Origin of the sequence: Methanoculleus sp., from assembly GCF_036677455.1 — an archaeon.
Taxonomy (GTDB): Archaea; Halobacteriota; Methanomicrobia; order Methanomicrobiales; family Methanoculleaceae; genus Methanoculleus.
In genome coordinates this window covers 57,672-111,296 of the sequence record NZ_JAVBWL010000007.1, presented here as the reverse complement: position 1 = coordinate 111,296, position 53,625 = coordinate 57,672, and the positions used below count along the sequence as shown (strand labels likewise).

Sequence of the window (53,625 nt, the reverse complement as noted above, 5' to 3'; positions counted from 1 at the left end):
TCACGCCCACGGACCTTATCGAGTGGCACACCTTCTCGCCGCTCGGGATCGCCTTCATCTGGCTCGCGGTCGAGAACGCCAAGTCCTGCATATTTGCCGGCGGGACGGCGTCCGGGAAGACCACGACCTTGAACGCCATATCGCTCTTCATCCCGCCGCTCGCGAAGATCGTCACCCTTGAGGATACCCGTGAGTTAAAGCTCCCCCACCCGAACTGGATCCCGAGCATCACCCGGGATTCGTTCTCATCGGATGGGCGTGGCGAGATTGATATGTACGAACTCCTGCGTGCCGCCCTCCGGCAGCGCCCTGAGTACATCCTGGTCGGCGAGGTCCGTGGCAAGGAGGCCCTGACCCTCTTCCAGGCGATGAGTACCGGGCACGTCACCTACGCAACGATGCACGCGGACTCCGTGGCAAGTGCCGTCCACCGCCTGGAAAACCCGCCGATCGACGTGCCGCGGAACATGCTCTCGGCACTCTCCCTGATGTCCATCCAGGTGCAGGCCCGGGTAGGAGGTCAGCGGATCCGGCGGAACAAGCAACTCATCGAGATCCTGGACATCGATCCCCGGACGAACGAGTTGATCACGAACGAGGTCTTCCGGTGGCACCCGGCGACCGATGAGATCCGCTACTCCGGCAAATCCTACATCCTCGAGCAGATCATGGAGGACCGTGGATGGAGCGAGGAGCGGATGCAGGAAGAACTGAAACGGCGGCAGGAGGTGCTCGAATGGATGCGCATCAAGAAGATCCGCCACTTCCGCGACGTGAGCAAGATCCTGGTCTCCTACTTCCGTGACCCCGAGACGGTCATCGAGCGTGTGCGCTCCGACCTCTACGGGGAGGGCGGTGACCTGGCATGAACAGTTATGAGCGGTTCTGCTTCAACCTGATCGGCCGTGACCTACGGGAGAAACGGGGAGATTTCATCAAACTCCGGAACGATCTCGTGGGAGCCCGGATGAATACGCCGTTTGAGGCCTACCTTGCGACGGCGTACGTCTCCTCGATCATCGTGGGGCTGGCCGCCGCCGTGATCATCGGGCTTCTGACCTACCTCCTGCGGATCCCCGAGGTGATCACCTACCGGGGAGCGGTCCCCGAGATCTTCTACGCATTGAACGATTACAAGCTCCTCCTCGGCACCGTTGTCATCACGGTCCTCTCTCTCCTGATCTTCGGAGGGATATCCTACCTGATCTTCCTCCTCTATCCCGGCATCCAAGCCGGAGAGCGGCGCCGGAACATCGAAGCCACCCTCCCATACGCCGTCAACTACGTCACCGCCATGTCCTCGGCGGGGATCACCCCCGACGAGGTCTTCCGGCTGCTCGGTCAGAGCAAGATCTACGGTGAGAGCGCCGTCGAGGCGCGCTACGTCTCCCGGGAGACCGACTTCTTCGGGAAGGACCTCCTTGATGCGCTGCGGACCGTCTCGCAGGCGACGCCGAGCGAGCGGATGCGGGAGTTCCTGCAGGGGGCTGTTGCGAGCATCTCCAGCGGGAGCAACCTTACCGAATACTTCCGTTCCAAGGCTCACCAGTATACGCTCGAGAACAACCAGCAGCAGAAGACATTCCTCGAGACCCTCGGGCTGATCGCGGAGTCATATGTCACCGCGATGGTTGCAGGCATGCTCTTTCTGATCATCCTGCAGTCGATCATGACACTCATCTCCGGTGACTCGAACCCGCTCTTCCTCTACATCATCATCTACCTGCTCGTGCCGTTCGGGAGCATGATGTTCATCGTCCTGATCAGTTCCATGACGCCGGAGGTGTAATTGTGGGATTTAAAGATATCTTCGACGACTTTTTGAACCGGATCCCGAATCGTGGTCCGACGGAAGGCAGCCCGGAGCCCGATCCGTACGAGGAGAGGGAGCGGGAGATCTTTGGGAAGATTGAGAACCGACGGAAGTACCAGGAAGGGTTTTACCGGTTCCTCAAACACCCGCTCCGGGTGATGATCGAGGAGCCCTTTACCGTCCTCTTCGTCTCTGTCCCGGCAGCACTCCTCCTCCTCATCGGAGGATCCCTGAGCCTGATCCTCTCCTACGGCGTCGGTGTCCTCTTCACGACGACGATGATCGATGACATCTTTGTCTTCTCGCTCCTCATCGCTATCGTGCCGCTCGCGCTCCTCGACTTCAAGGAGTCGCGGCGGGTCGCGAGCATCGAGGCGTCCCTCCCGAACTTCTTCCGGGACGTGGCCGGGATGAACGACTCGGGCATGACGCTCCCGCACGCCGTCCATATCGTATCCGAAGGTGAGTACGGGGCGCTTACACCGCACATCCGCAAACTCGACACCGAGATCTCCTGGGGTGTCCCGTTTGTGGAGGCTATCCGTCGGTTCGGGAAGGCCGTGAACACCCCGCTTGCCGAGCGGAGCGTCGACCTGATCGCCCACGCGAGTTCCGCAGGCGGCGACGTGAGCGAGGTGTTGCGGGCGGCGGCCCATGACGCCTACGAGTTCTTCAACCTGAAGTCGGAGCGGCAGACCGGTATGATGATCTATATGGTCATCGTCGTGATGTCGTTCTTCGTCTTCCTCTTCGTCATAGGGGTGCTCTCAAGCACCTTCCTCACCACCATGGCGGAGGCTGGCGAGGCGGTCGCGAAGTCGGGTTCGAGCCAGGCGTTCATCGGCACCGTGGACCTCTTCCTCTACAACCGGATCTTCTGCCACTCGGGGCTGATCCAGGGGTTCTTCTCGGGGCTTGCAGCGGGTGTCATGGGCGAAGGCCGGGTGCTCGCGGGGCTGAAGTATGCCGCGATCATGGTGCTGATCGCCTGGGTTGCGTTCCGGTTCTTCATCTGAAAGGGCCGGAACAGATCACTTTTTACGGATCCGGGATTCAAAGAGTGCAAGAAGGCCCCGGGCTTTAGGTCCGGGGAGAGTGTCAAGGGAATCGTTCGGGCGGAGGCATCTGCAGCACTGTCATGGACTGCCCTTACCTCGCTTCTTCACCGTTCTCAAACCACGTCAGGATCGTATCTATATCCACGTGTTTCTCGAAGTGCTGCGCGAGGTCGTCGTAGGCAGCGACGATACCGGGTCTGTCTCCGCCGGGGTCCGCAACCGGTTCAAACGGCACCCCCCGCCGCTCGGCGAGGTAGGCGAGGAGGGCGTTTGCGGCGGCGGGATTCTGGAAGAGGCCGTGCAGGTAGGTCCCGAAGACCAGGCCGTCGGGGGTCGCGGCCCCTTCTCCGACGAACGCCTCAGGGAGGTCGCGGCGCTCCGTCTCGCCCATATGGATCTCGTAACCGTCCACCTCGCCCATCCGGGAGAGGATGGGGCCGGGCCCGGATGCCCGGCGCCGGACCTGGACTGTCGTCTTGCGGTAGCCGGAAAAAGCGGTGGCGACGTCGAGGAGCCCGAACCCCGGGTACTCACCGTGGGTCTCCGACTCGATGCCGGAGTCGATGATCGTGCGGCCGAGCATCTGGTAGCCCCCGCAGATACCTATGATCGGAACGCCCCGCTCACGGGCGAGCCGGAGTTCCTCCCCCGTCCCGGCACGGTTGAGCACGGCGAGGTCCTCCACGGTGTTCTTCGTTCCCGGGAGGATGATGCAGTCGTAGCCGGCGAGCGATGCTCCGGGCAGGACGTACTCCACTGAGGCGTGCTCTTCGAGGAGCTCGAAGTCGGTGAAGTTCGAGATCCGGGGGAGGCGGACAACGGCGATCCTGACCGGCTGGCCCACTGTTGCACGGCCTTTGTCACCGAGCGAGAGCGAGTCCTCGCTCGGGAGAGAGATATCCGTATACGGCACCACCCCGAGCACCCGGACGCCCGTGAGCTCCTCCAGTTTTGCAACACCCGATGTAAAAAGCCCGGGGTCACCCCGGAACTTGTTGATGATGACCCCGACGACAAGGGGCCGGATATCCTCCGGGAGGAGGGCGAGCGTCCCGTAGACCTGGGCGAAGACTCCGCCCCGCTCGATGTCGGCGACCAGGATGATCGGGAGGCGGAGGGATCGAGCGAGCCGTATGTTTGCGATGTCGCGGTCGTAGAGGTTCACCTCGGCCGCTCCCCCGGCTCCTTCCACAACCACGTGGCCATAGCGTTGCCGCACCCGCTCAAACGCGGAGACAGCCTCACCTAAGAGCATATCGGTCTCGGTGTAGTAGTCCCGGATCTGCACATCCTTATACGGCTGGCCCAGGAGAACTACCTGTGAGGTCTGATCCCCCTTCGGTTTGAGGAGGATTGGGTTCATATCGGCCACCGGCTCGACGCCGGCCGCGAAGGCCTGGAAGGCCTGGGCGATCCCGATCTCGCTCCCATCGGCCGTGACGTATGAGTTGAGGCTCATGTTCTGGGATTTAAACGGCGCGACCGGGATTCCGCGCCGATAGAGGGCACGGCAGAGCGCCGCCACGGTCACGCTCTTCCCGACATGGGATGCAGTTCCGAGCACGATGAGAGACATTGCTGGCAGAAAGGTTGGGCACGACGGATTATTAAGGAGGGGGTTCATAAGGTGTCACCTCCTTGCCCGGGACCCCGGCTGCAGGGGTCTACCGGTCTACCGCTATTGGGGCCGACCTGACAGGAGCGCTCCCCGGGATGCGATATCTGCCCGATTGATGCGTGACATGCCAACTAATATATAACGAGAGCTGAAAGGTACATGCAATGAACGGTGGGATATGTCCGACCTGCGGACTGCCAAAGGAACTGTGTATCTGTGAAGAAGTCGCGAAGGAACAGCAGAGAATCAGCGTAAAGATCAACAAGCGCCGGTATGGGAAAGAAGTCACGGTCATCGAGGGTCTCGACCCCTACGATATCGACCTCGAAGACCTCTCGAAGTTCCTGAAAGCGAAGCTCGCCTGTGGCGGCACGGTCAAAGACTCCTCGATCGAGCTGCAGGGCAACCACCGCGAACGGGTGAAGAACCTGCTCGCTCAGAAAGGATACAACATGGATAATATCAGTTGACCCCGGGTCGTTCTCCGCGGAGAACCTGGGGGTGTTACCTCTTTTTTGCCTGATTGGGTGCGCTTTTACGGAGAGAGCGGATGCTTGATGTCGCCTGGAGGTGAGTGTGCTGCTTCCAGACGCGAGAGCGACCGGCAATGTGGCAGACACTATAATCTCCGAAGACGAATACACTGGCACAGGGAGTGATTGATGTATGGTGATGAGATGCTCGTTTGCGCTCGATCCTGCCCTGATGGAGCAGGTCGATCAGTTTGCCCGGGATCATATGTTCGACCGGAACGAGGCGATCCTCGAACTGATCGAGGCCGGTCTTGCCTGCCGGCAGGACGGCGGGGCGCCGACGACACGGCAGCAACGCTCGTTTGAAGAGTTGAACCAGCTCCAGCGTGAACTCGAGGCCGTCAAAGAGGTTCTGACCGAACTCCGCAACGAGGTCCGGTTGGTCCACCACACGATCGAGACCGACTGGAGCAAGGAAGCGAAGGGCGTTCCGTTCCAGACGAGGCATCCCTGGGAGTTCTGGCGGAAGTGATCCGCTAACTGATGATGCTCGTGATGCTCCGGAACCCTTCGCCGGACAGGTCGTCGCAGAAGACCGCCTCGACCGATCCCATCTCGACCCGCTCCGCGTCCCGGCACCTGCTGCAGTAGGCCCGTGCCGGTGACGGCACTTCTCTCCCTTTGACCACGACACGAACGGAGTGGACGCAGAGCCCGCACCGGTCGGCGGGCATGGGTTTCCCCGTCGTGCACTCCACCCGGCCCCGGACGACCCGAAGGCACCGGGTCTCACTCATAGGCCTCGACCCGGTAGCCTGCACGGCCGAGGATTCCTGCGACCTCGCTTCTCCAGGCGGTGTCGTCATCGATCGCGAGAGGCGCAACCGACTCCTTCCAGCACCGGGCAAGGTCTTCGTCCTCAGTGGCGAGGCTCCTCCTCCCCTTCACCTTCCCGACCTCCCGCCCGTCGCCGGCAAAGATTCGCATGGCACAGCAGGCGTATGACCGGCAGATCAGCGGGCGGCTGTTGTGGATGGTGCAGACATACTTCCCCTCCTGCCCCGGGAGGCCCCGGAGGAACGGGCACCAGGATTGGTGTTTGCTGCTCTCGGTGGTATCCTTGAACGCGTCGAGGAACTGCTCCTCGACCCGGGCTCGGAACGTGCCGCCGACGATCTTCTGCCGGCAAAGGAAGTCCCGGCCGGTCAGCCTCTTATCGACCTCGATCAGGTGGCCGCCCGCGTGCATGCAGCACTTCCCGCAGAGGGTACATTCAAACGCCGTCATCGTCTCTGTAGATTCTCTTTGCAACGGAGGATAAAGGTTCGGGAACCCTTGCCCCCGTGGAGATCCCAAACCCGGTCTTCCTTCACGCCGCCCGGACCGGACGTAAGAAAGCCTTCCGGGTCCACCCGGTGAAACGTCGCCGGCGCCGGTTCCGGTCGTGGAGACGAGAGAGAAGGCGGCCGGAGATCCTGGTTCTCCGGCCGACCCGGGACCGGTTGTTAATTATCGGCGACTTCTTTCGTGTCAGGGTTTGTTTTTGCTGCCTTACCCGGCTCGACCAGGGTAAAAGATCCGGTATGGCGGTGTTTTCCTGTCGACTGCGACGCTCTCCGGACGTAGGCCTTCATGATATCTGTCCGGGTGATGAATCCGGAGAGCAGCTCTGGATCGTCCACTGGAACAACGGGCAGGTGATGAATATCGTGCTCGACCATCAGGTTCAGGGCCTCGCGCAACGTACAGGCGTGATGAACGGTGAATATCCCTGAACTCATGACGTTCTTCACCGGCAGATCATCGTTCGTCCGGCTATCCCTGATATCGTCAAGAGCGATGATGCCGACCAGGTTCTCTTCCCTGTCGAGTACCGGAAACCCGGTGTGCAGTGTCCTGTCGATGAGGCGGAGCACGCTCCCGATGTTGTCATCGGGCGATACGGCGACGACCCGATCGCGGGGCACCATAACATCGCCCACATGAATGTCCTGGAGAATCTCGATCATATACTCATCCCGGTGAGCAGGCGACCGGGACCGGTCCTGCACCTGCTCGCGGAAGAGGGTGGCCTGACCGATGAGAAGGACCGAGACCGATACGGCGCCCATCGCCGGCATGAGCAGGGAGAAGTCGCCGGTCATTTCCACGACCATGATCATGACCGCGATCGGTGCGTGGGAGACTGCACCGAAGAGAGCGATCATCCCGATGACAATGAAGACCGGCACCGATTCGGCAGGCACAATTTCCGGGAGCGCGAGGTGCAGCAGGGATCCGAAAGCGCCTCCCATCACTCCGCCGATCATCAATCCCGGTGCGAAGATACCTCCGCTCCCGCCGGAGCCGATGGTGAGCGATGTCGTCAGGATCTTCGCAAACGGGAGGAGGAGGAGCACCCCGATCGGGAGCATGTTATAGAGCGCGAGCTGGGTAAAGCCGTATCCGGTCCCGAGGCTGGCGAGCCCGACGATTGCCGCCTCAGGAGAGAGGGCCGCAAGAGCAAGAACGAACACGCCGGTGAGAAATGCCCCGGTGAGCGGTCTGAATTGGTTTGGGAAGTTAACGCGGGCGAATACCTCCTTAAAGATCCTGTTTGCCCCATAAAAGGTTTTTATATAGACCAGGCCGACCGCCGTCGAGATCACGCCGAGGAGAATGAAGAGAGGGATCTGGGAGACGTTCCAGAAGGTTGTACAGGAGGCAAAGACCGGTTCAAAACCTTCAACCAGACCGAAGATGGAATACCCGATGACGGAGGCCAGAAATGCAGGAACAATTACTTCGGTCTCGAAGTCCTGTCTGTAGAGGATCTCCGCAGCGAGGATTGCCCCTCCCAGCGGAGCCATAAAGATCGTACCGATTCCGGCGCCGATACCGGTGGCGATAGCAAGCCTCCGTTCACGGGCGGAGAGCCCTAAAAGATCGGCGGTGATCGAACCGAAACCGGCCGACATCTGTGCAGTCGGCCCTTCACACCCGGCGCTCCCTCCTGTCGAGATGGTCAGGATGGCGGTGACCACTTTGACGAGCGGGACGCGCCAGCGTACCTGTCCCCCCTTATGAAACGCCTTTATTGCCGCATCGGTCCCGTGGCCTTCCGCCTCCGGAGCGAGGGTGTAGACCAGGATGCCGGAGAGGAGCCCTCCGAAACAGATGACGGGGAGGATCATCCAGAGATTATCGGGAGGAGCCCATTGACTGATATCCTGAAGGGTCTGCCCTTCTTTCGGGAGGTCGAACCCGACGATGCCTTCCATGAAAAACGCAGTCCCCAGTTTCAGCCCTTCGAAGAAGAAGAGAGCGCCGAGGCCGGAGATGATCCCGACAATGATCGCGATGAGTATGATCCTCCTGTAGGGAGTGACGGTTTCCTCGATCTGCATAGGATATCAAGTGTATTTGTTTAACCGGTTATTTAATATAGTTGACTTGATGCGGCTGCCCCGATAACGGGCTCGCGCATTATTCGCCCGCCAGGGTCGCGAGGGCGGGCGATCGGTGCGTGGAGAACCGCCCGTCAACGAGGGCGCAATGTACCTGCGCCGGCCTCCCGGCGCATCCAGTGCCGCTCCGGGATCGGCTGCAGCGTAAAGAAAGATTATCCGGTCGAGCCGGGCGCGATCCCGCCGTTCATCACCATCCTGAGCCGGTTCCGTGCACATCTCCGGTTCCTGCGCCGATCTCTGACCGGTGCGGGGAACCGTGCCGATTCTCTCCCAATAGGATTAAATCGATACGCAGACAACGGAGAGCTATGAAGGTGTGTATAATGTGCGGAGGGGAGGGCACACGGCTCCGCCCCCTGACATTCGGGCGTCCCAAACCCTGTATTCCGATCGTCAACAAACCCTCGATCCAGCACCTGGTCTCACACCTCGCGAACCTCGGGTTCAACGACGTGATCGTCACGCTCGGCTACATGAGCGATGCTATCGAGGAGGCACTGGGAGACGGGTCGCTCTTTGGGGTCAACGTCACTTACGTGCACGAGAAGACAAAACTCGGGACGGCGGGGAGTGTCAAGAACGCCCAGAAATACCTCGAGGGGCAGCCGTTCCTCGTCGTCGGCGGCGACCATGTGGTGGACCTGAACCTGCTCGAGTTCTACCGTGAGCACCTCGCAAACGACTCGATCACCACCATCGGCCTCATCAGCATCGACGATCCCACCGAGTACGGCATCGCCGAGATCGATGCGAACTACCAGATTAAACGGTTCAAGGAGAAGCCAAGCCCCGGGGAGATCTTCTCGAATCTCGCGAGCACCGGGATGTACGTCTGCGACCCCGAGGTCTTCGATCATATTCCGACCGGTGAGAAGTTCGACTTCGCCCGGAACCTCTTCCCGGAACTGATGGAGGAGGGCTATACCCTGAAGGCCTGGCTTGCCCGCGGCAACTGGTCCGACGTGGGAAGCCCCCGGTCGCTCCGCGAGGCGGAGCGGTGGAAACTGCAGGATATCGGGTTCACGAACATCTCCGGCGACCTCTACATCAAGGGCGCCCGGATCCTCGGCCCGGTCCAGATCGGGAGCTGCGTCTCGGTTGCGGCGAATTCACGGGTGATCGGGCCGGTCGCGATCGGCGCCGGGACGATCATCGAGGAGAACGTCATCATCGGGCCATATACGAGCATCGGGGAAGGGTGCATCATCAAGAAGAACGCGAAGATCTTCTCGTCGTCCATCTATAACCGGGTGGTGATCGGGAGCGAAAGCACGATCAGCGGAAGCATCATCGACAACGATACGCTCATCGGCAACGGGTGCAACGTCGAGCACGACACGGTCATCGGGCCGCACGCGGTGCTGAAAGGCGGCGTGGTCGTCCATTCCGGAACCCGGCTCTGGCCGGAGGTGCTCATCCCGGAGGGGACGGTGGTCAAGGAGCACGTCTTGAACGAGGACTACGATACCCGGACGGAAGGATCTTAGCCGTGCCGCACGAGCCGGTGCGTCAGCGCGACGAGCGGATGGCGGGCGTAATCGAGCACCTTGATGTCGTCGAGCGTCTTCAGGTTCAGCGTCTTTGCTGTCCGCTCCATCCCTAACTCGATGTTCTCCCTGACCTCGATGATGTAAGCGTCGAGGTTCTTGATCCCGAGCCGCTTTGCCGCGATGGCCCGGTGGTGCCCGTCGACCAGGATCCAGCGGCCCGGCCGCCGGACCACGATCAGGGGTTCGGCGAGCCCCTTCTTGATCTCGTACATCCTTCCTTCCAGTTCATCCTCGTAGATCTTTGACTGGGTGGGCAGGAGGTCGTTGATCGGAACCGAACCCCGCTTCAGCGTCGGTTCGATCCCGTAGAGTTTCTTCAGGGTCTCGATGAACTTGAAGACCTTCTCCGGCGAGACATGCTCGATCTGGGACCTGATGACGTCGGCATTGGACATGATGCCTATGAGTTCGTTGTTCTCGTTGACGACCGGGAGTTTCTGGATGCCGGAACGGAAGATGACGCGGGCGGCATCGTTCACGCTCATCTCCGGGTCGGCGACGATGAGATGGCGGGACATCACCTGCTCCACCGGCGTCGCGGGATGGGCAAAGAGGAGGTCTCGTGCCGAGATGTAACCTACTACCTCTTTTGAGTCCTCCACAACCGGAAACCCGTCGTGGTGCGTCCGCTTTATGGTTTCAATGACGTCCCGAACCGTCCCGTGGGCGTTGACGGTAACGACGTCGTAGGTCATGTAGTCCTTGACCTTCTTTCTATCCATCATGATAGTGTCACGCTGGTTCGAGATGAAATGTTCGGTAGGATGGGAAAAAGGTTATTCGATGAGGATTGTGGTCCCGATCTCGGTCGGCGCTTTCTTCAGGCGGACCTCAAGAACACCGTTCTTAAACGTTGCAGTGGAGTTCTCCTGGTTCACCTCGGCAGGCAGCAGCACCGTGCGGCTCATCTGCCCGTAGACGCGCTCCCGCATGAAGAAGTCCCGGGTATCCTCCTCCGCCTTGTCCGTCCGCATGCTGACGATCTCCAGATGCTGAGGGTCGATGAGCCGCACGGCAACGTTCTCCTTCTCGACGCCGGGGAGGTCGGCAACGACGATCACCTCGTCCTCGTGGTCCCGGACATCTACGCGGAGATCACGGACTGTGGGGACGACCCGGCCCCTGACCTCCTCTCCCCGCGCGCCTATACTCCCGAGCATGGACTGGAACCTCCCCTCCATCTCTGCCATCAGGTCATCAAAATCCTGCCATATCGTGCGATACGGTCCTCGTTCTATTCTTGCCATCGTAATCGCTCCTGTTTGATGAAATTGCCCTGGCGACTCGATCCGTCCAGGCTAACCTAAAGGTAGGGCCCCGTATAATTAAATATGTCTAATGGGGCAACTAACTCCATGGAGAACGATACCATTTTATTTCAATATACGTTGATTGTACAGTGAATGAAAAAGACACAGCAGAAGAACTCAAAGGACGAGACTACGCCCTGGATGAAATGGGCCTATGTGGGGATTGCCGTTATCGTAGCGGTGGCCATGGTGGGTTCCTACCTCGCCCCGATGTTCGGGAGCAGCCAGAAGGCTCAGGCAGGGGATGTGGCACAGGTCGGCTACACCATCCGTAACGGGGACGGGCGCCCCCTCGTCACGACCAACCCGGACCTCCTCTCAAGCGAATACGCGAAGGGAAACATGGTCTTCCTGACCTCCAACCTGGAGATGCTCGTCGGTGGACAGGCATCGAGCGAGGACGTCGCCCCTGTTCCTATCTTATACCCTGAGACCAACGGAACCGTGGGGTTCGGCCTGCTGGGGTTTGAGACCAACGCCATCGCTGCGGCGCTCGTCGGCATGCAGCCCGGTGAGACGAAGACCATCAAGCTCGACTACGGGACCGACGACCTCGACATCAATCTGAGTGCGGAGGAAGCGAACGGCATTGATCTCAACTTTACCCAGATGGGCGTGGGAGATCTCTTCCTGCGCGAATTCATGATCTCATCAGGTATCCCCGTCGGTGGCGAGAACAATATGACTCCAACGTTGCGTTTCTGGGAAGTCGCTGACAAGACTGACGATTCAATGCTTGTCACGTGCCGCTACAGCAGCGCCGAGATCACGCTCAACGCTATATCCGGGTGACCCCACCCACCGTTTTTTATAGTCTCCCCGCTTTCAGCCTTATATGGCGTTAAAAGTGATAACCTTCTACCAGGAAGGATGCACGGGGTGCGAGGAGCAGACCCCGATCCTTCGCGAGACGGAAGATGCTCTCGGGATTGAGATCGAGGAGATCGATGCCGTGAGGAATCCCCGGTACATCAAGGAGTACAGCCTCCGGGTGACCCCCACGACCCTTGTGATCGAGGATGGCGAGGTCCGGGAGCGGATGGAGGGGTTCGTCCGCCGTGAAGACCTCGAGGCCGCGATCCGGCGGCACCTGCCGGAACCCCTGCCCCGGTGAAGGGGCTGGACCCGGTCCAGGTCTTCGAGAGGGATATCGCCGGATGCCCCGGGTGCAGTTTCCGGCCAGAGTAGCCGGGTGGGTCACCGCCCCTGGTAGCGTCCCTCGAGGTAGCCGTAGATCCGTTTTATCCTGCGGGCTACTGTCTTCCAGCCTTCTTTTCGGAGGACCGGGCCGTCGCGGAGTTTGATGTGCGATATCCTGATCCGCCGCCCGCCGAAGGTGTAGGCCTCCCCGACGACGAACTCCTCTTCTCCCTCCGCGGCCTGGTAGAGCGGGAGAGTCGTGCGTCCGGTATGGATCGACGCCCTCACCACGACCTGCTCGATCCCCCGGGTCCAGAGGGTCGTTACCTCTTCGGCCGCTGCATGGCGGACTCTCTTCTCCCCGGCCTCGATGCCGGTGACCTCGACCCCGAAGACCTCGTCTCCGCACTCTGCGGCGATGTGGTCCCCGAGGCTCACGACCTCGTCTGCAAGCATCTCCACGCTGCAGACCTGTGACTCTGTCTCAAGGCTCACGATTGCCCTGATGGTGAAGACCCGGGGCTCAGGGGGTTTCGGAATCCGGTGGACCTGGCCACACTCGCTGCACTGCACCACCAGTTCGGCGGCTTCCCGGAGAACCTGGTGCTCACGCTCCTCTTTACAGACGGGGCAGACGATACTCATCATTCATTAGCAATTGAAGCCCTCTCCTAATTAAGCATGAAGGCGAGGGATATCGTGCGGGCACGGGGACACCCGCTGGTCCAGGGAGTCCACCCGACGACGTTTGAAGTGACGAAGGACGAGACGTTGACCCTTTCTGGCGACTGCATCATCGGCGTCGCTGCCGACAAGGGTGCCGCGGACCTCGATCCGGGCCTGAAAGCGCTGCTCCGCGACGACCGGGCGTTGCTCACGACCCGTCTCATGGCCGGCGGCGAGACCGTCGAGGTCCGTTCCCGAGGAAGCGCGGCGTTGACCCTGGACCATCCCGCGGATCTCGTCTGGCGGCGGAGCAACTTCGCCTCTGACCGGACCGTGGGCATCCGCTCCGACCGCGTCGCGGCCACCCTCCCCCGTGAGTTCATCGAGGCGCTCCGGCGAGGGGAGGAACTGGTGGTCGAACTCGAGGCAGAGGTCCCGGGGGGCGAATAACGGCGACCGTCCGTAAGGACGAGAGCACGTCGCTACCGGGGAGCGTCCAATCTACCATGCCGGGATACCCGGTACGCCGTCTTCTCCGCACCCGTGCGCAACCTGCATACCCATCCCGGCAGCATCCGGGGATAGGTTTATCCGATCACGGCGCGGGGAAGGAGCGAGGTATGCAATCGTTTACCCCGGCACTCGACGACCTTCTTGAAGAGCTGGAGACACTTAACCGCCATCTCCGCTCGCCTGAAGCCGGCAGGGGTGCGGCACCTGTGGATAACCTGCTCCTCGCGAGGCCTCTTGCCGAGATCAACGAGATCGTTGATGCGCTGATCGCCGGCATCCAGAGCATCGATGCCGGATGTCGGCGGTACCGGGACCGTCTCCTCAACCTTCCCGCCGGCTGCCTCTGCACCGGGCCGGACGGTCTCATCCTGGAGGCGAACCCGGCGGCGGGCACGCTCTTCGGCCTTGCTCCCGACCGCCTGCGGGGTACCCCCCTCCGGGCGCACCTCCACCCGGGGTGCATCCCGGCCTTCCGGTCGGTGGCTGCAGCGCTCGCCCGGGGTGAGGCGGTGCCGGTGCAGGCGTTCTCGATTGTGCGGCCCGACGGCAGCACCACACCGGTCGCCGTGGCGGCTTCGGCCATGCCCGACTCCGGCGACGGGACACCCGGGTGCCTCTGGGTCATCATCATCACACCCGGGCGGGAGAAGGTCGAAGAGGCCCTCCGGGAGAGCGAAGAGCGTTACCGTGAACTGACCGAGAACATCAGCGACGCATTCCTCGCCCTGGACCACGACGCCCGCGTCGTCTCCTGGAATCGGGCGGCGGCTCTCCTCTCGGGCCGCACTGCGGAGGAGGTCCTCGGTGAGAGCATCTACGTTCTCTTCCCGGAACTTCGGGACGAAGGGGTCGCTGGATTTTTCCGGGAGGTCCTGGAGACCGGCAAGCCCGGCATGAGCGAATACCGGCTTCCCCTCCGCGGGATAGAATACACCTTTGAGGTGCGCGCCCTCCCTACCCGCGGGGGGGGCATCTCCGTCTACCTCCGGGATATCTCGGACCGCCGGAGGGCGGAGGAGGCTCTCCGGAGGAGCGAGGAGGAGTGCCGGGCGGTCGTGGAGAGCCAGACCGAGATGATCTACCGGTGGCTCCCGGACGGCACCGTCACCTTCGCGAACAGCGCCTACTGCCGCTCTATCGGCATCCCGTGCGAAGACCTCCTCGGGCGGCGGTATGCCCCCACCATCTCGCCCGACGATCAGGCCCGGATCCGGCAGGGCCTGGCGTCTCTCACCCCCGATCACCCTGCTGTCACGGTCGAGCACCGGGTGGTCATGCCGGACGGCAGAGTCCGGTGGCAGCAATGGACCGATACGGCGTTCTTTGATGAGGCGGGCTCCATCGTCGAGTACCAGTCGGTGGGCCGGGACACCACCGACCTGCGGATGGCCGCAGAGGCGCTCCTCCTCGCGAACAGGAAACTCAACCTGCTCTCGGACGTGACCCGGCACGATATCCTGAACCTGCTCAACGTGCTCACGGGGTACCTCGGCCTCTCTCATGACCTGACGGACAACCCTGAACTGCTGGAATACTACCGGAAGGAGGAAGAGGCCGTCCGGGGCATCCAGCGTTACATGGCCTTCACCCGGGAGTACCAGGATATCGGCGCAGCCTCCCCCGTATGGCAGGATATATCGCGGGTTGCCCGCGAGGCGATGGCGGGGCTTGATACGGGCGAAGTCACCGTCGAGGTGCAGACCGGCGATCTCGAGGTGTATGCCGACCCCCTCATCGTCCGGGTGTTCACCAACCTCATCGATAACTCGCTCCGGCACGGTGGGGACGTTACCCGGATACGCATCTTCTCTGAGGAGTCCGACCGGGGACTGAGCATCGTCTACGAAGACGACGGCATTGGTATTTCCCATACCGAAAAAGAGAAGGTATTCAAGCGGGGATTTGGACGGCAGACCGGGTTCGGGCTCTTCCTCGCCCGGGAGATCCTCGCGATCACGGACCTCTCCATACGCGAGACCGGCGAGCCCGGGAAGGGTGTGCGGTTTGAGATCAGCGTCCCGCCGGGATTCTACCGGTTCAGCGGTCGCGACCGAGTTCCGTGAGTTTCATCTCGGCCGTGCCGAGGAGATCTTCGCACTGCTTCACGAGGAGTGCGCCCCGCTCGTAGATGGCGATGCTCTCTTCAAGGCTCGTATCGCCGTCCTCCAGTCTCCGGACGATCTTCCGGAGTTCCTCCAGCATCTCTTCAAAGGTCTCTGTCATATGTTATCTCCTCCACGACGGCTCTTGCCCGCCCGTCCTTCATTCTCAGCACCACGCGGTCACCCGGTCCGAGGTCTCCGGCACTTCGCGCGATCTTCCCGCCCGACTCGACGATGCAGTAGCCCCGGTCCAGGATGGCGAGCGGGTTCTTCCCCAGGAGGTCCGCACGGATTTCGGCGAGCGTGAACCGCTCCCGCTGCACCCGCGCGAGCGCCGCCCGGCGGAGCAGTTCTTCGTGCTCGGCGAGACGCTGCATCCGCTCATGGACCCGGCGGACGAGCCGCCGGGGGTGCATGCGCTCCCGCAGGTCTTCGACCTCGCTCTGTGCGGCGACGAGGCGGTGGAGAAGGAGCGCTCCCATCCTCTCCCGGTATCCGGAGAGTTCCCGGACCACCTCCCGGCGCTCGGGCACAGCCCGTTCCGCCGCCGCCGACGGCGTCGGTGCCCGGAGGTCCGCGGCGAAGTCGCAGAGGGCGGTATCCACCTCGTGCCCGACAGCGCTGATCACCGGCGTCGTGCATGCGGCGACGGCCCGGACAACGTCGGGGTGGTTGAAGGCGAAGAGGTCCTCGAAACTCCCTCCCCCGCGCCCGACGATGATCACATCCACGAGCCCGTCGATCCGCCGGATCGCCTCCGCGATCTCGATGTGCGCCCCTTCGCCCTGGACGGCCGTCGGGGAGAGGACCACCTCGGCCGGATACCGCCGGGAGATGACCGAGAGGATATCCTTCAGCGCTGCGCCGGTCGGGGAGGTGACCACACCGATCCGGTGCGGGAAGGCGGGCAGGGGCCGCTTCCGTTCCGGGGCAAAGAGGCCCTCGGCGCCGAGTTCCTGCTTCCAGCGCTCGACCATGAGGTGCCGGTCCCCCGCACCCGCCTGACGGAGTTCCCTGACGATCAGCTGGTACTTCCCATGGGGCTCGTAGACCTCCACGGTCCCCAGAGCAAGGACGTCCATCCCGTCCCCCGGCTCGAACGTGAGCCCCGCTACATAGGAGCGCCACATGGCGCAGTTGATCAGGGCGGCGCTCCTTCCATTCCCCTCCGAGAGCGAGAAGTAGCGATGACCGGAGGCCTGGCGCTTGTAGTTGGTCACCTCCCCCCGCACCCAGACCTGGTGTAGGCGGGCGTCGTCGAGGAGGTCGCAGATGAGCCCCGAGACCTCCGAGACCCCGAGGATCGGGGTGCCGAACCGATCTGGACCTGCGGAGTGACCGCTTAACATCATCAAAATCTATTAGGGCGATGGTTTATATCAACTACTCTTATGGGTCGTTTCGCCGTCTCGACGATGTTCTTTCATGAGTACCCGTGCGACTACATCTTTGACTACGTTGTCGAGTCCGGCCTCGACAGTCTCGAATTCTGGGTCGAGACGCCATACTTCTGGCTCCGCGATCGCCCGGAGGACGAACTCGCTGTGTGCATCGCCGACCACCCGGGCCTCTCGCCGATCACCGTCCACGCACCGTCGCTCGACTTAAACCCCTGCTCCATCAACCCGAAGGTCGCCGATATATCGGTCGAGTACACCATCGAGGCCGTCCGGATGGCTGACCGGATGGGCGCCGCCGTGGTCACGGTCCACCCCGGCCGGCGGACGGCGAAACGGCAACCGAGCGCCTATGACCACCGGCGGTTCGATGACTACATTGCCCGGCTCCAGACGGTGGCAGAGGAGACGCGGGTGAAGGTGGCGATCGAGAACCTGGAGCCCCGGGTCAACGCCCTGCTCTATACGGCCGAGGACGCGGCCGAGGTGCTCGAACGAGAGCCCTGGCTCTGGTTCACACTCGATATGGGACACGCCATGATGACGTCTCCGGGGGAGGCGGACCGGTTCATCGACCTCTGTATGGAGCGGATGGTAAACGTCCACGTCAGCGCACTCGGTGGGAACGGGCGACCCCACCATCCCATCCATGACGACCCGGGAGCGTTACGGGTGCTTACGAACCTTGCCGACCAGGGTTACCGCGGCTACCTCACCCTGGAACTTGATGATATGGTCTTTTCAGGAACGCTCTCGTCTGAAGAGAAGATCGTGCTGCTCGCGCGGGAAATGGAGGTCCTACAGGGGATATTTTCGTGAAGCGCTGGGTTTATAACTTCTGCCAGCATCATAATTGTTGTATCCGAAGAATAACCGGATATCAAGTGTTGCCGCTGGATGCGGCGTGGAGTCAATGGCAATCGTAGACCTTGCAACCATAGAGATCGTACTACTTCTTATCTGTCTGCTGCTCTCGGGCTTCTTCTCAAGTTCGGAAGTTGCCCTTATATCGATAACCCGGGCAAAAGTACACGCGCTCCAGAATCAGGGTCGGAAGGGAGCGGATGCGCTCGATACGCTGAAGCGATCGACCGATGCGGTAGCGCTCACCACCCTGATCGGGAAGACCGTTGCGAACGCTGCTGTAGCGGTGCTCGCGACCGCGCTTGCCGTCGGTATCTATGGCGTCGACGGCATCGTCATAGCGTTCGTTGTCACGGTGCTCCTGATCCTGGTCTTCGGTGAGATCGGGCCGAAGATGTACGCATCCCGGCATACCGAGGATCTTGCGCTCCGTGTTGCCCGGCCCATCCTCTACTTCTCAAAGGTGCTCTACCCGGTGCTCTGGGTCCTGGACCGCATCACGCAGCAGTTCGCCTTCAGGCCCGGCGTGACCGAGCCTGTCGTCACCGAAGAGGAGATCAAGGGGTGGATCGACGTCGGCGAGGAGGAAGGGACCATCGAGGAGGAGGAGCGGGATATGCTCTACTCTGTCCTGCGTTTCGGCGACACGACGGTCCGCGAGGTGATGACGCCGCGTGTCGACGTCGTCATGATCGAGGATACGAGTTCGCTCGAGAACGCTCTCTCCGTCTTCAACGAGACGGGTTTCTCACGGATCCCGGTCTACCACGAACGGATCGACAACGTCATCGGGCTCCTGAACGTCAAGGATCTCTTTGCAGTCTTCTTCCGCCAGCAGACGAGCGCGATGATCCGGGACCTGATGTACGAACCCTACTTCATCCCCGAGAGCAAGAAGATCGATGAACTTTTAAAGGAACTCCAGGTAAAGAAGCAGCACATGGCGGTTGTCCTCGATGAGTACGGGTCGTTTGCCGGGATCGTGACGGTCGAAGACATGCTCGAAGAGCTGGTCGGCGAGATCATGGACGAGTTCGACGAGGAGGAGCCCGAGGTGCAGCGGATCGAGGACGGCGTCTACGTGGTCGACGCGCGGGCATGGGTGGAGCACCTCAACGAGGACCTGGACCTCAACCTCCCGGTGATGGATTCGTACGAGAGCATCGGCGGTCTCGTCATCGACCGGCTGGGGCATATCCCCCGCCGCGGCGAGGTGGTCAAGATCGAGGAGAGCAACATCACGCTGGTGGTGATGCAGATGCGGGGCCGGCGGGTCGTCAAGGTGAAGATGATCATCGCTCCGCCGGTCGCGCCGGAGGAAGCCAGGTAAGAGCCGGGGAGTTAGAGACCTATGGAACCAGAGAGACCTGTTCACAAAAAGCGGATTGCCGTCCTCGCCTCCGGGAGGGGGTCGAACTTTCAAGCAGTCGTCGACGCCATCGCGGCCGGGGAGATCCCGGCGATCTGCGTCGGCCTCATCACCGATAATCCCCGGGCGTATGCCATACAACGGGCCGAGGACGCCGGCATCCCTGCGGTGGTCGTCGATTATGCGCGGTTCCCGTCGAAGGCCGCCTACGAGGAGGCGCTCCTTGTCGCGATGCGGTCCTGCCGGGCGGACCTCTTCGTCCTCGCCGGCTACATGCGGATCCTCGGGGCGGGGATCGTCCATGAGTTCTCGGGCCGGATGATGAACATCCATCCCGCCCTGCTCCCGGCATTTACCGGCCTGCACGCGCAGAGACAGGCGGTCGAGTGCGGGGTGAAGGTCTCGGGCTGCACGGTCCATCTCGTGGATGAGGGGATGGATACCGGTCCCATCGTTGTCCAGCGGTGCGTCCCCGTCCTTCCGGACGACGATGAATCGGCGCTCGCCGACCGGATCCTGGTCGAGGAGCACAAAGCCCTCCCGCTCGCCGTGAAACTCTTCTGCGAGGAGCGCCTGGAGGTCGATGGCCGGCGGGTCTGGGTCCGCTGAAACAGGGCATCATCCTCTTATATATCCTCGCGCCTCCAACCTCAAAAGCCACCACTCGATAGAACGGATTGCACCATGGCAGATGTTACACGAAAATCCGGCTCCCGACGACTTGCCCGCGAGAGGATCGCTATCCTCTTTACGCGGGCTGCAGAGTTCTACCCGGAGAACCCTGCCTGGAGCAACCGGTGCGTGGAGTTGGCCCGAAAGATCGGGATGCGTCATCGGGTACGGATAGAACGGCCGCTGAAACGCCGGTTCTGCCGTCGGTGCAGCGCCTATCTGGTCCCGGGGTCGAATGCCCGGATCAGAATCCATCGTGGCCGCGTGATCGTCACCTGCCTTGCCTGCGGGCACCGGTCACGATATCCGGTCGGGAGGCCTCAAGCATGAGCAGAGAATCGTTTCAGGATCTCAAACCTACCGTATGGGTAGGAAAGCGTGGTATTACGAACGTCATGATCGACGAGATCCGGCGCCAGCTCAAAGATCGCAAGATCGTCAAGGTCAGGTGGCTCCGGAACACCGAAGTCGATCCTGAAGAGGTAGCGGCGTCAGCCGGTGCGGTTCTCCTCGAAGTCCGGGGGCGAACACTCGTCCTCGCGGAGCGGCGGAGTCGCTCCGCCGGACGGGATTCTCGAAATGTATAAAACATCCCCGGACGAATATGTAAAGACTGTTAGCGATAGTGAGGTTCATCTATGACGACTGTATACGACATCCCTGCCGATATCTTCATCCGGCAGGTGGCAGAAGAACTCAAGAAAAACCCGCAGATTCAGGCCCCCGACTGGGCTGCTTTTGCGAAGACGGGGGTACACAAAGAGATGCCTCCCGAGAACGAAGACTGGTGGTATGTGCGTACGGCGTCGGTTTTCCGGCGTGTCTACACCGACGGGCCGGTTGGAACCCAGAGAATGCGCTCGATCTATGGCGGCAAGCGTAACCGGGGCCCGGCCCCGTCGCAGTTCCGGCGGGGAAGCGGTTCCGTCATCCGGAAGATCCTTCAGCAGCTTGAAGCGGCCGGATTCGTCTCTCACGGGAGTGCAGGACGCACCGTCACCGCAGCGGGCAGATCCTTCCTCGACAACGCCGCAAACGGGCTGAAGGCCCAGGTTGTCGAGGGTGCGCCGGGCCTTGCGAAGTACTGATCTCCGGAGGTATGACTGATGGTAGACGACGAACTCGCAGAACTCCGCCGCCGAAGAATGCAGCAGATGCAGCGGCAGACGATGGATCAGCAGACGATGGAAGAGGAGGCGGAGCGCCAGCGGCAGCTCGACTCACAGATCCGCGTCGCACTCATGGAGATCCTTGAACCCGAAGCGAGGGAGAGGCTGAATACCATCAAGTTGACCCGGCCGGATTTTGCAAAAGCGGTCGAGCAGCAACTGGTGATGCTGGCTCAGAGCGGCAGGGTCCGGCAGCGGATCACTGACGCTCAGTTAAAAGGCCTGCTTGAGCAGTTGACCCCGTCAAAGAAAGAGTTCAGGATCACGCGAAAGTAATGGAAGCAGGTGTGCTCTTCTCGGGAGGGAAAGACAGCGCGCTCGCGGCGCTCATGCTCGCGCGCGACTACGGCGTGGAACTGAATACCTGTGTATTCGATCCCGACCGTGACGTTCCCGCGGTGCGGGCGGCAGCGGCCGCCTTAAACCTCCCCTTCAAGAGAAGGGTTCTCGGGCGAGACCTTCTTGAGGAGGCCGTCGACCTGCTTCTTTCGTGCGGCTACCCGAACGATGCGATAACCATGATCCACCGGACAGCGATCGAGACCCTCTCCCACGAGTATGCAGTGGTCGCCGATGGCACCCGCCGGGAAGACCGGGTTCCCCGGCTCAAGCGGTCTGCGGTGCAGCACCTGGAGATGACCACCGGTTGCTCCTACGTCCGGCCGCTCCTTGGCTACGGGAAACCCGAGGTCGAACGCCTCGCGGAAAGGCTGCTCGTGGTGCAGTATGGGGAGACGGGAAGCATCGGGAACGGTGACTACGAAGAGGAGATCCGTCGCGCGGTTCGCGCTCGCGGTATCGATCCGGCTTCGCTCTTTCCTCCCGGCCACCGGCAGTCGCTGGTGGTCGGTAAGAGGGAGACCTGAAGTTTGCGAGAGTGAGAGTTATGAGCAAGTTAATGAAAGGCCGGAAGATCCGGCTGGCAAAGGCATGCGAGCAGAACCGTCGCGTGCCGGCATGGGTGATGATCAGGACCAACCGTGCAGTTTCGTCGCATCCGAAGCGGCGCAGCTGGAGACGGAGCTCTCTGAAGGTGTAAGGTTATGGCAGAGGCATTGAAGGAACATATCTATATCATTCCGCTTCGCGATGTGAAGCGCTCGCCCCGGTGGAAGCGGGGCAACACCGCAATCAAGGACATCCGGGCGTTCCTCGAACGGCACATGAAGAGCGAGGACGTCAAACTGGATACGAGCATCAACGAGAAGGTCTGGGAGAACGGCAGTTCTAAGCCCCCGAGAAAGATTCGCGTCCGCGCGATGAAGTTCGAGGACGGGCAGGTCCAGGCCGAGCTCGCCGAGGAGTGATATGACAGGGACGATCGATCTAACCGGTGATCCGAACATCGGTGTCTACGCTCGCGTCTTTGAGGATATCGCGGTCGTGTACCCCGGGGCTCCCCGTGAGTTCACCGAGGCCCTCGAACGAGACCTCGAGGTCGAGATCGTGAGCACCTTCATCCAGGGAAGCAGCATCATCGGCTCGCTTGTTGCAGGAAACAGCCAGGGCCTGGTCGTCAGCGGCCTTGCCAGCGATGACGAACTGGCGGCCTTGAGCGAGTACCGGGACATATTCCTGCTCGAGGGTTCCATGAACGCGGCAGGCAACGTGATCCTCGCGAACGACTACGTTGCTGCCGTCCATCCTGACATGGAGATCGATGTCGCCGAAGAGATCGGGTCGTTCCTCTCTGTGCCGGTAGTCCGGCTCTCGCTTGGAGGCATCAAAACCGTCGGCATGGCCGGGTCTGCGACGAATAAGGGTATCCTCGTCCACCCGAGAGCCAACGATACGGAGATTGCCGCCCTTGAACGGGTTGTCGACCTCCCGATCGGCCTCGGTTCGGTCAACATGGGAAGCGGCCTCGTGGGCACCGGGCTCCTTGCCAACAGCAAGGGGTATATTGCGGGTTCCGCTACGAGCGGGTTTGAACTGGGACGAATAGAAGAAGTCTTTGGGTTTTTGGAGTGAGTCAGTCATGGAGAACCAGACGTTTGAAGTTGTGGGCGCGTGTAAGATCAACAACGAGTGGAAACCGTACCGGAAGGTCATCGGGGCCCCGAACGAGAACCAGGCAAGAGAGAAGATTTTCACTGAAATCGGGAGCAAACACCGCCTGAAGAGAAGTTATATCACCATCGAGACGGTTAACGTAGTAGCTGGTGAATGACGTGGACCAGGCAGATCCTCGCGAGATACAGACCCTCCAGATGTACTTGAACGAGTACGGGCAGCAGATCGAGATCCTGACGCAACAACTCGGGATGATCGAGCAGCAGCGCCTTGAGGCAGCCGCCGCCACCGAGACCCTCCGGGCTCTCCAGGAGAGTGAGGACGGTATCGTTCTTCTCCCTATCGGGGGCGGGGCGTTCCTCCGGGTGAAGGTGCTTGATGCCGGACATGCCCTGGTGAACATCGGGGCCGATGTCTCTGTCGAGCGGGCCACCGCGGATGCGGTGGAGTATCTCCAGGATCGGATCACCGAACTTGAGGCGCTGGGGAAGAAAGTCGCAGGTTCGGTCGAGCAGTTGCAGGGACAGGCAACGGAGATCTCCCGGCGCCTCGAGGCGGCCTACCGGGGGACCCGGCAGGCGCAGGCTGGCCAGGGCGGAAGTTGATAATGTTTGATTCCTTAAAGAAAAAACTTCAGAATATCAGGACCAAGTTCGCCTCGAACATCGAGGAGGCTGCCGGAGTCGAGCCGGCACCGCCGGCGGCCGAGCAGCCGGCGGTTGTCGAGCCCGCGCCCTCCCCCTCTCCTTCTTCTCCCGTCTCTCCCGGTCCGGCTGCCGCCCCGAAGGCTCCGGCCGTAAAGGAGGCACCCCGTGAGGAGAAAAGGGAGGAACCCACGTTTTTCAACAGGTTAAAGGTCCTCGTCACGGAGCGGGAAGTCCTCCTCCAGGAGAAAGATCTCGAAGGGTCTCTTATGGAACTCGAGATGGTGCTCCTCGAGAGCGACGTCGCGCTCCCGGTCACGGATGAGATCATCGCCCGTATGAGAAGCGACCTTATCGGCCGGCACAGGAAGATCGGGGCTTCGGTCGATGACCTGGTCACCTCCACCCTGCGCTCCGCGCTCTGCGGGGTGCTTGGCGAGGGGCTCGACCTCTCGCGTTACATCCGCGAGCACGAGCGACCCGTGAAGATCCTCTTCACCGGCGTGAACGGGACCGGAAAGACGACGACGGTCGCAAAGGTCGGCCATTACCTCCAGAAGAATGGCTTTACGGTCGTGATCGGCGCAGGCGACACCTTCCGCGCGGGGGCGATCGAGCAGATACGGACTCACGCCGACCGTCTCGGGATCAAGACGATCCAGCACCAGGCGGGCGCCGACCCCTCCGCGGTGCTCTTCGACGCGGTCCAGTACGCAAAGGCGCACGATATCGACGTCGTTCTTGCCGATACGGCCGGCCGGTTTCACAACCGGGCAAACCTCATGAACCAGCTCGACAAGATACGGCGAGTCATGAAGCCCGATCTGGTCGTTTACGTCGACGAGGCGGTTGCAGGGAACGACGCGGTCGTCCGGGCAGACGAGTTCAACAAGGTGGTCGGCACCGATGCCGTCGTCCTGACGAAGGCGGACATGGACCCGAAGGGAGGTGCGGCGATATCGGTCGCGCACACCGTCGGAAAACCGATTCTCTTCCTCGGGACCGGCCAGGGCTACGACGACATCATGCCCTTTAGGCCTCGCGTTGTGGTCGACGAACTCCTGGGGGAGGAGGCCTGATGCTCGATAACCTCGGTACGTCCTTAAAAGACGCGGTCAAGAAACTTGCCGGTAAGACGGTGATCGATCGGGCTGCGGTCGACGAACTGGTGCGCGACCTGCAGCGGGCGCTTCTTCAGGCGGATGTCAACGTCAAACTCGTGATGCAGCTCTCGCAGGCGATCAAGCAGCGCGCCCTCGATGAGGAGCCCCCGAAAGGGATGGGTGTTCGTGAGCATGTCCTGCGGATCGTCTACCAGGAACTCGTCCGGCTGATGGGAAAGCCGGGCGAGGTGGCGCTCGGACCCCAGACGATCCTGATGGCGGGACTGCAGGGGAGCGGCAAGACCACGACGACCGCAAAACTCGCCCGCTACTTCCAGCGCAAGGGGTTGCGGGTCGGGGTGATCTGCGCCGATACCTTCCGGCCTGGTGCGTATGACCAGTTGAAGACCCTCTGCGACCGGATCAGCGTTCCCTGCTTCGGCGACCCGAACGAGAAGGACGCTCTCAAGATCGTCCGCGAAGGGCTGCCGAAGTTCCGGAAGCTGTACGAGGTCATCATCATCGATACTCAAGGGCGGCACGCCCTCGAAGAGAATCTGATCGAGGAGATCGTCAACATCAACGAGATCTCCCGCGCCGACCACCGCTGGCTCGTCATCGACGCGGCGCTCGGTCAGCAGGCGAGCGAACAGGCCCGCCGGTTCCACGAGGCGATCGGGATCGATGGCGTCCTGGTCACGAAGATGGACGGCACTGCACGGGGTGGCGGCGCGCTCTCCGCGGTCGCGGAGACGCAGAGCGGCATCGTCTTTATCGGGAGCGGCGAGACGATCGAGGACCTTGAACGGTTCGACCCGGACGGGTTCATATCCCGGCTGCTCGGGATGGGCGACTTGAAAGCGCTCGTCGAACGGGCAGAGGAGGCGGTCTCGGCCGAGGATATCGACGTCAACGCCATGCTCAAGGGGAAGTTCACGCTCCGGGACATGTATAAGCAGCTCGAGGCGTTGAACAAGATGGGGCCCTTGAAGCAGATCATGAGCATGCTCCCCCTCGGCGGCATGCAGATCCCTGACGACGCCTATGACATCACCAGCACCAAGATGGAGCGCTATAAGGTGATCATGGACTCGATGACGCCCGCGGAGCTCGACGACCCCTCGATCATCGGGAGTTCCCGGGTCCAGCGTGTCGCCCGCGGTGCCGGGGTGACGCCTGATGATGTCCGGGACCTCATCAAGTATTACAAGATCATGCAGCGCGCCTTGAAGGGTATGCGCGGCATGGGCGGCGGCAAGTTCAACATGCAGCGCATGATGAAGAAGTTCGGCAGGACCCAGTAGATGAAGCGGTTTGCTGTCGTAGGCCACCTTGCCGCAACGAGCGGCACCTTCAGCCTCAACGATCTTCCGGGCAGCGGCGGGCGGATGGACGTCCTCTGCCGCTCGGTCAACTCCTCGTTCTTCCTCTCCCACGACCTGCGGCGCGACGTCGAGTGCTACCTCATCCTCTGTGGAGAACCCGGTCCGGAGAAGACCGTCCTCTTCCGGGGGAGCGAGGTGCGCTACCTCTCGCCGGACGAGCGGAGCAGCGCCGCCCTGATCAAGAAGGCGCTCTCGATCCCCTGCGGGGATGAGTTCCGGGAGTCGACACCCGGGGTTTACATCCGCCGCGGCGGGCTCTCCCGGCTCCTTGCCGAGATGCCGTTTGCGGTCCTCGACGAGGCGGGAGAGGATATCAGGACCGCTCAGGCGCTCCCGGAGAACTATCTCCTCTCGGACCATCAGAACCTCACGCCGGAGGAGGAGAGCCTGATCGAGGGGTATCCTCGCTACTCAGTAGGGCCGCGGTCGCTGCATGCCGATCATACAATCACTGTTCTCTTAAATGAGATGGACCGGAGGGAGTCCGGATGGACATCATTGAAGCAGTAGAAGCAATTCTTGAGTATGGCGAGACCTGCGATCACTGTCTTGGACGCTTCTTCGGCAAGCGGTCGTTCGGACTGACGAATGAGGAGCGGGGCAGGGCGCTCCGGATCACCCGGGAGATCGTGGCAAACGTGCCGCACCAGGAGCCGGAGCATGGATCCTGCTGGATCTGCGGCGGGGAACTCTCCCGCACCGATCTCTGGGCCGCGAAAGTTGTGGAAGCGCTTGCCGGCATCGAGTTCTCGACGTTCCTCATCGGGACGAAGGTGCCGCCGCTCGTGGCGGAGAGCGAGGAGATGGTCTGGAGCGACCTCTCCCTCCACGACCCCGAGCCGATGAAGGCGGAGATGAACCGGGAGGTGGGGAAGGCCGTCTCGACCCTCGCCGGGAAGACGGCCGATCTCAAACGACCCGACGTCGTGGTGATCCTCGACCTCGCGGAGGAGGCGGTCGAGGTGCAGGTCAACCCGATCTTCTTTACCGGCCGGTATATGAAGTACGAGCGGGGGATCCCGCAGACCCACTGGGATTGCCGGGCCTGCAGGGGGGCCGGGTGCGAGCGGTGCAACTTCACCGGCAAGCAGTACGCCGACTCCGTCGAGGAACTGATCGGACGGCCGGTGGTCGAGGCCTTCGACGGGGAGAACGCCATCCTGCACGGCGCCGGCCGGGAGGATATCGACGCCCGAATGCTCGGGTCGGGCCGCCCCTTCGTGATGGAGGTCGAGGCGCCGAGGAAGCGATCGGTGGATCTCGCGGCGCTCGAAGAGGAGATCAACCGGAGCGCCGGGGGCCGGGTGGCAGTTCACCTTGCCGGATGGGCTGATCGGAAGACGGTGCAAAGCCTTAAGTCCGACAAAGCGCATAAAAAATACAGGATCCTGGTCGAGACCGACGGCCCTGTAGCGCCAGATGAGTTCAGGGCGGCCCTCGATCAGTTGAAAGGTGTAACGATACGGCAGCGCACCCCTACAAGGGTGTCACACCGACGGGCAGATTTAGTTCGGGAACGGCAGGTCCTCGATATCGGGTGTACAGGCAGACAGGACGACGGATACTGGGTCGAAGTCGTCGGTGAAGCGGGCCTCTACATCAAAGAACTGGTATCGGGTGACGGCGGCAGAACCCAGCCCAGCCTTGCCCAGATCCTGGGGCGCACCGCAAGTGTTGTCAGCCTCGATGTGGTGCTGGTCAAAACAGCAAACGAGTATGGTGAGTAAGCAATGGCACATCACAATGGACCACGCAAGAAGACGCGGTATAAGTTCAAGAAAGACCTCAGAAAACGCGGTATCCCCCCGGTCACCTCGGTGATTCAGAACTTCGAGATCGGGCAGCGGGTGCACGTTGTGGTCGAACCAAGTGTCCAGAAGGGCATGCCCCACCGGAGATTCCACGGGAAGACCGGTACGGTCATCGGACAGCGCGGACGCGCGTGGGTGCTCGAGGTCAGGGATGGCGATACGATAAAACAGGTGATTGCGAGACCGCAACATCTAAAAGCGCAGAAAGTATAATCCTCAACGGTAGTGATTGGCATGAAGGTTAAACGAATCGTGAGCGAAGAGCGGATGCTGCTTCCCGAACTGCGTGACACTCTCCTTTCCGTGGAGGCAGCCCGGCTCGAGTCTGGCGAAGAGATGTCCTACGAGCTTCGTAAGAGTATCGAGCATGCCAATCATCTTTCCCGGACGTCCTCAGAGAAGGCCCGCGACCTCGTCAGCGAGCTGATGAAGCTCGAGAAGATGAAGGAAGAGATCGCCTATCGCATCGCGAACCTGATGCCGCGGACCCGGGACGAGCTCCGCGCAATCTACGCCAAGGAACGGTTCAACCTCACGCCGGACGAACTGGACGAGATCCTCGACCTGGTAATGACTCACTTCTGATCGAAGGGGGTGGCGTCAATGAAGACCGAAAGGAAAGAGGAGAATGCGGTAGTCATCGATATCCTTCCTCTGGGATATGCGAGCGACCAGCGTCCCGTCTACAAGCGTGAACCGGTTATTCTCGCAGTCGGCGTGGACCAGTTCAAGCTGCTCGAACTTGTCCCGAAGGCGGGTGCGGATATTCAGGTCTATGACCGTGTCTACATCGGCGATGCGGAGCGGGAGAAGATCGAGCGCGTCAAGCGGCGAATGAACTACACGGACCTGACGGCGACGGCGAAGCTCGAACTGCCGTTCGTGATCGAGCAGATCGTTCGTGAGAACGAATCGCGATTCGTCGACTTCTTCAACAAGTCCATCTCCATCACACCGAAGTTCCACATGCTGCATCTGCTCCCCGGCATCGGGAAGAAACTGTTGTGGGAGATCATCGAACAGCGAGAGAAGAAACCGTTCGAGAGTTTCGCCGATATTTCTGCGCGGATCAAGTCGCTCCCGCACCCGAGCCGGATGATCGTCAGTCGGATCCTGCGCGAGATCGAGGACCCGGACGAGAAGTATCATATCTTCACATCGAGATGAGCGCTCCGAGGGATCAGCATTTTCTCGTCGACAAAAGAGCCGTCGAGAGAATTGCCGGTTTTGTTGATGTCTCCGGTCGGAGGGTGCTTGAGATCGGCCCCGGTGAGGGGATCCTCACCCGTGCCCTCCTCGACCGCGGTGCACACGTCATTGCGGTAGAGATCGATCCGGCTCTTGTGGATGAACTTGAGATAGCCTTCGCCGACGAGATCGAGGAGAACCGTCTCGAGATCGTCCCGGGTGATGCGAGGAAGGTGGACCTCCCGCCGTTTGATATCGTCGTCGCGAACCTCCCCTACTCTGTTTCTTCGAAGATCACGTTCCGGCTGCTTGAGATCGGCTTTGAGGTCGCGGTCCTGATGTACCAAAAGGAGTTCGGCCAGCGGATGATTGCGCCGCCGGGGACGTCCAACGTCGGGCGGCTCTCGGTGATGGTGCAGACCTATGCTTCCGTAAAACCGCTCCTCGAACTCGGGCCCGGCTCGTTCCGCCCGAGGCCCCAGGTCCGCTCCTGGGTGGTCCGGATAACGCCGCACGAGCCGCCGTACCCGATCGCCGACCGGAATGTCTATGCCGACGTCATTCGGGTGCTCTTCTCCCACCGGAGAAAGACTGTCCGGAAGGGGCTCCGGAGCGGTAAGGATACGTTTGCACCCGAGGCGATCGAGCGGGCGATTGCAGGTCTGCCCGACGATCTCCTGCAGCGTCGGCCCGAAAACCTGACGCTCGAGGAGTTTGCGCTGATAGCAAACAAGATGAGCGGGAGCTAGGGATGCTCCCCGACCAGGTCTATTCTCCCGCCGAGGACTCGTTTCTCCTCCTCCGGGCGGCGCTTGCCGAGGTCCGGCCGACCGACCGGGTGCTGGAGGTCGGGACCGGGAGCGGTTACGTCGCGGCCGGACTTTCCGGCCGGGCGGCGGTGGTCGCGACCGACATCAACCCCCACGCGGTGGCGTGCGCCCGCGCCCGCGGGGTAGCGGCGGTCCGAACCGATCTTTTCTCGGGGCTCTGTGGCCCGTTCGACCTCATCCTCTTCAATCCCCCGTACCTCCCGACGCTCCCTGAGGAGCGGATCGATGACTGGCTGGAGTACGCCCTCGACGGCGGGCCGACGGGAAGGGTCGTGATTGAACGGTTCGTCGCGGAGATCGGTCGGGTGCTCTCGCCGTTTGGGCGGGTTCTCCTCCTCGTCTCGTCCCTGACCGACCCGGGCGCGGTGCGGGAACTCTTTGCCCGGCAGGGGTTCGTCGCGTTCATCGTCGACGAGGAGAGGGTCGAGGACGAGACCCTCTACGTGATCCGGGCGATGCGGGACCTCTGCCGGGCAGGATGATAGTGGATACCCCGGACCCCCTTCGCCGGGAGCTCCGCGGCCGCTCAGGTCAGGTCCGCACCGTGTAGCCGGCCCTGACCAGTACCTCGATCACGTGCCGGTCCCATGCGGAATCGTCGGGTTCGACCCGGCGGTTGATCTCTTCTTCAAAGAGCCGGGTCAGTAGAGCATCCTCTGAGGCCAGGTGACGCTGGCCCATGATCCTCCCGGCTCTTCTCCCCGAAGCATCAAGGATGAGCAGGCGCCAGCAGCCGTAGTCCCGGCAGATCTCAGGACGCGTCAGATGGACGGTACAGTATCCCTTCGCGGCCGACGCATCGTACCGGAAGAACGGGCACGCCTCCGGTCGCTCGGAGAAGATGCTCCTGTCGGCAAACAGGGCGATTTTATCCGGATCGATCGAGACCTCTGTCGTTTCACCCGTGTACTGGTTGCGGATCAGGAAACGGCCATTCCCATAATCGGTATGGATCGTATGGACCAGACCCAGGTGACTGCAGCATTCGCCGCACTGGCTGCATTCAAATGACAGAGGGCATCCTTCCTGATCACCGTTAGTGGATGAATCTATTTGAATGCAGGGGAAAACCCACAGGTTCTCTCCTCACTGCACCAATCCCCGAAGCCTGGAACGGGCCTGATTGCGCAAGCCTTCACCGATCCGGGATGGCCAGGTGCCGGCCCGGGACGGCTATCCTGTGCACCAGGACCAACAGGCCAGGTGAAATGTTCCACCACCTTCCTCTGGATACCCGGATGTTTCCAGTACCTCGTTTGAACGCCGAATTGGCCCCCCTTCAAGAATTTACGGGAAAATTACACTGAATCTGCCAATGAACCTTTATCATCTTTGACCCCCTTTATATATGATCACTTGACAATGAACTCTTCCAATAACATCCTCACCGAGGGATCGGTTGGAAAAGGCCTCTTGATAGTGGCTCTCCCGATCATCATCAGCAATTTCCTCGCGAGCATCCTGGAGGTGGTGGATATGTATTTCATCGGCAAACTTGGCGATGTCTCGATTGCCGGGGGAGCGATGAGCATATCCATCATCATGGTGCTCACGACCGTGATCTTCGGGGTCGTGACGGCAACCGCTGCGTTCGTCTCGCGTGCGTATGGATCGGAGCGGTTCGAGCGTATCCAGGTGATCCTTTCGCACTCGCTCTATCTGGCGCTCACCTTCTCGGCGGTCCTTGCGGTCATCGGTCTCTTCTGGTCAGAGGATCTCCTCCTGCTCCTTGGAGCGGATCCCGGGGTTGCAGCGGAGGGGACGCGCTTCCTTTCGCCGATGCTGATGGGGGCGTTCATTTTTGTCACCCTGATGATCCTGACGACTGTCTTCCAGAGTACGGGAGATTCACGGACACCGATGTTTGTGATGATCGCGGTGAACATCACAAACATCGTCCTGAACCCGACGCTTATCATGGGTCTTGGCGGTCTTCCGGCACTCGGGATAGCCGGATCAGCGTATGCGTCCCTTACGTCGCGTGCGATCGGCGTGCTGCTCCTGATCGGGGCGATGTATCTCCTGCCGTCCAAAAAGAACGGACCGGTCAGGTTCCCGAAGAAGTGGACACTTGAACCGCGACTGATCCTCGACATCGTGAAGGTCACGATCCCATCGGCGGTGCAGAGCGGTGTCAGGAGTTTTGCGTTTCTCGGGATGACCGCGATCATAGCGCTGTATGGCACGGCAGCGGTAGCAGCATACGGTATCTGCCAGCGCCTTGATATGCTGGGCCTGATCGTCGTGATGGGGCTCTGCACGGGAGTCGCGGTGATGGTCGGGCAGAATCTGGGAGCAAAGAAGGTGGAGAGAGCGGAGAAGGCAGTCCGGATTGCGATGATCGCGAACGCGTCGTTCATGGTGGTTGTGGGTCTCCTCTACCTGAGGTTTGCGGAGCATCTCCTGGCGTTCTTCGGCGCGACCGGCGAGTCGCTTGCGAACGGCATCCCGTTCATGCAGATCGTCCCGACTTCGTACTTCGTGATAGCCATGGCGATGACGATGGGGTTTGCGATGAACGGTGCGGGGATGACCAAACCCGGCATGTATGCAGCGATCATAGGGCAGTTGATCGTGCAGGTGGGTCTTGCTGCGATCTTTGTTGCGATGGGCCTGCCGCTGCAGTTCATCTGGTACGCGGTGGTCTGCGGTACCGTGGTGGTCTTCCTGGTTGACCTCTACTTCTACCGGCGGGGGGCCTGGAAGACGAAGAGACTGAACCTCGGCGGGGAGAATTAGCCCGGGCCTGTAACAACTTTTTTCAACCGGCTCCACAGTCCCTGGTCTACCCGGGGAGGAGACCTGCCCCGGTCTCCCCTCGGAAAGGTATATATCCGGATGAATGGTATGCGGGCAGCATATGCGCGTACGGGAGAAGACCCTGACAGCCCTGCTCATTCTGTCGTTTGTGATGAACGTCTTCTTCCTGGCCGTCGCCCTCGTTCCGGAGGGTGACCTCTCCCCGGCTCTCTCCCAACCCGGGGGGACGCCCCCGGTCGAGACCCTGCCCCTTCCCCCTCCGGAAAACGAGGCGGGAGCCGGGAGCATGGCCTCGATGCAGGCACCGGTCATCCTCCAGAGGGTCGAGGCCGATCGGGGGGGCCCTTTTGCTATGGACCGGGTGACGGAAGAGGGGGCGATGGTGAATGTCTCGGTCGAGGTCGTGGAGGGGAGAGGGCGGGTGCTCGTCCAGACAACGCCCCTGATGGGGATAGCCTTTCAGGATGCCGCGAACCGGGCGGTCGCCCTTGCCGCCAACCACTCTCACGTGGACCTTGCGGAGAGCGACGTCATCTTCAGTATCCAGGCCCCGGACGAGGTCTCCGAGATCGACGGCCCCAGTGCCGGGGCGCTGATGACCACGCTGCTCCTCTCGGTTCTTGAGGAGTTCGCAATCAACGAGAGCGTGACCGTGACCGGCACCATCGATGAGGACGGCACCATCGGCCCCGTCAGCGGGATCCTGGAGAAGGCCGATGCTGCGGCGGAGAGCGGGAAGACGCTCCTGCTCCTCTCTGAAGAGAACGACCAGGCAGTCGATTACCGCGAGGAACCCCTCTCATCCGGATGGTTGGGGCTCACGCGGCAGCGGCCGATTGTCGTGGACGCAGAAGAGTTCATCGAGGAGGAGACCGGCATCCAGGTTGAGTATGTGGATACGCTCGATGACCTGCTCGCCTACGTCCGTCTCCCCGCAGGGGCTTCCTGACCGCTTCACGACCGGGATTGCTCTCCTGAGCCGGTGGCGGGGAGAGCCGGGGCCGGACGCCCCGCTACCGCCACTCCGTTCCCGGATGCGCGAACGAACGGTTGGCATCGGCCGCCCGATACGGCACCCCATAGAACCGGCGGTAGAACCTATCCGCCTCTTCCTCGATATCAAAGGCGAAGAGGTCTGGATGGAGTGTGTTTGCGATCGTCATCAGGCCAAGGATCCACCGGGGGCTCCCGAAGTCCCACGACGGGCGCATCGAGTAGACCCGGCCGTCCCGGACTGCCGGCACATTGAGGCCGTGCTCCGCGCAGTAGCGGAGGGTATCCTCGACCGTGGAGGTGAGGAACCCTGACGTGAAGAGGTACTCCGGCGCGAGTGCGACGAACTCCTCCCGGGATAGCGTGACCCCGGGTTTCCCCTCCCGGCCTATCTCCCGGTTGACGTAGGTGCCACCGGCCGCCTCCACGAGTTTCCCCTCGAACCGGCCGGGATTGAGGGCGAAGAGCGGGTGACCCATGGCGTAGTAGACCCGGGGCAGCGGCGCACCCGCCACCCGTTCCCGAATGAACTCCAGCCGTTCCCGGATGTAGGTGGAGAGGTCTCTTCCCGCCTCCTCGCGGCCGGTCCGGCGGGCAAAGTCCATGACGAGGTCGAGATAGGCGTCGATGTTGTTCATCCGGTCGTGCAGCTCCTTTCCGAGCATCCCGGTCCGGAGAACTTCGCCTCAGATGCGGGCGAGGACCGCCTGTTCCTCCACGCCGAGGCAGGCGAGGATTGCCCAGACCATCTCGAGCCCCCGGGTGACCCGGTATCCGCCCATCATCCCGGGTTCGTAGAAGACCGTGGGGCTCGCGGCACCCCGAACCGGGAGGACGCGGCCGCATCCACAGACCGTCTGCGCCCGGCCGGCGAGGTGCGAGCCCATCGGGCCGAAGAACTCACGCTCGATACAGGGCTTCCCGCATGCCGGGCAGAAGGTCGTCAGATGCGCTGTTCCCGGTGAGTTGAAGAGGTAGACCCGGGGGAGGATATCGTGGAGGCGGTTGCAGAGTTCCTCGCTTGCGTAAATCGTTGGCTCCTCGCCGAGACCTGCATCGCCGAATGGAACGAACCGCATCACCTGCAGGGGGATATCGGGGGAGATTGCCGCGAGCATCCGTGCCGCGTCGATCACCTCGTCCTCACCACCCCGCCGGTAGACGACGGAGGCCTCGACATGCACCCCTCCCTCGTGAAGCAACCGGGCCGTCCGGAAGACCGGTGCTGCGCTCTTCGCCCCGCAGGCACGGTAACTCGCGTCGGTCGCTCCCTTGAGCCCGATATTGACGAAGTCCACCCGGTCGCGGAGGCGCAGGGCGGATGATTCGGTCATGTAACCGTTCGTGGAACAGCCGACGAGGAGGCTTTCTTCCCGCGCTCTCTCTGCGAGGCGGCAGAAGGTCGGGAAGGAGGCGATCGGGTCGTTCAGGGCGAAGGCGATCCCGGTGCAGGCGTTCTCGGCCGCAAGGCGGAGCAGGTCGTCGGGGCCGAGGTACTCCCCGGTGGCTGCAAGCGAATCGGCATGTCCGACGAGGATCTCCGAGACGCACCCGCCGCATGCGAGGTTGCATCCGACCGTGCAGACCTGGAGGAACTTCGCGCCGGGGAAGAAGTGGAGCACCGGGAGCGTCTCGACGGCGACAGGGAAGGCGGCGAGAAAGGCGTCCGGGAACCGTTCGACGATCCCGGTCCCGTCGTTTCGATACATCCGGCATCTCCCCATTCCTTCGGGTGGGATCTCACATCCGACCTCACATATGGTGCATCGCATCCCTCGATCACTTCCGCATGATGATCCAGAACCCGGCTTCGCCCTCGTGGACCTCATAGGCAGAGATTCCCGTCATCTCAAGGTCTCGGCGGATGGCGTCCCTGTTCTTCGGGGCAAGCCGCTCTGCGGCCTTCACCTCCCACTCCGGGTCGATGACCCGCATCTTCTCCGTAATCTCCGCCTTCAGAGCAGGAGTCCCGAACCCACCGCCGACGAACGTCCTCCCGCCCGGCCGGAGCACCCGATAGATCTCCTGGAATGCCCGGACGCGGTCATCCCAGAAGAAGAACGAGCCACGGCTCACGATCAGGCCGATGGCGTTGTCATCGTAGGGGAGGTCGTGAACGTCGCCGCAGACCGGGTGTATCCGGTCGGTGAGCCCGGCTTCCTGGATATTCTGCCGTGCAATCGCAAGCATGTCGTTTGATGAGTCAAGAGCGTCGATACTGAGATTGCTTGCGGCCCCGAGCGCCATCGCAAGGTGCCCGGGCCCGCACCCGATATCGACGCATCTGCCCTCGGTAATGCCGCAGGCATCGATGGCCTGCCGGGCGATGACCGGATATATCGGCGCAAAAGGCCCCTTCGCGATGGCATCCATACTCCCGGCCCCTTTGCCGGCAAACGGTTCGTGTGATCTCTCTGTCATGGTATCCCTCTTCCTGCCACGGGTACGCAGATCCGCCGGTTGAACGGATCATCAAGGTGCATGATCCTAACTTCCACGCCGTAGGCCTGGCGCATGGTGTCCTCACGGATAACGTCGTCCGGAGGCCCCACGGCAAGAATTCTCTGGTCTTTCAGGATTGCGACTCTGCTCGATGTCAGGAGAGCGTGATCCGGGAAATGCGTCGCAACGATGATGGTGATTCCGTCTTCGGCGAGCCCCCTGATGACGTCGAGCACCCGCATCTGGTTGCCGAGGTCCAGGTGCGACGTCGGCTCGTCGAGGAGGAGAACACCCGGACGCTGCGCGATCGCCCGGGCGATCAGGACCAGTTGCCATTCGCCACCGCTGATCGCGGTGCATGGCCGGTCGGCGAGATGCGAGACCCCGACCCGGTCAAGAGCATCGGCCGCAACGGTCTCATCCTGTGGTGATGGAGCTGCAAAGGGGCTGAGGTGAGGTGCCCTGCCCATCAGGACAATATCCCTGACCCGGAACGGGAACGGCGAGACCTGTGTCTGGGGGACAAACCCGACCCGGCGGGCAATCTCGTGCGGCTGCATCCCTCCAATATCCCGGCCGTCCAGGAGGACGCGGCCGTGCGAGGGGGCGATGAGTCCGGCCATGCACTTGAGGAGCGTGGACTTCCCGGTGCCGTTCGGGCCGAGGAGGGAGAAGACACTTCCTTCCTCAACGGGGAGCGTGATACCCGTAAAGACGGCCGCTCCCCCTGGATAACTGAACGCTATATCCTCTACGCTGATGCTGCTCCCCATGCTTACCACCCCGTGCTGTTCCGCCGGAGCAGGATCGCAAAGATCGGCGCTCCGATGACCGCTGTCAGGATGCCGATCGGGATCTCCGCGGGGGCTGCCGTCCTCGCAACGGTGTCGACCGCGACCAGGAATGCCCCGCCGAGAAGCACTGAGACCGGCAGAAGGTAGCGGTTGTCCGGTCCGACGAGCATCCGCCCCATATGTGGTATGACAAGCCCGATCCACCCGATGATCCCGCTCATGCAGACCGCCGCAGCGGTGATCACCGTCGCGAGGAGGATGATGATCAGTTTCAAACGTTCGGTGTTCACCCCGAGCGCCCGTGCCTCTTCATCGCCCATGGTGAGGACGTTTATCCGCCATCGGACGGCAAGCAGCCCCAGGATTGAGACCGCTATGATCGGACCGAGGACCAGCAGGTCCGGTGTCGAGACGTGGTTGAGCGACCCCAGCAGCCAGAAGACGATCGCCGGCATCTTGTTCATCGGGTCAGCCACGTACTTCACCATTGAGGTGAGGGCCGAGAAGAGCGATGAGATCACGATACCCGAGAGAACGAGCATCAGGATTGGGGTCGTGCTCCTGACCCGGCTGAGGCCGTAGGCCATCCCCACGGCGAGGAGGCCGAAGACGAACGAGAGGATCTGGACGACGACAAGGCTGTCGAAGAGGAGGATGCCGATCGCCGCCCCAAAACCCGCTCCCGAGGCCACGCCAAGGATCTGCGAAGAGACTAAGGGGTTCCGGAACATTCCCTGGAACGAGGCCCCGCTGATGGCGAGGCCGGCTCCGACGAGCAGTCCGGCGATGATCCGGGGGATCCTGACGTTCACGACGGCACTGGCTGCCGTCGAGGACCAGGTCTCCTCGATCGGGAGGACCGAACTCAGGATCACCGCTGCCACCGTCTCCGGCGGGATTATATACCGCCCGAGCATCAGGGCGGCAAACGCAACGATCCCGAGCACGGCGAGGAGGAAGACCAGAACGGTGCCGGGGTGCTGTTCTCCCCAGCCCCGGCCGTCAGCCTGACCCGGTCCGGTCGTTGCCGTCCTGGCCACCGGTGCTCCTCCACCGTCGGTATACGCACTTTTGGCGTCTATCGTCTTCGGTCTCATCCGGACTGCTGCACCTGACCGAACGTCACGCTTCCGTAGGCGCCGTCGATGACCTTCTGCGCCTGCGCATCAGTGATGGGGAACTCGAAGATCTCGTTGTAGAAGTCCTTCACACGGTCGGTGAGCGGGACGTCGGCGAAGCGGTCGGGGTAAGCCTTATACGCAAGCCAGACCGGGTAGAGGACGGCGGACTCGGCGGACGGGCGGCTCCAGAGGAAGAGCCCGGTCGGTTGCTTGTAAACCCTGCCTTCTTTGACGGCGGTGAGTTCCTTCCAGCGGTTGTCGTTCGCGAGCTCGGCGGGGCTGCTGGTATCGATGATGATGAGGCCGGGGTCGACGGCAAGGACCTGCTCCATCGAGACCTCATTGATGCCGGTGTGCATCCCTTCCTGCTGGCCCTGGGTGGTCTCGATGGCGGCGACGGCGTTTCTGCATCCCGCGGCCTCGGTCCACTCGGTGAAGAACGTGTCGCCCCCGAGTGTCTGGAGGTGGCTTACGCCTTCGCCCAGGAAGACAGTGACCCGCTCATCCTCGGGGATGTCCGCGGTACGATTCTGGAGGAACGCGAGGGTCTCATCCAGGTAATCGATGTAGGCCTGGGCCCGTTCAGGTCTCTGGAAGACCTCGCCCATGAAGACGATCTCCTGCCGCATCTCATCGAACCCGTCGCTCATGGTCCCGGAGAGGTAGATGACCGGGATGTCTGTTTGCGACTCCACGATCTCGCCGTCGACGTCGAAGGCGATGACGCAGTCGGGGTTGGTGACCAGGAGTTGCTCGATGTTCACATTGCCGTTTGTCGTCCGCGGCGCTGGTTTGCTGGCAATGCCCGGGTCCATCTGCTGCATCATCTCCATCATCTGCGGCCCTTTTGTGACTGCAGTGACGCTCTCGTTCGCTCCAAGGAGGTAAGGCACCTGGCTGATGGGACCGCCGAAGATACCAAACGTTGCTCCGCTAGCGGGGAGTGTGATCTGGTTCCCTGCCATATCGGTGATCGTCCGTGTTTCGGCCGTGGAGGCCGGTGTTGTCGTGGTGCAGCCGCAACAGAGGATGCCGGCTGCGATGATGAGTGCACAGAGCACGTAACTGGTCTTTGTCATCATTACACCTGTATACTAGCGTTCGGCGGAAACAGGTCGATCTTCTGGACGACCCGCCGAATTGGTGAGATTTTTCATCCTCATGGAGAAAACCATTGCCTTTCGAGATGGGGTTAATTATAATGCGTTAACATGGCTGATCCTTGTTGAAAATGGGTCAAAAATGCTTAGAATGGTTGTATCACCAATATCCGCCTTCATTTCTCGCTCCGGTCCGGAAATCTTTGGCCGTCCCCGGTCGGGCCGGTGAGGGGACTCATGCGAGCGTCGGATCCGGAACGCTGTACTGGCTGTGCCAGCAGGGGACGGGCACCCTGTTCTGGAAAGGTATACTTCGGGCAGGATGGTACGCAAGCAGCGTATGGGCATGAGATGAATCTGGAGCCTCTCGCCTGCAACCAGAGCCAATATATCCCCGGAATACGAAACTCCAGGCAATGATACCCCGCAATCTGTTTTTCGTCGTCATCATCGCCGTCGTTGCCGGAGGGGCCTTCGTCCTGCTCCCGGACGGGGCGGAGGACCCTTCTCTCGACCTCGTGGTGATCTTCACGTCGGACCTGCACGGCCAGGCGGAGCCGTACCAAAACGAGACCGGGTCCCTGGTCGGCGGACTCTCGCGAATCGCTGCGACATCCGCGGCGATTGGGGCCACCGCAGACGGTGCGCTCCTCCTCTCGGCCGGCGACGACCTCACCGGGCCGCTCTACAGCAGGTTTGGGGGCGAGCCCGAACTGCGGGCGATGACCCTCGCCGGCTACGACGCCGCCTGCCCCGGAAACCATGAGTTCGACTACGGCGCGGCCACCTACTGGAACGCGACCCGTCACGCCGGATACCCGGTCGTCTCTGCAAACCTCGTCCCCGCCGGGGCGGTGCAGCCCTCGGTGGTCCTCGACGCCGCCGGAGTGAAGGTGGGTGTCTTCGGGCTGATGACGCCCGACCTTGCCCGGCTCTCCCGGCCCGGCGACGGGGTCGCGGTCGACCCCGACGTCACAGGGGTTGCCGCCCGGGCGACGGCGGAACTCCGGGAACAGGGGGCGGAGATCGTGATCGCCCTCACCCACACCGGGGCGGAACTTGACCGCGAGGTCGCCCGCTCGGTCGCGGGCATCGACCTGATCGTCGGCGGGCACGACCATATCTACGTCAACGAGACGGTGGAGGGGCCCGGTGGCTGGGAGACCGTCATCGTCAGCGGTGGGACGCGAGGAGAACGCCTTGGCGTCTTCCGGTTCACCTATGCCGGAGGGGGGATCGAGGACCCGTCGTGGGAGTGGGTCTTCCTTGACAACACCACCCCCGCGGACCCGGCGGTGGATGCCCTCCTTGCCCTCTACCCCCTCGAGCAGAGCGCCGCCGGCGGGACGGTCGGGACACTTGCAGCGTCCCTCGACCTCCGGAGGAGCACGGTCCGGTGCGGCGAGGCGGCGGCAGGCAACCTGATCGCCGACGCCTGGCGGGCAGCGCTGCCGGGAGCGGAGATCGCGTTCGTCAACGGCGGCAGCATCCGCGGGGACACCATCCTTCCGGCCGGTCCGCTCTCCGGCGAGGACCTGGAGACGATCCTCCCCTTCGGGAACCAGCTTGTTGTCGTCAACCTGACGGGCAGGCAGGTTCAGCAGGCACTGGAAGTCTCCGCTGCAGCCCTCTCGGAGGAGACGAGCGGAGTCCCTTCGGGCGGGTTCCTGCAGGTGGGCGGTCTTGCCTGCACCATCGATGCAGGGGCGACGCCGTATACCGTGACCTACGACGGCAACGGCACGCCGCAGGTGGTCCACCCGGGCGATCGTGTCAAAACCGTCTCGATAACCTCCGGCGGCACGGTGGCGCCCCTCGATGAGAACCGTACCTACCGGGTGGTGATGAGCGAGTTCACCGCCGGTGGCGGGGACGGCTACGACGTATGCAAGGAGGGGGTCGTGACCGCGCTCGAGGTCTCCGATATCGACCCGGTCCTCGAGTACCTGCGCGAGGCCTCCCCGGTAGCCCCGGCGGTCGAAGGAAGGATCACGGTCGTCAACGCGACGTGACTGATGGGTATTTATGATATCCCGGGCCACCTACCCGGATAACCATGAAGGCACAGAGACTCCTGCTCACCGGGGTTCTTGCGGTCGCGCTGATCGCGCTGATCGCGGTCACACTCCCGGGGCTCTCCTCGCGAGAGCCCTCCGGGCCTGACCCCACTCCGGGCGAGCCCACATTCGTCCCGACGCCTACTCCGGCGCCGGTCCCGGCGAACGGCACGTATCTCAACATCACCTACGGCTACGCGCTCACCTGCCCGGAGGGATGGTTCTTCACCGAGTCCGGCGAGAGCGTATGGTTCTCCTCACCGGTGAAGCACGAGGAGGTCCGTGTTACCGTGGCCCCGCTCTCGGACCAGGAAGAGACGGAGAGGGTCCTTGGAGCACTGAACGCGACCTATGCGAAGGATCTCCGCGCCGATATCGGGGCCGAATGGGTATCCACGGAACGGATCTCGCTTGATGGTGTCCCGGCATACAGGTCGGTCTTCTCCGTCCCCATAGTCGAGGAAGACCGCTACGACTTCGTCATCCGCTACGCCCTCAGGGATGACCGGATATACTCGGTCATGCACACGGTCTTCCCCGTAGAGTATGACCTCTACAATGTTGACGCGGCTCCGGCGGCAGAGTCGTTCCGGTTCCTCTGACCCATTTTTTCCCGGCCGCGCCGTTTTCTAGCCGTTGCCCTCCACTTTCCCGGGTTATGCGTCGTGTGGTCTCCGGCGACGGGGAAGGGGGCAGGTTGCCTCGTCTTCGTGCGGCGCATCCGCTTGAACTCTACCGGTCCGGTGATGCGGGCACCGGGTCGGTCGTACCGGGAACAGCCCTCCGTATCCGTGTAATAAAAAAGTTGTAATAAAAAAGTGATGGAGATATTCCTGGTTAGAGGTGATAAGTTCGGTAGGGCGTTTTATGGGAGGTCCCCATCACTCGATCTCCTCCGGCGTGATCTCGGGGGTATCTGGAGAGAGGATCGCTTCGGGAGAGATATCAAAGTAGGGTTCGATGACTGAGTCGTTCTCACAGTCGTGATACTGGTTTCCTTCGCTCCTGGTCCTCATCCAGAGACGGATCTGCTGGAGTAATGTCATGTGATTCAATCCTGTCGCCTGCAGCGGGTGTGTCCCCACTGTGACATGCAACCATTCTGATCTACTGAGAATAAATCCATTTTGATACGGCATTTTGCTCCTTGAACGCCAGATTCTCAGTAAAATAGGGGAATGACTGATTTAATGCGGTGGTTCGTATCGAGTGAGCCCTGCCCCTTATCTCCGCCTGAATATCCCGTCGAGTCTCCTCTTATCAAATGCCACCACCGTCGGCCTCCCGTGCGGGCACGTCCAGGGGGTCTTTGTCCGGGCGAGTTGTGCGAGGAGGCGCTTCTGCTGGTCGTGGGTGAGCCGGGCGCCGGCCTTCACCGCCCCCCTGCAGGCAACGATGCAGGTGACCGCCTCCCGTCGGTCGGGCGCGGTCCGGGACTCGCCGGCGAGGAAGTCGGCGATCGTCTCCCTGACGGTCTCCGGGTCTTCGACTGCACCGAGGGCGGCAGGCACCGCCCGGACGGCGAAGGTGTCCCGGCCGAACTCCTCCATGACGAACCCTTCCCCTGTGAGCAGAGGAATCGCGTCCCGGAGCGCGGCGGACTCCTTTGGCGGGAGCGAGAGGACGACGGGTATGATCAACTCCTGCGACCCGGCTCCGGCATCGCGCTGCTCCGTGACCTGGTCGTAGAGGACGCGCTCGTGGGCCGCGTGCTGGTCGACGAGGTAGAGGGTGCCGTCGGCCCCTTCCGCCACGATGTAGGTCGCCGCCACCTGGCCGACCGGCTCCATGGCCGGGAGGAGGTTCTCCGCGCCCGTGCCCTCCGTCCGGCGGAGTTGCTTATCCGAGAGGGCGAGTTCCCGGTGTCGTGCCGTGTAGGACGCTTCGACCTCGCCGACCGCCGGTCTCGGTTCCGGCCCCGGCTCAGGCACGACGATCTGCTGCTGCACCGGCTCGGCCGGTACGTCACGGGCGAGATCGTGCCCGACGAGCGCCTCCGCCACGGCTGCCGTGACCGCCGCGAGGATCTCGGGCTCCCGGGAGAGGCGGACCTCCCGTTTGGTTGGGTGGACGTTGACGTCCACAAGGCCGGTCTCGATCGAAATGTCGATGAACGCCACCGGGTAACGGTCCTTCGGGAGGAGGGTGCCGTAGCCCTCCCGGATGGCGGCGGCGATCTGCCGGGAGGTGATACTCCGGCCGTTGATGCTGATGACGACCTGTGATGGGTTCCCCCTGCTCTCCGACGGGCGGGAGACGTAGCCGCGGATAGCGAGGAAGGGGAGCCTCCCCTCGACCGAGATGAGCGCCCGGGCGAGGTCTGCCCCGTAGAGCCCCGCGACAGCGTTCAGGAGTCCCCCCGACCGCTGGGTCCCCATCCGCTCCTTCCCGTTATGCACCACCCGGAAGGCGACGTCACCGTGGGCGAGGGCCAGGTTCTCCACAACGGCGTAGATGTGGGCGAGTTCGGTGTTCCTGCTCTTCAAGAACTTCCGGCGGGCGGGGGTGTTGTAGAAGAGGCGCTCTACGACGACCGTCGTCCCCTCCGGCGCACCCACTTCGCTCTTCTCCACGACCTCGCCGCCCCTGACGACGATCCGTGCCCCGGCGAGCGCCGCGGCCCCCCGGGGGCGGGTGACCAGGGTCACCTCTGCGACGGCAGCGATGGTTGCGAGCGCTTCTCCCCGGAACCCGAGGGTCTTGATGGCGGAAAGATCGGCGATGTCCCGGATCTTGCTCGTCGCGTGGGGATGGAACGCGAGGACCGCCTCCTCCGGCGTCATGCCCTCGCCGTTGTCGGTCACCCGTATCTTCGTGATCCCGGCGAGGTCCGAGGCGACGTCGATGAGGATGCTCGTTGCGCCCGCATCGATCGCGTTCTCCAGGAGTTCCTTCACCACCGATGCGGGCCGTTCCACGACCTCGCCAGCGGCGATCTGGTTCACTGTCTCGGGGTCGAGGACCTGTATCTTCGTCATCGCTCACCACCGTCCCCGTTTGCAAGCCGTTTCAACCGGCAGAGGGCGTTCAATGCCTCGATCGGCGTCATCTCGTCCGGGTTCAGGGCCGCAAGTTCCCTGACCGCCGGGTTCTCCTCGTCGACCCCCTCGCCGGGGTCGACGAGGAGCATCTGGGTGTAGCGGGGAGCCCGCGGCCCACCGGGGTTCTCCCGCACCGATGCCTCCTTTAAGAGTGCCATCGCCCGGTCGGTCACCTTCTTCGGGATACCGGCAAGGTGCGCCACGTGGACGCCGTAACTTTTGTCGGTCGCGCCGGGGATGATCTTCCGGAGGAAGACGACGTCGGTCCCGGTATCCTTCACGGCGAAGTGGAAGTTCTTCACCCGCTTGAGCGAGCCTTCGAGGTCGACCAGGTCGTGGAAATGGGTCGCAAAGAGCGTCCTGGGGCCGGAGACCGCCTTCCCGTGCAGGAACTCCACCACCGCCCGGGCGATCGCGCACCCGTCGAGCGTGCTCGTTCCCCGCCCGATCTCGTCGAGGATCACGAGGCTTTTCGGCGTTGCGTTGTTCAGGATGTTTGCGAGTTCCAGCATCTCGACCATGAACGTGGACTGCCCGGAGGCGAGGTCGTCGAACGCCCCCACCCGGGTGAAGACCCGGTCCACGATCCCCACCGTCGCGTGGCGTGCCGGGACGAAACTCCCCATCTGGGCCATGATGCAGCAGAGTGCCACTGCCCGCATGTAGGTGGACTTGCCCGCCATGTTCGCCCCGGTGATGATCGTGATCTGGTCGCCGGCGGCATCGAGATCGGTGTCGTTCGGGACAAACGGCACCGGGAGGTGCCGTTCAACCACCGGGTGGCGCCCGTCGCGGATGACGATCCGGCCGCTCTCCTCGATCGTCGGGCGGGAGTAGCCGTACCGGGCGGCGACCTCGGCGAGGGCCGAATAGACGTCGAGCAGCCCCACGGCACGTGCGGTCGTCTGGAGGTCGGGGACGTCCGCCGCGAGCGTCCGGACGAGTTCGGCGTAGATCTCCGCCTCGAGGGCGCCAAGCCGCTCCTCGGCGGTCGCGATCATCGCCTCTTTCTCCTTGAGGTCGGGTATCGTGTAGCGCTCGCCGTTCGCGGTCGTCTGCCTCCGCTCGTACTCCGGCGGAACCAGGGCGAGGTTCGGTCTCGTCACCTCGATGTAGTAGCCGAAGATCCGGTTGTACCCGACCTTGAGCGACTTGATACCGGTCCTCTCCCGCTCCTGCTGCTGGAACTCCGCGATCCAGTCTTTCCCGGACGTCGCGAGGTGCCGGAGTTCGTCGAGTTTGGCGTTGAATCCATCGCGGATCATCCCGCCGGTCACCGCGCGCGCCGGGGGTTCGTCCACGATCGCCCGCCCGACGAGGTCCCTGACGGAGGCATGGTCGCTCATCGCGTCGAGGGCCTCGCTGACGAGCGCCGGGAGATCACCGGAGAGGAGCGACTTGAGTTCGGGGATCGCGCACAGGGACTCCTTCAGCGTCGCGAGATCCCGGGGGCCGGCGTTCCCGTAGGCGATCCTTCCCGCGATCCGCTCGATATCTGCGAAATCTCCGAGGGCTCTCCGAAGCGCCTGCCGGTCGAGCGCGTGGCTGGTGAGCCACTCCACCGCATCTAGCCTCTTCTCGATCGCCTCCTTTTCGAGCAGCGGGCTGATCAGGAGCGATCGCATCGTCCGGCTCCCCATCGAGGTCTCCGTGACGTCGAGCGTGGCAAGAAGCGTGTTCTCGTCGGCGAGGCCCTTGATACCCGTCGTGATCTCGAGGTTCCTGAGAGTGATCGCGTCGAGCACCATGTTCCCCGACGGGTTCCTCGTTGCAAGCCCCGATATGTGGGAGAGGGGTGAGTGCTGGGTCTCCTGGGCGTAGCGGAGCGCCGCTCCGGCCGCAGCAACGCCCCCCGTCATCCCGGCGCACCCGTAACCGTCGAGCGTCGCCGTCCCGAACTGTTCGCAGAGGTGTTCAGAGGCCGCGTCGAACGCGAAGGCGTCGTCGCGATACCGGCTCACCGTCACCCCGAGGGCCTCAAGCCTGCCGGGGAGCGCATCGGCCAGGCTCTCCGGGACGATCACCTCCGTCGGGCGGTACCTGACCGTCTCCGAGATGATATCGGCGTACTCCCGCTCCCCGCTCCCTGAGGAGACAAAGAACTCGCCGGTCGAGACGTCCAGGAACGCGAGGCCGAAGGTATCCTTCCGGTCGGGGGCGACCGCCATGAGGTAGTGGGCCCCGGCGGAGCCGAGCATCGCCGAGTCGATCAGCGTCCCCGGGGTGATCACCCTCGTGACCTCGCGCTTCACCACGCCTTTCGCGGTCTTCGGGTCCTCCACCTGGTCGCAGATCACTACCTTGTAGCCCTTCCCTACCAGGCGGGCGATGTAGCCGTCGACGGCGTGATAGGGGACGCCCGCAAGCGGCATCCGGTCGCCGTTCTTGTCCTTGCCCCGGGCCGTCAGGGTGATATCGAGTTCCCGGGCCACCACGCCGGCGTCCTCCCCGAAGGTCTCGAAGAAATCTCCCATGCGGAAGAAGATGACGGCATCGGGGTACCGGGCCTTCACCGAGTAGTACTGCCGCATCGCCGGGGTTGGTCCGTCGGTCATCGTTTCTCCTTATAGATTCCGCACGGAGCCACATAATGCTACTGCCCCAAAATTCGGCCGGAACGGGCTCCGATCTGCTGCACCCCCCGGGGAGGTCCCGGCAAACTAGATACATCCAGAACACGTACAAGAAGATGATACGTTATGTCGGCGACTATCGCAGAAAAGATATTTTCGCAACGGTGCGGCAGGGCTGTCCGCGCGGGAGAGGTAGTGATGGCACCCGTGGATGCGGCGATGATCCACGACATCACCGGCCCGCTCGCGGTCCGGGTCTTCCGTGAGATGGGTGGAGAGCACGTCTATGATCCTGAGCGGATCATCATGCTCTTCGACCACCAGGTACCCGCCGACTCGATCCCCGCTGCCGAGAACCACGTCTTCATGCGGCAGTTCGCGAAGGAGCAGGGAATCTACAACTACGACCTCCTCGAGGGCGTCTGCCACCAGGTCGTGATGGAGAAGGGCCGGGCGGCACCGGGGGAGATCATCGTCGGCACCGACTCCCACACCTGCACCTACGGCGCGGCAGGAGCGTTTGCGACCGGCATCGGCTCGACCGATATGGGGTTCGTCCTGAAGTTCGGGGCGCTCTACTTCCGGGTGCCCGAGAGCATCCGCATCGAGGTGAACGGGTCGTTCGGTCGGAGGGTCGGTCCAAAAGACCTGATCCTCTCGCTCGCAGGCGATATCGGCGCCGACGGCGCGACCTACATGGCGCTTGAGTTCACCGGCCGGGCCATGCACGATATGAATATGGCGGGCCGGATGACCTGCGCGAACATGGCGATCGAGATGGGGGCGAAGGCCGGGATCGTCGAGGTGGATGCAGCCACCTGGGACTATGTCGGTGCGCGCCGCACGATCGAGCCGTTCGACCTTGCGGGCGATCCTGATGCAGCCTACCGGGAGCGCCGGCAGTACGACGTCACCGACCTCGCTCCAAAGGTCGCCGTCCCCCACAACGTCGACAACGTCGTGGATGTCACGGACGTCGCGGGGACGAAGGTCGACCAGGTCTTCATCGGCTCCTGTACCAACGGGCGCTACGAGGATCTGGCCGAGGCGGCGGAGGTGCTCGGGACCGCCGACCGCTTCGCCGACGGCGTCCGGGTGATCGTCATCCCGGCCTCGCGGACGGAGTATCTCAAATCCCTCAAGGCCGGTCTCATCGAGCAGTTCGTCGAGGCCGGAGCCCTTGTGGAAGCGCCGTGCTGCGGCCCCTGCATGGGTGGGGCGTTCGGGCTCCTTGCCCCCGGCGAGGTCTCGCTCTCGACGTCGAACCGGAACTTCCGGGGCCGTCAGGGGAGCGCTCAGGCATCGGTCTACCTCGCCTCGCCGGCGACGGCGGCGGCAAGCGCCCTCTACGGTGAGATCACCGACCCGAGGGAGGTGTAAACTCATGCGAGTCTGGAAGTTCGGCAACGATATCGATACGGATGCGATCATCCCCGGGCGGTTTCTGACGATCTACGATCCGGCGGAACTGGCGAAGCACGTCTTCGAAGGGACAAGGGACGAGTTTGCAAGAGAGGTGCGGGAGGACGACATCGTCGTCGGGGGCACCAACTTCGGGTGCGGCTCCTCGCGGGAGCATGCACCGCTCGCGCTCCTCGGCGCCGGTATCAGGGTCGTGGTCGCAGAGTCCTTTGCGCGGATCTTCTACCGGAACGCCGTTAACACCGGGCTCCTGCCCCTGGTCTGCCCCGGGGCCGATACCATCCGGGAGGGCGATGCCGTGACGGTGAATATCGCCGGGGGCCACATTGAGGTGAACGGCAAGCACCTCCCCGTCGAGACGGTGCCCGGGTTCATGAAGGAGATCATCGAGGCCGGCGGCCTCGTAGCCTATGCAAAAGAGTTGGATGAGGTGAAGACATGCAACATCGAGTAGCCGCCATCGGGGGAGACGGGATCGGCCCCGAGATCGTCGCGGCGGGGAGAGAGGTCCTTGATGCCGCGGGCGAACGATACGGGTTCGATATCGCGTGGACTGACTTTGATATCGGCGCGGAGCGCTACCTCGCGACAGGCGAGCTCCTCACCGAGGAGGATATCCGGGAACTCTCGAAATTCAAAGCCATCTACTTCGGGGCCATCGGCGACGACCGGGTGAAGCCCGGGATCCTCGAGAAGGGCATTCTGCTTGCGATCCGGTTCCACTTCGACCAGTTCATCAACCTCAGACCGATCAAACTCCTCGACGGGGTTCTGACACCACTCGCAAACAAGCGCCCGGAGGATATCGACTTCGTGGTCGTCCGGGAGAACACCGAGGACTTCTACGTCGGGATCGGTTCGCGGTTTGCCGGTCGACGCGAGCAAAAGACCCTCGAGGTCGTCCGCGACATCTACAACGTCAAGTTCGGCCTCGACGTCGAGACCGACGCCGACGAACTCGCCTACCAGATCGGCGTCGTCACCCGGGAGGGCGCGGGGCGGGCGATCCGCTACGCCTTCGATATGGCCGCAAGACGTCACAAAAAGGTCACGTCGGTCGACAAGGCAAACGTCCTCTCCGACGTCTACGGCCTCTGGCGGGACGTCTTTAACGAGGTCGCCGCCGGCTACCCTGACGTCAAGACGGAGTTCAACTTCGTCGACGCCGTCACGATGTGGTTCGTCAAGAACCCCGAGTGGTTTGACGTCGTCGTCACGCCGAACATGTTCGGCGACATCATCACCGACCTCGGCGCCATGATCCAGGGCGGGCTCGGGCTTGCCCCTGGCGGAAACATCAACCCCGCGGGCACCTCGATGTTTGAGCCGATCCACGGCTCCGCGCCGAAGTACCGGGGTCAGGATGTCGCAAACCCGCTTGCAACCGTCTGGGCTGGCTCGATGCTCCTCGACCACATCGGCGAGCACGAGGCGGCAGACGCCGTCCTCCGGGCGATCGAGAGGAGCATCCTCGACGGCTACGTGACCCGGGATATGGGCGGCGCAAAGAAGACGAGCGAGGTCGGGCAGTATCTCGCAACGCTTGTCCGGACAGTGTAGGGCGGTAGCCCTCCTTCCGGTCTTTTTCGGAAGACTGTCTTTTATATTCCCGCACCGCCAAAACCTTCTAGACCGATGCAAAACGACCAGCATACGCCGTGCGAAAACCCCCTCTGGCCCTGTGCGATGACCGGGGCGGTTGCCTGTCTTTCGGGGTTCGAAGACCTCGCCGTCGTCGTCCACGGTTCGAGCGGCTGCTACTTCTACCCTGCGTCTCTCGTCGGGGTCCCCATTCACGGGACGTTCCTCGTCGAGAACGAGATCATCTTCGGGACGGAGTCGCGCCTCGCGGAGGTGATCCGGGAACTCGAGGACCGCTACCCCCGGATAGCCGTGGTCAACACCTGCGTGCCCGCTATCATGGGCGAGGATATCGGCGCTCTGGCAAGCGACGGGCAGGTCCTCATCGTCGACAGCCCGGGGTTCCTTGGTGACTTCGAGGCCGGCTACTGTCGGGCGCTCGCCGTGATCGCGCCGGAGGTGGACCCCGATGCCGCCGGCGTCAACATCGACGGCATCTGCCGCACCGACCCCTTCTGCCGGGGGAACGCCATCGAGGCACGGCGGCTGCTCAACCTCGCCGGGGCGCCGGTCGCCGCCACGTTCTGCCTCGACCGCTACGATGCGGTCCATCGTGCGGCACCCTTCACTGTCGGCACGAACCCGGACCTTGCAAGCGGCGTCGGGATGGCGTGCGGCTCGCTCCTTGGACTCGACGCCATCGGGGAGACGTTTCAGGCGCTTGCCGCAGAGGTCGATGGGGTCGATGCCCGGCCGATCGCAGAGGAGATCGCGTGGACCGACGCCCGGATCACGAGGGCCTGCGAGAAGTACCTCCGCAGGTTCGACCCGCCCCGGGTGGCGATCGCTGCCTGGGGTTCGTATGCCGCGTTTGCCGCAGACCTCCTCGACCGGTATCTCGGCGCCGATATCGCCTGTATCGCGGCCCGGAACGACTCCGGTGCAGGGAGCGGCGCTCTCGTGCAGACGACCGACCTCTCGGTCGTCCGGGACAGGATCCGGAACACCGAGCCGGACCTGATCCTCGGCTCCTCCTATGAGCGTGCGATCGATCCCCGCGCCGCCTTCGTCGGGCTGACATCGCCGCTCCGGGGCAGGGTTCTCCTCTCCTCCCGCACCCTGGTCGGGATCGAAGGGGCGCTCTGGTTGATGGACGAGGTGCTCAACGCCTGCATCAACCGGAATCGGCGCCCGGAGAGCGAGAGCGTAGACCTCTCCTGAAGCGAAGCGTTATTACTCCCGGTGACAGAGCACTCATACCGGGGATCCGGGGATTCGCCCGGATCTCCGGCTGCCGTGGGAGTTAGCCACAATGCCGCTTGTCAAGATCGAGATCCGTACCGGGAAGTCCGTCGCTTACCGGCAATCGCTCATCGAAAGCCTCCGTGAGGCTTTCGTGGACGCGCTCCAGACCCCGGAGGCCGCCCTCTGGATCCGGCTCTGCGAGCGAAAAGAGGAGAACTTTCCCATGCCTCCCGGCCGGTCCGCCGACGCGGTCCTGATCGAGATATCCCTTATGCCGGGGAGGAGCGTCGAGAGAAAGGAAGCGCTCTACCGGGCGATCGTGGAGCACCTCGTATGTGATGCGGGGGTCCACCCCGATGACGTCTGTATCGTCCTCTACGAACCACCCGCCGAGAACTGGGCCGAACACGGCGGAGCATTCATGACCCCCCGTTGAGCGCAGGGTAACCGTGCTTACCATAAGATTTTTATGACCCCGGTGAGCATGGGGGGCCGGCCTGTCTCCATGACAGACCGATAGAGGGGGTTATGGTATGACACATTATGGCGGACCCGCCCACCACGGTATGCTCCTTGAGAAGATGTACGAGCATCTTGACGAGGACCAGATGCGGCAACTGACGATCCGGATGATCGAGGCCAAGATCAAGATGAAACAGCAGCGGATCGAGATTATGCAATATAAGATCGAGACCTACAAGATGGCGCGCGATATGCTGGCAGGCAAGAAGTAAACCTCTCCCGGTATGCTCCGGCACATGAGAACCCGGGGCTGTCGCCTCTTTTTTTACGCATCGTGACGAATAGATGGGTATGGACCTGATCGTCAGGGGATACTGCGGCGAAGACTATCCTGCAGTCTGCACCATCGAGCGGGAGAACAGCCCGGGAGGCTGCAAGCCGGAGGTCTTCATCCGGCAGGCCGGCGTCCTCTTCACCGATACGTTCCTGGTCGCGGAGTGCGCTGGGAGGATCGTCGGCTACACCATCGGGGCCCTCGTGCAGCACCGGCAGGAGTCCGGGTGGGTCATCCGGCTGGTAGTCTCGGGAGAGCACCGGCGCCGGGGGTTCGGGGAGCGCCTCATCGCTGAGGTCACCGACCGCCTCCGGGAGCGTGGGGCGGCGGAGATCTACCTCTCGGTTGCGCCGGAGAACCACGCCGCCCGCGCGCTCTATGAGAAGCATGGGTTCCGTGAGGCGGATTTCTGCCCGTCCTACTTCGGCGAGGGGACCGATCGCCTCATCCTCCGGAGGGACCTCTCCGGTCGAGAAGGCTTAATCTATTCGGGCTGATATTAGTGTGATATCATGCCCCTCATCCCGCTCCGTATAGGAGAGGCGTTCAAACCGGTGCTGCGGTTCCGGTCGTATCTCTACGCTTCTCTGGTTCTGGCTGTCGTCCTCTTCGTCCTGCCCTGGTTCATCCCCGTCGTCGTCTTCAGCCCGGCAGCGGTTGCTCTTGCCATTGCACTGCCGACCCTTGCCATCATCGCCTTCGTCGCCTACTGGATACCCCTCTACTACGAGAGCATCGTTTACCGGCTCACCGTCACCGAGATCACCTGGCAGCGGGGGGTCTGGTTCCGGCAGACGGGGATCGTCCCCTACAACCGGATCACGAACGTCGATATCATCCAGGGTCCCCTGATGCGGTTCTTCTCCTTCTCGGCGGTCCGGGTGCAGACCGCGGGTTACTCTGCCCAGGCTCAGGCGGAGATCATCCTCAATGGGATCGAGGACCCGAAGGACCTCCAGGAGAAGATCATGAACTTCGTGCGGAGGACCGCTCCGGTTGCGGTCGAGGGTGCGCCGGAAGAGGTGCCGACGACCGATGCGGTCGTGGAAGAGTTGCGGGCGATCCGGGCCTTGCTGGAGAGCCGACAGGAAAAATAAAAGGGATATTCCGGTCTGTCGGGGAAGAGGCGAGTTCTACTTTTCGACGACCGTGTCCCGCTTGATGACCAGGACTGGCTGGCGGGCGTTCTTGATCACGTACTCTGAGACCGTCCCGAGGAGGCGGTCGCGGATGTTCGAGCTGCCGTGCGAACCGATGACGATGAGTGAGACCCCCGTTGCGTCCGCCTCGGCCACGATCGCCGCTCCCGGCGTGCCGACGGGCGTACTGACGGTCACCTGCATGCCCTGCTTCTCGAGTCTCCGGCGGACGTCGATGATGTGGTGCTGGATCTCTTCCCGCTGTCGCCGCTGGGCCTCGCTCTCCCGGTCGGGCACGGTTCCGAGGAACCCCTGCCCTCCCGAGGCGATCAGCGTGATCTCCCTTGGATCGAGAACGTGGACGAGGACCACCTCCTGGGTTCCCGCTTCCTTCAGGGTGGGGATGTAGTCCAGCGCCTTCATG

General features: G+C 62.5%; 64 protein-coding genes (2 of these 64 running past the window's edge). 44 read left to right on the top strand and 20 right to left on the bottom strand.

Features of this window, described 5'->3' with window-relative positions:
* The 3 genes in view from V6K60_RS02105 to V6K60_RS02095 are tightly spaced (at most 2 nt apart) and all read left to right on the top strand, a layout consistent with a single transcriptional unit that may run on beyond the window.
* Positions 1-869, top strand: partial view of a type II/IV secretion system ATPase subunit gene (locus V6K60_RS02105; protein ID WP_332448858.1) — the end only. It extends 1,504 nt beyond the left edge of the window; only the last 869 of its 2,373 coding nucleotides appear in the window; the start codon falls outside the window, past its left edge; its stop codon occupies positions 867-869.
* On the top strand, positions 866-1,789 hold the full coding sequence (locus tag V6K60_RS02100; RefSeq protein WP_332448857.1) for a type II secretion system F family protein: 924 nt from the start codon (positions 866-868) through the stop codon (positions 1,787-1,789). Before V6K60_RS02105 ends, V6K60_RS02100 begins: the two co-directional genes overlap by 4 nt.
* Before the next feature lie 2 nt (positions 1,790-1,791).
* A complete protein-coding gene (locus V6K60_RS02095) occupies positions 1,792-2,829 on the top strand; it encodes a type II secretion system F family protein (RefSeq protein ID WP_332448856.1) in 1,038 nt (345 codons plus the stop codon).
* 133 nt (positions 2,830-2,962) lie between these two features.
* Here V6K60_RS02095 and V6K60_RS02090 read toward each other — a convergent pair whose 3' ends face one another.
* Positions 2,963-4,447: a cobyric acid synthase gene (locus V6K60_RS02090; RefSeq protein WP_332448855.1), complete on the bottom strand. Its 1,485-nt coding sequence runs from the start codon at positions 4,445-4,447 to the stop codon at positions 2,963-2,965.
* A gap of 206 nt (positions 4,448-4,653) precedes the next feature.
* Here V6K60_RS02090 and yciH point away from each other — a divergent pair, with 206 nt between their 5' ends.
* Together yciH and V6K60_RS02080 are read left to right on the top strand one after the other, a co-directional pair.
* On the top strand, positions 4,654-4,959 hold the full coding sequence (gene yciH / locus V6K60_RS02085) for a stress response translation initiation inhibitor YciH (RefSeq protein WP_292386478.1): 306 nt from the start codon (positions 4,654-4,656) through the stop codon (positions 4,957-4,959).
* A gap of 196 nt (positions 4,960-5,155) precedes the next feature.
* A complete protein-coding gene (locus V6K60_RS02080) occupies positions 5,156-5,494 on the top strand; it encodes a type II secretion system protein E (RefSeq protein ID WP_332448854.1) in 339 nt (112 codons plus the stop codon).
* A 4-nt stretch (positions 5,495-5,498) separates the two neighbouring features.
* Here V6K60_RS02080 and V6K60_RS02075 read toward each other — a convergent pair whose 3' ends face one another.
* The 3 genes from V6K60_RS02075 to V6K60_RS02065 all read right to left on the bottom strand — a co-directional run bounded on the left by V6K60_RS02075 (position 5,499) and on the right by V6K60_RS02065 (position 8,348).
* Positions 5,499-5,759, bottom strand: a complete 261-nt coding sequence (locus V6K60_RS02075; protein ID WP_332448853.1) for a hypothetical protein — start codon at positions 5,757-5,759, stop codon at positions 5,499-5,501.
* Positions 5,752-6,249, bottom strand: a complete 498-nt coding sequence (locus tag V6K60_RS02070) for a YkgJ family cysteine cluster protein (RefSeq protein WP_332448852.1) — start codon at positions 6,247-6,249, stop codon at positions 5,752-5,754. Before V6K60_RS02070 ends, V6K60_RS02075 begins: the two co-directional genes overlap by 8 nt.
* Before the next feature lie 218 nt (positions 6,250-6,467).
* Positions 6,468-8,348, bottom strand: a complete 1,881-nt coding sequence (locus V6K60_RS02065; protein ID WP_332448851.1) for a chloride channel protein — start codon at positions 8,346-8,348, stop codon at positions 6,468-6,470.
* 371 nt (positions 8,349-8,719) lie between these two features.
* Here V6K60_RS02065 and V6K60_RS02060 point away from each other — a divergent pair, with 371 nt between their 5' ends.
* The gene (locus tag V6K60_RS02060; protein ID WP_332448850.1) at positions 8,720-9,898 is read left to right on the top strand and encodes an NDP-sugar synthase; all 1,179 of its coding nucleotides are present in this window, start codon (positions 8,720-8,722) and stop codon (positions 9,896-9,898) included.
* Here the strand turns inward: V6K60_RS02060 and V6K60_RS02055 are convergent.
* On the bottom strand, positions 9,895-10,683 hold the full coding sequence (locus tag V6K60_RS02055) for a CBS domain-containing ParB/RepB/Spo0J family partition protein (RefSeq protein ID WP_332448849.1): 789 nt from the start codon (positions 10,681-10,683) through the stop codon (positions 9,895-9,897). The two genes, V6K60_RS02060 and V6K60_RS02055, sit on opposite strands and share 4 nt — an antisense overlap.
* Before the next feature lie 54 nt (positions 10,684-10,737).
* Positions 10,738-11,208 carry an Hsp20/alpha crystallin family protein gene (locus V6K60_RS02050; protein WP_332448848.1) on the bottom strand — a complete coding sequence of 157 codons (471 nt, stop codon included), beginning with the start codon at positions 11,206-11,208 and terminating at the stop codon, positions 10,738-10,740.
* Positions 11,209-11,364: 156 nt separating this feature from the next.
* On the opposite strand from V6K60_RS02050, the gene V6K60_RS02045 reads away from it, so the two are divergent.
* Both V6K60_RS02045 and V6K60_RS02040 read left to right on the top strand, forming a co-directional pair.
* Positions 11,365-12,063 carry a hypothetical protein gene (locus tag V6K60_RS02045; RefSeq protein WP_332448847.1) on the top strand — a complete coding sequence of 233 codons (699 nt, stop codon included), beginning with the start codon at positions 11,365-11,367 and terminating at the stop codon, positions 12,061-12,063.
* Between the two features lie 43 nt (positions 12,064-12,106).
* Positions 12,107-12,385, top strand: coding sequence for a thioredoxin family protein (locus V6K60_RS02040; RefSeq protein ID WP_332448846.1), 279 nt, complete (start codon positions 12,107-12,109; stop codon positions 12,383-12,385).
* A gap of 83 nt (positions 12,386-12,468) precedes the next feature.
* Here the strand turns inward: V6K60_RS02040 and V6K60_RS02035 are convergent, their stop codons facing one another.
* Positions 12,469-13,059 carry an HVO_0476 family zinc finger protein gene (locus V6K60_RS02035; protein ID WP_332448845.1) on the bottom strand — a complete coding sequence of 197 codons (591 nt, stop codon included), beginning with the start codon at positions 13,057-13,059 and terminating at the stop codon, positions 12,469-12,471.
* Positions 13,060-13,092: 33 nt separating this feature from the next.
* Here V6K60_RS02035 and V6K60_RS02030 point away from each other — a divergent pair, with 33 nt between their 5' ends.
* A complete protein-coding gene (locus tag V6K60_RS02030) occupies positions 13,093-13,527 on the top strand; it encodes a DUF371 domain-containing protein (protein WP_332448844.1) in 435 nt (144 codons plus the stop codon).
* A 170-nt stretch (positions 13,528-13,697) separates the two neighbouring features.
* On the top strand, positions 13,698-15,653 hold the full coding sequence (locus V6K60_RS02025) for a PAS domain S-box protein (protein ID WP_332448843.1): 1,956 nt from the start codon (positions 13,698-13,700) through the stop codon (positions 15,651-15,653).
* On the opposite strand, the gene xseB is transcribed toward V6K60_RS02025, so the two are convergent.
* Together xseB and xseA are read right to left on the bottom strand one after the other, a co-directional pair.
* Complete coding sequence (gene xseB, locus V6K60_RS02020; RefSeq protein WP_332448842.1) at positions 15,628-15,813, bottom strand: exodeoxyribonuclease VII small subunit; 186 nt, start codon at positions 15,811-15,813, stop codon at positions 15,628-15,630. The genes V6K60_RS02025 and xseB overlap by 26 nt on opposite strands.
* Positions 15,797-17,044 carry an exodeoxyribonuclease VII large subunit gene (gene xseA, locus V6K60_RS02015; protein ID WP_332448841.1) on the bottom strand — a complete coding sequence of 416 codons (1,248 nt, stop codon included), beginning with the start codon at positions 17,042-17,044 and terminating at the stop codon, positions 15,797-15,799. The genes xseB and xseA overlap by 17 nt, the downstream gene beginning before the upstream one ends.
* 39 nt (positions 17,045-17,083) lie before the next feature.
* Here xseA and V6K60_RS02010 point away from each other — a divergent pair, with 39 nt between their 5' ends.
* The 22 genes from V6K60_RS02010 (at position 17,084) to V6K60_RS01905 (ending at position 30,619) form a co-directional block, all read left to right on the top strand.
* Positions 17,084-17,908 (top strand): sugar phosphate isomerase/epimerase family protein, encoded by an 825-nt coding sequence (locus V6K60_RS02010; RefSeq protein WP_332448840.1) that lies wholly within the window; start codon positions 17,084-17,086, stop codon positions 17,906-17,908.
* Positions 17,909-18,002: 94 nt separating this feature from the next.
* Positions 18,003-19,283, top strand: a complete 1,281-nt coding sequence (locus V6K60_RS02005) for a hemolysin family protein (RefSeq protein ID WP_332448839.1) — start codon at positions 18,003-18,005, stop codon at positions 19,281-19,283.
* A gap of 21 nt (positions 19,284-19,304) precedes the next feature.
* Positions 19,305-19,931 carry a phosphoribosylglycinamide formyltransferase gene (purN, locus tag V6K60_RS02000; RefSeq protein ID WP_332448838.1) on the top strand — a complete coding sequence of 209 codons (627 nt, stop codon included), beginning with the start codon at positions 19,305-19,307 and terminating at the stop codon, positions 19,929-19,931.
* A gap of 75 nt (positions 19,932-20,006) precedes the next feature.
* Positions 20,007-20,324, top strand: a complete 318-nt coding sequence (locus V6K60_RS01995) for a ribonuclease P protein component 4 (RefSeq protein WP_332448837.1) — start codon at positions 20,007-20,009, stop codon at positions 20,322-20,324.
* Positions 20,321-20,581: a YhbY family RNA-binding protein gene (locus V6K60_RS01990; RefSeq protein WP_332448836.1), complete on the top strand. Its 261-nt coding sequence runs from the start codon at positions 20,321-20,323 to the stop codon at positions 20,579-20,581. The genes V6K60_RS01995 and V6K60_RS01990 overlap by 4 nt, the downstream gene beginning before the upstream one ends.
* A 51-nt stretch (positions 20,582-20,632) precedes the next feature.
* Positions 20,633-21,082, top strand: a complete 450-nt coding sequence (locus V6K60_RS01985) for a 30S ribosomal protein S19e (RefSeq protein ID WP_332448835.1) — start codon at positions 20,633-20,635, stop codon at positions 21,080-21,082.
* Positions 21,083-21,100: 18 nt separating this feature from the next.
* Entirely contained in the window at positions 21,101-21,439 is a 339-nt protein-coding gene (locus tag V6K60_RS01980) for a DNA-binding protein (RefSeq protein WP_332448834.1), read from the top strand.
* Positions 21,439-22,029 (top strand): DUF7411 family protein, encoded by a 591-nt coding sequence (locus V6K60_RS01975; protein ID WP_332448833.1) that lies wholly within the window; start codon positions 21,439-21,441, stop codon positions 22,027-22,029. The genes V6K60_RS01980 and V6K60_RS01975 overlap by 1 nt, the downstream gene beginning before the upstream one ends.
* Positions 22,030-22,049: 20 nt before the next feature.
* Positions 22,050-22,202, top strand: coding sequence for a 50S ribosomal protein L39e (locus V6K60_RS01970; protein ID WP_332448832.1), 153 nt, complete (start codon positions 22,050-22,052; stop codon positions 22,200-22,202).
* A gap of 4 nt (positions 22,203-22,206) precedes the next feature.
* Entirely contained in the window at positions 22,207-22,470 is a 264-nt protein-coding gene (locus tag V6K60_RS01965) for a 50S ribosomal protein L31e (protein ID WP_332448831.1), read from the top strand.
* Between the two features lies 1 nt (position 22,471).
* On the top strand, positions 22,472-23,134 hold the full coding sequence (locus tag V6K60_RS01960) for a translation initiation factor IF-6 (RefSeq protein WP_332448830.1): 663 nt from the start codon (positions 22,472-22,474) through the stop codon (positions 23,132-23,134).
* A gap of 7 nt (positions 23,135-23,141) precedes the next feature.
* Positions 23,142-23,333, top strand: coding sequence for a 50S ribosomal protein L18Ae (gene rpl18a / locus V6K60_RS01955; RefSeq protein ID WP_332448829.1), 192 nt, complete (start codon positions 23,142-23,144; stop codon positions 23,331-23,333).
* Positions 23,326-23,781 (top strand): prefoldin subunit alpha, encoded by a 456-nt coding sequence (gene pfdA / locus V6K60_RS01950; RefSeq protein WP_332448828.1) that lies wholly within the window; start codon positions 23,326-23,328, stop codon positions 23,779-23,781. The genes rpl18a and pfdA overlap by 8 nt, the downstream gene beginning before the upstream one ends.
* 2 nt (positions 23,782-23,783) lie before the next feature.
* Positions 23,784-24,899 (top strand): signal recognition particle-docking protein FtsY, encoded by a 1,116-nt coding sequence (gene ftsY / locus V6K60_RS01945; RefSeq protein ID WP_332448827.1) that lies wholly within the window; start codon positions 23,784-23,786, stop codon positions 24,897-24,899.
* Positions 24,899-26,227, top strand: coding sequence for a signal recognition particle protein Srp54 (locus V6K60_RS01940; protein ID WP_332448826.1), 1,329 nt, complete (start codon positions 24,899-24,901; stop codon positions 26,225-26,227). The genes ftsY and V6K60_RS01940 overlap by 1 nt, the downstream gene beginning before the upstream one ends.
* Positions 26,228-26,818, top strand: coding sequence for a tRNA (pseudouridine(54)-N(1))-methyltransferase TrmY (gene trmY, locus V6K60_RS01935; RefSeq protein ID WP_332448825.1), 591 nt, complete (start codon positions 26,228-26,230; stop codon positions 26,816-26,818).
* On the top strand, positions 26,797-28,035 hold the full coding sequence (locus V6K60_RS01930) for a tRNA pseudouridine(54/55) synthase Pus10 (protein WP_332448824.1): 1,239 nt from the start codon (positions 26,797-26,799) through the stop codon (positions 28,033-28,035). The genes trmY and V6K60_RS01930 overlap by 22 nt, the downstream gene beginning before the upstream one ends.
* Positions 28,036-28,038: 3 nt before the next feature.
* Complete coding sequence (locus tag V6K60_RS01925; RefSeq protein WP_292386508.1) at positions 28,039-28,332, top strand: 50S ribosomal protein L21e; 294 nt, start codon at positions 28,039-28,041, stop codon at positions 28,330-28,332.
* Positions 28,333-28,353: 21 nt separating this feature from the next.
* Positions 28,354-28,704 (top strand): RNA polymerase Rpb4 family protein, encoded by a 351-nt coding sequence (locus V6K60_RS01920; RefSeq protein WP_332448823.1) that lies wholly within the window; start codon positions 28,354-28,356, stop codon positions 28,702-28,704.
* 18 nt (positions 28,705-28,722) lie between these two features.
* On the top strand, positions 28,723-29,286 hold the full coding sequence (locus V6K60_RS01915; RefSeq protein ID WP_332448822.1) for a DUF655 domain-containing protein: 564 nt from the start codon (positions 28,723-28,725) through the stop codon (positions 29,284-29,286).
* Positions 29,283-30,056 carry a 16S rRNA (adenine(1518)-N(6)/adenine(1519)-N(6))-dimethyltransferase RsmA gene (gene rsmA, locus V6K60_RS01910; RefSeq protein ID WP_332448821.1) on the top strand — a complete coding sequence of 258 codons (774 nt, stop codon included), beginning with the start codon at positions 29,283-29,285 and terminating at the stop codon, positions 30,054-30,056. The genes V6K60_RS01915 and rsmA overlap by 4 nt, the downstream gene beginning before the upstream one ends.
* A 2-nt stretch (positions 30,057-30,058) precedes the next feature.
* On the top strand, positions 30,059-30,619 hold the full coding sequence (locus V6K60_RS01905; RefSeq protein ID WP_332448820.1) for a HemK2/MTQ2 family protein methyltransferase: 561 nt from the start codon (positions 30,059-30,061) through the stop codon (positions 30,617-30,619).
* Positions 30,620-30,668: 49 nt separating this feature from the next.
* Here the strand turns inward: V6K60_RS01905 and V6K60_RS01900 are convergent, their stop codons facing one another.
* Complete coding sequence (locus V6K60_RS01900) at positions 30,669-30,818, bottom strand: hypothetical protein (RefSeq protein WP_332448819.1); 150 nt, start codon at positions 30,816-30,818, stop codon at positions 30,669-30,671.
* A gap of 681 nt (positions 30,819-31,499) precedes the next feature.
* On the opposite strand from V6K60_RS01900, the gene V6K60_RS01895 reads away from it, so the two are divergent.
* Complete coding sequence (locus V6K60_RS01895; RefSeq protein WP_332448994.1) at positions 31,500-32,876, top strand: MATE family efflux transporter; 1,377 nt, start codon at positions 31,500-31,502, stop codon at positions 32,874-32,876.
* Between the two features lie 121 nt (positions 32,877-32,997).
* Entirely contained in the window at positions 32,998-33,846 is an 849-nt protein-coding gene (locus V6K60_RS01890; RefSeq protein ID WP_332448818.1) for a S16 family serine protease, read from the top strand.
* Between the two features lie 64 nt (positions 33,847-33,910).
* Here the strand turns inward: V6K60_RS01890 and V6K60_RS01885 are convergent, their stop codons facing one another.
* The 6 genes from V6K60_RS01885 to V6K60_RS01860 all read right to left on the bottom strand — a co-directional run bounded on the left by V6K60_RS01885 (position 33,911) and on the right by V6K60_RS01860 (position 39,329).
* Complete coding sequence (locus tag V6K60_RS01885) at positions 33,911-34,555, bottom strand: ABC transporter substrate-binding protein (RefSeq protein ID WP_332448817.1); 645 nt, start codon at positions 34,553-34,555, stop codon at positions 33,911-33,913.
* 21 nt (positions 34,556-34,576) lie between these two features.
* Entirely contained in the window at positions 34,577-35,599 is a 1,023-nt protein-coding gene (locus V6K60_RS01880) for a radical SAM protein (protein WP_332448816.1), read from the bottom strand.
* A gap of 70 nt (positions 35,600-35,669) precedes the next feature.
* Positions 35,670-36,311, bottom strand: a complete 642-nt coding sequence (locus tag V6K60_RS01875; protein ID WP_332448815.1) for a class I SAM-dependent methyltransferase — start codon at positions 36,309-36,311, stop codon at positions 35,670-35,672.
* Positions 36,308-37,105, bottom strand: a complete 798-nt coding sequence (locus V6K60_RS01870) for an ABC transporter ATP-binding protein (protein WP_332448814.1) — start codon at positions 37,103-37,105, stop codon at positions 36,308-36,310. The genes V6K60_RS01875 and V6K60_RS01870 overlap by 4 nt, the downstream gene beginning before the upstream one ends.
* A 2-nt stretch (positions 37,106-37,107) precedes the next feature.
* Positions 37,108-38,223, bottom strand: coding sequence for a FecCD family ABC transporter permease (locus tag V6K60_RS01865; protein ID WP_332448813.1), 1,116 nt, complete (start codon positions 38,221-38,223; stop codon positions 37,108-37,110).
* Positions 38,220-39,329, bottom strand: a complete 1,110-nt coding sequence (locus V6K60_RS01860; protein WP_332448812.1) for an ABC transporter substrate-binding protein — start codon at positions 39,327-39,329, stop codon at positions 38,220-38,222. The genes V6K60_RS01865 and V6K60_RS01860 overlap by 4 nt, the downstream gene beginning before the upstream one ends.
* Before the next feature lie 434 nt (positions 39,330-39,763).
* Between V6K60_RS01860 and V6K60_RS01855 the strand changes: the two genes are divergently transcribed.
* Entirely contained in the window at positions 39,764-41,359 is a 1,596-nt protein-coding gene (locus tag V6K60_RS01855) for a bifunctional metallophosphatase/5'-nucleotidase (RefSeq protein ID WP_332448811.1), read from the top strand.
* Between the two features lie 44 nt (positions 41,360-41,403).
* Positions 41,404-42,006 carry a hypothetical protein gene (locus V6K60_RS01850; RefSeq protein WP_332448810.1) on the top strand — a complete coding sequence of 201 codons (603 nt, stop codon included), beginning with the start codon at positions 41,404-41,406 and terminating at the stop codon, positions 42,004-42,006.
* Between the two features lie 279 nt (positions 42,007-42,285).
* On the opposite strand, the gene V6K60_RS01845 is transcribed toward V6K60_RS01850, so the two are convergent.
* The 3 genes from V6K60_RS01845 to mutS form a co-directional block, all read right to left on the bottom strand.
* Positions 42,286-42,450 (bottom strand): hypothetical protein, encoded by a 165-nt coding sequence (locus V6K60_RS01845; protein ID WP_332448809.1) that lies wholly within the window; start codon positions 42,448-42,450, stop codon positions 42,286-42,288.
* Between the two features lie 177 nt (positions 42,451-42,627).
* Entirely contained in the window at positions 42,628-44,382 is a 1,755-nt protein-coding gene (gene mutL, locus V6K60_RS01840; RefSeq protein ID WP_332448808.1) for a DNA mismatch repair endonuclease MutL, read from the bottom strand.
* Positions 44,379-47,000 (bottom strand): DNA mismatch repair protein MutS, encoded by a 2,622-nt coding sequence (gene mutS / locus V6K60_RS01835; protein ID WP_332448807.1) that lies wholly within the window; start codon positions 46,998-47,000, stop codon positions 44,379-44,381. The genes mutL and mutS overlap by 4 nt, the downstream gene beginning before the upstream one ends.
* 144 nt (positions 47,001-47,144) lie before the next feature.
* Here mutS and V6K60_RS01830 point away from each other — a divergent pair, with 144 nt between their 5' ends.
* The 8 genes from V6K60_RS01830 to V6K60_RS01795 all read left to right on the top strand — a co-directional run bounded on the left by V6K60_RS01830 (position 47,145) and on the right by V6K60_RS01795 (position 53,159).
* Complete coding sequence (locus tag V6K60_RS01830; protein ID WP_332448806.1) at positions 47,145-48,398, top strand: 3-isopropylmalate dehydratase large subunit; 1,254 nt, start codon at positions 47,145-47,147, stop codon at positions 48,396-48,398.
* Between the two features lie 4 nt (positions 48,399-48,402).
* Positions 48,403-48,894, top strand: coding sequence for a 3-isopropylmalate dehydratase small subunit (locus V6K60_RS01825; protein WP_332448805.1), 492 nt, complete (start codon positions 48,403-48,405; stop codon positions 48,892-48,894).
* Positions 48,879-50,000 carry an isocitrate/isopropylmalate dehydrogenase family protein gene (locus V6K60_RS01820; RefSeq protein WP_332448804.1) on the top strand — a complete coding sequence of 374 codons (1,122 nt, stop codon included), beginning with the start codon at positions 48,879-48,881 and terminating at the stop codon, positions 49,998-50,000. The genes V6K60_RS01825 and V6K60_RS01820 overlap by 16 nt, the downstream gene beginning before the upstream one ends.
* A gap of 75 nt (positions 50,001-50,075) precedes the next feature.
* Complete coding sequence (locus V6K60_RS01815; protein ID WP_332448803.1) at positions 50,076-51,242, top strand: nitrogenase component 1; 1,167 nt, start codon at positions 50,076-50,078, stop codon at positions 51,240-51,242.
* Between the two features lie 91 nt (positions 51,243-51,333).
* Positions 51,334-51,702, top strand: coding sequence for a tautomerase family protein (locus tag V6K60_RS01810; RefSeq protein WP_332448802.1), 369 nt, complete (start codon positions 51,334-51,336; stop codon positions 51,700-51,702).
* A gap of 97 nt (positions 51,703-51,799) precedes the next feature.
* Entirely contained in the window at positions 51,800-52,000 is a 201-nt protein-coding gene (locus V6K60_RS01805; RefSeq protein WP_332448801.1) for a hypothetical protein, read from the top strand.
* Between the two features lie 79 nt (positions 52,001-52,079).
* Complete coding sequence (locus V6K60_RS01800; RefSeq protein ID WP_332448800.1) at positions 52,080-52,559, top strand: GNAT family N-acetyltransferase; 480 nt, start codon at positions 52,080-52,082, stop codon at positions 52,557-52,559.
* A 15-nt stretch (positions 52,560-52,574) separates the two neighbouring features.
* Positions 52,575-53,159, top strand: coding sequence for a PH domain-containing protein (locus V6K60_RS01795; protein WP_332448799.1), 585 nt, complete (start codon positions 52,575-52,577; stop codon positions 53,157-53,159).
* 36 nt (positions 53,160-53,195) lie between these two features.
* Here V6K60_RS01795 and V6K60_RS01790 read toward each other — a convergent pair whose 3' ends face one another.
* Positions 53,196-53,625, bottom strand: the 3' portion of a protein-coding gene (locus V6K60_RS01790; RefSeq protein WP_332448798.1) for a universal stress protein. The gene runs 44 nt beyond the window's last position; only the last 430 of its 474 coding nucleotides appear in the window; the start codon falls outside the window, past its right edge; it ends in the stop codon at positions 53,196-53,198.

What these genes read in the sequence shown, in the direction of transcription:
- V6K60_RS02090 (WP_332448855.1), bottom strand. Translation starts at nt 4,447, where the DNA reads ATGTCTCTCATCGTGCTCGGAACTGCATCCCATGTCGGGAAGAGCGTG.
- V6K60_RS02025 (WP_332448843.1), top strand. Translation starts at nt 13,698, where the DNA reads ATGCAATCGTTTACCCCGGCACTCGACGACCTTCTTGAAGAGCTGGAG.
- V6K60_RS01970 (WP_332448832.1), top strand. Translation starts at nt 22,050, where the DNA reads ATGAGCAAGTTAATGAAAGGCCGGAAGATCCGGCTGGCAAAGGCATGC.
- xseB (WP_332448842.1), bottom strand. Translation starts at nt 15,813, where the DNA reads ATGACAGAGACCTTTGAAGAGATGCTGGAGGAACTCCGGAAGATCGTC.
- V6K60_RS02045 (WP_332448847.1), top strand. Translation starts at nt 11,365, where the DNA reads ATGAAAAAGACACAGCAGAAGAACTCAAAGGACGAGACTACGCCCTGG.
- V6K60_RS01990 (WP_332448836.1), top strand. Translation starts at nt 20,321, where the DNA reads ATGAGCAGAGAATCGTTTCAGGATCTCAAACCTACCGTATGGGTAGGA.
- V6K60_RS02060 (WP_332448850.1), top strand. Translation starts at nt 8,720, where the DNA reads ATGAAGGTGTGTATAATGTGCGGAGGGGAGGGCACACGGCTCCGCCCC.
- V6K60_RS01885 (WP_332448817.1), bottom strand. Translation starts at nt 34,555, where the DNA reads ATGCTCGGAAAGGAGCTGCACGACCGGATGAACAACATCGACGCCTAT.
- V6K60_RS02075 (WP_332448853.1), bottom strand. Translation starts at nt 5,759, where the DNA reads ATGAGTGAGACCCGGTGCCTTCGGGTCGTCCGGGGCCGGGTGGAGTGC.
- V6K60_RS02005 (WP_332448839.1), top strand. Translation starts at nt 18,003, where the DNA reads ATGGCAATCGTAGACCTTGCAACCATAGAGATCGTACTACTTCTTATC.
- V6K60_RS01880 (WP_332448816.1), bottom strand. Translation starts at nt 35,599, where the DNA reads ATGTATCGAAACGACGGGACCGGGATCGTCGAACGGTTCCCGGACGCC.
- V6K60_RS02100 (WP_332448857.1), top strand. Translation starts at nt 866, where the DNA reads ATGAACAGTTATGAGCGGTTCTGCTTCAACCTGATCGGCCGTGACCTA.
- V6K60_RS02055 (WP_332448849.1), bottom strand. Translation starts at nt 10,683, where the DNA reads ATGGATAGAAAGAAGGTCAAGGACTACATGACCTACGACGTCGTTACC.
- V6K60_RS01800 (WP_332448800.1), top strand. Translation starts at nt 52,080, where the DNA reads ATGGACCTGATCGTCAGGGGATACTGCGGCGAAGACTATCCTGCAGTC.
- V6K60_RS01860 (WP_332448812.1), bottom strand. Translation starts at nt 39,329, where the DNA reads ATGATGACAAAGACCAGTTACGTGCTCTGTGCACTCATCATCGCAGCC.
- V6K60_RS02080 (WP_332448854.1), top strand. Translation starts at nt 5,156, where the DNA reads ATGGTGATGAGATGCTCGTTTGCGCTCGATCCTGCCCTGATGGAGCAG.
- V6K60_RS01965 (WP_332448831.1), top strand. Translation starts at nt 22,207, where the DNA reads ATGGCAGAGGCATTGAAGGAACATATCTATATCATTCCGCTTCGCGAT.
- V6K60_RS01830 (WP_332448806.1), top strand. Translation starts at nt 47,145, where the DNA reads ATGTCGGCGACTATCGCAGAAAAGATATTTTCGCAACGGTGCGGCAGG.
- rpl18a (WP_332448829.1), top strand. Translation starts at nt 23,142, where the DNA reads ATGGAGAACCAGACGTTTGAAGTTGTGGGCGCGTGTAAGATCAACAAC.
- V6K60_RS02050 (WP_332448848.1), bottom strand. Translation starts at nt 11,208, where the DNA reads ATGGCAAGAATAGAACGAGGACCGTATCGCACGATATGGCAGGATTTT.
- V6K60_RS01960 (WP_332448830.1), top strand. Translation starts at nt 22,472, where the DNA reads ATGACAGGGACGATCGATCTAACCGGTGATCCGAACATCGGTGTCTAC.
- V6K60_RS02030 (WP_332448844.1), top strand. Translation starts at nt 13,093, where the DNA reads ATGAAGGCGAGGGATATCGTGCGGGCACGGGGACACCCGCTGGTCCAG.
- V6K60_RS01865 (WP_332448813.1), bottom strand. Translation starts at nt 38,223, where the DNA reads ATGAGACCGAAGACGATAGACGCCAAAAGTGCGTATACCGACGGTGGA.
- V6K60_RS01795 (WP_332448799.1), top strand. Translation starts at nt 52,575, where the DNA reads ATGCCCCTCATCCCGCTCCGTATAGGAGAGGCGTTCAAACCGGTGCTG.
- V6K60_RS01815 (WP_332448803.1), top strand. Translation starts at nt 50,076, where the DNA reads ATGCAAAACGACCAGCATACGCCGTGCGAAAACCCCCTCTGGCCCTGT.
- rsmA (WP_332448821.1), top strand. Translation starts at nt 29,283, where the DNA reads ATGAGCGCTCCGAGGGATCAGCATTTTCTCGTCGACAAAAGAGCCGTC.
- V6K60_RS01810 (WP_332448802.1), top strand. Translation starts at nt 51,334, where the DNA reads ATGCCGCTTGTCAAGATCGAGATCCGTACCGGGAAGTCCGTCGCTTAC.
- V6K60_RS01940 (WP_332448826.1), top strand. Translation starts at nt 24,899, where the DNA reads ATGCTCGATAACCTCGGTACGTCCTTAAAAGACGCGGTCAAGAAACTT.
- V6K60_RS01900 (WP_332448819.1), bottom strand. Translation starts at nt 30,818, where the DNA reads ATGGGCCAGCGTCACCTGGCCTCAGAGGATGCTCTACTGACCCGGCTC.
- mutL (WP_332448808.1), bottom strand. Translation starts at nt 44,382, where the DNA reads ATGACGAAGATACAGGTCCTCGACCCCGAGACAGTGAACCAGATCGCC.
- V6K60_RS01920 (WP_332448823.1), top strand. Translation starts at nt 28,354, where the DNA reads ATGAAGGTTAAACGAATCGTGAGCGAAGAGCGGATGCTGCTTCCCGAA.
- ftsY (WP_332448827.1), top strand. Translation starts at nt 23,784, where the DNA reads ATGTTTGATTCCTTAAAGAAAAAACTTCAGAATATCAGGACCAAGTTC.
- mutS (WP_332448807.1), bottom strand. Translation starts at nt 47,000, where the DNA reads ATGACCGACGGACCAACCCCGGCGATGCGGCAGTACTACTCGGTGAAG.
- V6K60_RS01855 (WP_332448811.1), top strand. Translation starts at nt 39,764, where the DNA reads ATGATACCCCGCAATCTGTTTTTCGTCGTCATCATCGCCGTCGTTGCC.
- V6K60_RS01820 (WP_332448804.1), top strand. Translation starts at nt 48,879, where the DNA reads ATGCAACATCGAGTAGCCGCCATCGGGGGAGACGGGATCGGCCCCGAG.
- V6K60_RS01805 (WP_332448801.1), top strand. Translation starts at nt 51,800, where the DNA reads ATGACACATTATGGCGGACCCGCCCACCACGGTATGCTCCTTGAGAAG.
- yciH (WP_292386478.1), top strand. Translation starts at nt 4,654, where the DNA reads ATGAACGGTGGGATATGTCCGACCTGCGGACTGCCAAAGGAACTGTGT.
- V6K60_RS01930 (WP_332448824.1), top strand. Translation starts at nt 26,797, where the DNA reads ATGGACATCATTGAAGCAGTAGAAGCAATTCTTGAGTATGGCGAGACC.
- V6K60_RS01890 (WP_332448818.1), top strand. Translation starts at nt 32,998, where the DNA reads ATGCGCGTACGGGAGAAGACCCTGACAGCCCTGCTCATTCTGTCGTTT.
- trmY (WP_332448825.1), top strand. Translation starts at nt 26,228, where the DNA reads ATGAAGCGGTTTGCTGTCGTAGGCCACCTTGCCGCAACGAGCGGCACC.
- V6K60_RS02065 (WP_332448851.1), bottom strand. Translation starts at nt 8,348, where the DNA reads ATGCAGATCGAGGAAACCGTCACTCCCTACAGGAGGATCATACTCATC.
- V6K60_RS01845 (WP_332448809.1), bottom strand. Translation starts at nt 42,450, where the DNA reads ATGACATTACTCCAGCAGATCCGTCTCTGGATGAGGACCAGGAGCGAA.
- V6K60_RS01980 (WP_332448834.1), top strand. Translation starts at nt 21,101, where the DNA reads ATGGTAGACGACGAACTCGCAGAACTCCGCCGCCGAAGAATGCAGCAG.
- V6K60_RS02070 (WP_332448852.1), bottom strand. Translation starts at nt 6,249, where the DNA reads ATGACGGCGTTTGAATGTACCCTCTGCGGGAAGTGCTGCATGCACGCG.
- V6K60_RS01875 (WP_332448815.1), bottom strand. Translation starts at nt 36,311, where the DNA reads ATGACAGAGAGATCACACGAACCGTTTGCCGGCAAAGGGGCCGGGAGT.
- V6K60_RS01995 (WP_332448837.1), top strand. Translation starts at nt 20,007, where the DNA reads ATGGCAGATGTTACACGAAAATCCGGCTCCCGACGACTTGCCCGCGAG.
- V6K60_RS01925 (WP_292386508.1), top strand. Translation starts at nt 28,039, where the DNA reads ATGGCACATCACAATGGACCACGCAAGAAGACGCGGTATAAGTTCAAG.
- V6K60_RS01850 (WP_332448810.1), top strand. Translation starts at nt 41,404, where the DNA reads ATGAAGGCACAGAGACTCCTGCTCACCGGGGTTCTTGCGGTCGCGCTG.
- V6K60_RS01870 (WP_332448814.1), bottom strand. Translation starts at nt 37,105, where the DNA reads ATGGGGAGCAGCATCAGCGTAGAGGATATAGCGTTCAGTTATCCAGGG.
- V6K60_RS01905 (WP_332448820.1), top strand. Translation starts at nt 30,059, where the DNA reads ATGCTCCCCGACCAGGTCTATTCTCCCGCCGAGGACTCGTTTCTCCTC.
- V6K60_RS02035 (WP_332448845.1), bottom strand. Translation starts at nt 13,059, where the DNA reads ATGATGAGTATCGTCTGCCCCGTCTGTAAAGAGGAGCGTGAGCACCAG.
- V6K60_RS01985 (WP_332448835.1), top strand. Translation starts at nt 20,633, where the DNA reads ATGACGACTGTATACGACATCCCTGCCGATATCTTCATCCGGCAGGTG.
- purN (WP_332448838.1), top strand. Translation starts at nt 19,305, where the DNA reads ATGGAACCAGAGAGACCTGTTCACAAAAAGCGGATTGCCGTCCTCGCC.
- V6K60_RS02040 (WP_332448846.1), top strand. Translation starts at nt 12,107, where the DNA reads ATGGCGTTAAAAGTGATAACCTTCTACCAGGAAGGATGCACGGGGTGC.
- V6K60_RS01895 (WP_332448994.1), top strand. Translation starts at nt 31,500, where the DNA reads ATGAACTCTTCCAATAACATCCTCACCGAGGGATCGGTTGGAAAAGGC.
- V6K60_RS01975 (WP_332448833.1), top strand. Translation starts at nt 21,439, where the DNA reads ATGGAAGCAGGTGTGCTCTTCTCGGGAGGGAAAGACAGCGCGCTCGCG.
- V6K60_RS01825 (WP_332448805.1), top strand. Translation starts at nt 48,403, where the DNA reads ATGCGAGTCTGGAAGTTCGGCAACGATATCGATACGGATGCGATCATC.
- V6K60_RS01915 (WP_332448822.1), top strand. Translation starts at nt 28,723, where the DNA reads ATGAAGACCGAAAGGAAAGAGGAGAATGCGGTAGTCATCGATATCCTT.
- xseA (WP_332448841.1), bottom strand. Translation starts at nt 17,044, where the DNA reads ATGATGTTAAGCGGTCACTCCGCAGGTCCAGATCGGTTCGGCACCCCG.
- V6K60_RS02010 (WP_332448840.1), top strand. Translation starts at nt 17,084, where the DNA reads ATGGGTCGTTTCGCCGTCTCGACGATGTTCTTTCATGAGTACCCGTGC.